The organism is Mesorhizobium sp. M0166 (assembly GCF_040322255.1).
In the GTDB taxonomy this organism is placed as follows: Bacteria; Pseudomonadota; Alphaproteobacteria; order Rhizobiales; family Rhizobiaceae; genus Mesorhizobium.
Genome location: NZ_JAMYTD010000011.1, coordinates 54925 through 110475, shown reverse-complemented (window position 1 = coordinate 110475; position 55551 = coordinate 54925). Strand labels below are relative to the sequence as shown.

Here is a 55551-nt window from a genome sequence, read left to right as displayed (position 1 = left end):
CAGTCCGCAGCGGCAAGGCTCGTGATCTTGCGCGCCGGCTTGCTCGGCGTCAAAACCGCACCATGGTGGACGTGGTCGAGCGCGCGCTCGAATACTACGAGTTCCGAGAGGCCGGTCGTGAGCCTGCTTCGGCCTTCTATCGGCGTCTTTCGGAGCAATCCGGTGTAGACATCGATCTTGACGCAGTGATTCATGAGACCGGATCAGGCCGCTGATCAGCTGGAGCAAGGTTGCCCGACTGGCGCAGGCGTTTCGCAACCGCATCTCTGACTGAAGAGCTGCTCTGGCTTGCCGAGAATTATGGATGCTGCTGGTTCGCCAGAGGTGCAGCATTGCGGCACCCGCTCTCGCTCGCCGGCAAGAGTTCTGAAGCCTCTGGAATGCCGGGTAAGCAGGGCAGGGGCTGTTCTTCCCTTTTGCATGCCTGGTCCTCTGTCCGGCAATATTTCTCGTCATCTCGGCCAGATCGTGTCGGCCAGATCGTGTCACCTGGCGCCGCATCTCGACACAAAGCCGGCGTCAGCGCGAAAGCCGATTTTCATCGTCAATCAAGGTGAGGCGCGAGGGGGCTCTGTCGCTCCACCGCCAGAGCACGAGATTCAAGTCGTTGTCGGTCGCGCCGGGCGCGAAGCTTTTGACCAACAGCGCATTGAACCCGTTGGCCATCAGGCGCCGGGCAAAGGTCTGGGTCATCGCCTCTCCAGAAACGTTCATCTGCTCGCGCCAGGTCGTATCGGAAAGGACAGCGGGATTCATTCCCTCAGCTTTCAGGGCGTCCTCGTCCCGGCTGTCAAATATGTCCTCAATGTGTGCGTCGTAGGCGACGAGGGTGGTCGGCTGCAGGCTGCCCACCTGATTGGCTTCCCTCAGCGCCGTCACTACGGACAGCGAGGAATAGAGCGCTGCCACGCCGTTCGGATTGAATCGTCCTCCATAGAGTTCGGCGCCGCGGCCCGAGAGCGGTTCTCGCGCATAGTTCGGATTGAGGGCACGATAGAGCGCACCGCGGTAGAGCATCGAACCGGTCAGGCGTGGACGCCGGCATCAACCGCATCGATGTAATCAAGCACCTCGTCCGCACGGCCACTGCGAACCAGTTGCATCGCGGTCTGGCCCGAAAACCCCGGTAGCGGCTCCGATCGATACCAGGCATAGGCGATCAGGGTTGAACCGAAGCGCGGCTCGACCTTGTTGATCACCTCGACCATCTCACGCAGGCGGCGCTGCGTCTTGTCCGACCGGACCCGCTCCTTGCGCTGAACGGCGTCCTTGCCCAGCCCGGCAGTCCGGGCGACTTCCTCGCTCGTCGTGCGAAAGGCGTCGGCAATCTTGCGCGGAGCAAAGAAGCCATCGTCGGAGTACTGGGCCAGTGCCATTGTCAATCCCAAGCGCAAATGCCTCATATCCTGACGGGACATAGCGTCAAAATAGGAGGCATTCAAGGAGGAGAGCTCATAGTGAAGGAATTGGAAGCCGCGACCGTGCGGTGTTAAGCTGCGCTATTTGCCGCATAGAATGCGGCAAATGATTTTACGTATGCGGCGATTGAAGGAGCGCTCGAGGCCTGGCTGGCATTCAAACGTCAGATTTCTGCTGGAGGATCCGTAGTCACATGCATAACCCTCGAGAGAGCAGCGCTGGAAAGTGTGCCCGACGTCCTCGTTCGGAAGAGGAAGAGACTACTCCGTGGCTATCTCGTCCGGCCACATCTGAGCGCCATGTAGGACGCGAAGGATGCGAACCGTGCCGGCCGTCACCACGCAAGCTGCAATATAGGGCGTGCGAGGGACCACGAGTTCGCGCGTGCCGGCGACCCGGCCGGGTCGCCCGCTTTCCGGAAAGTCTATTAGACGGCGAGCCGTAAGGACGATGTGGTGGTCGATTTGAACCGCCGCTCTCGGATTTTCGGCCTCGATATGCGTGAAGATGTCCTCGCGATCGAAGAGCGCAAACCGCGCCCAAACGAGCCTCAAAGCTCGCCCGCCTCGGCTTTGCGAAGCGCTGCGGCTCGCCGTCCAGCAAAATGAGCTTCGGCGTCAGCGTCATCGACGTCCGGCCGGGTGTCATCAAGGGCCTGCAGAACTTTCGCGCGGAACCAGGCATCATGGGCGTTGCTGTTGCTGACAAGCTCGAGCGGCAACGTGCCCTCGTTCGCTGTGCGGGTTAAGAGGATACGGACGGCATCCGATACCGTCAGTCCCATGTTTTCCAAAACCGCCGTGGCGCGTTCCTTCACTTCGGCGTCAATTCGGGTCTGGACCAGTGCGTTCGAGGCCATGGCAGTCTCCTTCGGTGATAGTCAGTGTAATGCATCTGCATGACAATTGCCAGACCCTCGCAAGCCCCATAGCCGATCGATTTGGCGTTCCCGACTTCGAGGCGGAGCTGAAAGACGAGGTGTCAAACGGCTCCCAAAACTGACCACTCTGATCGCGCTGGCAAGCACATCAGCTAGGCTGCTGGATCGCGGCGAGCTTCCAGTCCCCGCCGTTCTGGCGCATGAAGGTCCACAGTTCGGTTGTCTGCGTCGGCCGATCGGCCTGGCCCTCAACGATCTTGCCGCTGATGCGATCGCGGGTCACGTCGCGAGACTCATAGCGCAAAGCAGCCGTCGCGTAGTCGCGATCACTCTCCCGCCAACTTTCCGCAATATCGGCCTCCAGCAGGCTTACGTCTGATACGTCGTTCCTGACGCCCTTTTTGGCATTGTCGGCAAGTTCCTCGGACAGATAGGACACCATTTCCGGCGTCGCCAGGCGGCGCAATGCAGCATGGTCCTCGCGCCCGAATGCCTCCTGAACTTCCGTCAGTCGCTGTTGGAACGTGTCGAGATCGGTTTGGGTGAGTGTGATCTCATCGGAAGCATTGTCTTGGTTCGTTCCGCCATATCCTGACCCAATACCTGGAATGGGGAACGCTGTGGTGTTGCTCGGGTCAGGCCGGGCTGCTGCGTTGCGCCTAAAGGTCCCCGTACCCCGCGGGGCACCGGCCATAGCTGGCGCCGGGTTTTGCGCCGCCTGCGAGCGGAAAAACCGGATCGCCAGCATGATCGCGCCGCCGATCAGCAGTACTTGGAGCAAAAGACCCAACATGCCGGCCAAGCCGCCGAACCCATGGCCCAGAAGAACGCCGATCAAACCGCCGAGAAGCAGCCCCCGCATCATCGATCCGCCGAGGCCGTTGAAGAAGCCCGGGCGCTGGAATGCCTGCGGCTGACGGGCCGCATTGTTCGTTGAGGCATTCGGCGTCATCGAGCGCTCGACCGGTGCGGCCGGTTGCGGCGCAACTCTGGTCGGCGAGACCGGCTGGAAAGTGCGCATGCCGCGACTGCCGAAGCTGCCGCCACGGCGCGCATCGGCGTGATCCATAGCGACCATGGAAAATGCCAGGAACAACCCCGCAAACAAAACTGCAAACCGTCCCCAACGCGAAATCAGCATAGGCAAGTCCTCAAGTGACACTCTTTCCGCTCATATGGGATGCGTCGATCGAAATATCAGTGAATCGTCCGCCGAGATATTTTCGGGCGGCATGGTCGGCCGCCCGTCGGTGTTCACGACGAGAATGTCTGCCGTACCCAAGCGCGATGATCGCTGTTCGATCACGCAGGCTCCCGCACCCCGGCCGACCGGCGCCGGTCGCGTCAAAAGCATCGGTCATGCAAGCCTCTGGTCCCCGGCGATGATGCCTAGGGTTCTCCGTCGACGACTCGATTGACATACAGCTTTCCTAGGTACTATCAACACATCCGGACAACCTGCCAGACAGGTTTGCCCACTCCTGAGCTGGAGATTGCGTGAGCACGGCCGTATCCGCAAAACATTCCGACGCAGCGAGCCTGGTCAGCAATACGATCGGCGAGATCACGCGCCATATCCGCGCGCATGAGCTCGGGCCGGGCGACCGGCTGCCCAGCGAGGCCGCGCTTTCGAGACAATTGAGCGTCTCGCGTACCGTGGTTCGCGAGGCCTTCAGCTCGCTCGCCGCCATGCGGCTTATCGACCTGAGGGCAGGCAGACGGGCGACCGTCGCCGAGCTGGATTATGGCGCCATGTCACTGGTGATCGAGCATGGCGTCCACACCGAGCAGATCACGGTGCAGCAAATCTACGACGTGCGCCGCACGATTGAGACCCGCACCGCCATGCTGGCGGCCTTGCGCAGAACAGCTGACGAAGTGGAAAGGATCAGGACGCACGCGCTCGCCATGCGCGAGAATGTCCAGCAGCCGGAACAGGTCATGGAACACGATCTCGCCTTTCACCACGAAATCGCCAAGGCTGCGAAGAATCCGATTTTCAGCCTCATCGTCGGCGCGTTCGAGCGCGTATCGCGCCAGACCTGGCCGATCGGCTGGCGGACCCGCCCTTCGGATGCCGAGCAGTTGGAGATGATCCAGATCCATATCGATCTCGCCGAAGCAATCGAGACCGGTGATCCCCAGTCTGCTCGTGACCTGATGGCGAGGCATTTTGACGAGAGCGTCAAGGCCCTGCTGGCGGCCGGCATCGCCTGAGGAGCGGGGACGCAATGAAGATCACGAAACTGGAAACGCTACGGCTCAAGGAGCGGCCGAACCTTCTCTGGGTTCTGGTTCACACGGACGAAGGCCTCGTCGGGCTGGGCGAGACCTTCTTCATGGCCGAAACCGTCGAGACCTATCTGCACGAATACGTCGCGCCATGCGTGATCGGGCGCGACCCGTTGCAGATCGACCTGCTTGCCGCCGACCTCGTCGGCTATCTCGGTTTCCGATCGACGGGCGCGGAAGTCAGGGGCAACTCCGCTTTCGATATCGCGCTTTGGGATCTGTTCGGAAAGGCCACGGGTCAACCGATCGCACAGCTCCTCGGCGGCTTCACCCGGCACGAGATCAGGACCTACAACACCTGTGCCGGAACCGAATACATCAAGAAGGCCATCGGCCAGACGACGGCCAATTATGGGCTCGATAAGCCCGGCGACGCCTATGATGATCTGAACGGCTTCCTTCACCGCGCCGACGAACTGTCGCATTCGTTGTTGGAGGAAGGCATCACGGCCATGAAGATCTGGCCCTTCGACATGGCGGCCGAGAAAACACGCGGCCTGTACATATCGCAGCCCGACTTGAATTCCGCGTTGGCGCCATTCGAGAAAATCCGCAATGCGGTCGGCGACAAGATGGACATCATGGTTGAATTCCATTCAATGTGGCAGCTGCTGCCGGCCATGCAGATCGCTCGCGAGCTTGCCCCCTACAAGACCTTCTGGCACGAAGATCCGATCAGGATGGACAGCCTGTCCAGCCTGAAACGCTATGCCGAGGCTTCGCTGGCGCCGATATCGGCTTCGGAGACGCTCGGTTCCCGGTGGGCCTTCCGCGACCTTCTCGAAACCGGAGCGGCCGGTGTCATCATGCTCGATATCAGCTGGTGCGGCGGGCTCTCGGAAGCGCGCAAGATCGCTGCCATGGCTGAGGCATGGCACCTCCCGGTCGCGCCACACGACTGCACCGGTCCAGTGGTGCTCGGCGCATCGACCCACCTGTCGCTGAATGCGCCGAACGCACTTGTCCAGGAGAGTGTCAGGGCCTTTTACAAGACCTGGTACCGCGACCTTGTGACCGCTTTGCCGGAGGTGAAGAACGGCATGATCACCGTGCCTCCCGGACCGGGCCTCGGCATGGAACTGAACCCGGAGATCGATCGCGCCTTCACGGCGCTTCGACGGGTGACTGAGGCATCGACTCTCTGAAAATGAACCTGAAGCAGCTTTCTACGGAGGAGGAGAACCATGAAGAAGCTACTTATCTCGGCAGCCTTGGGAGCAGTACTGGCTGGAGGCTCGGCAATCGGCTCACGCGCGCAGGAGCCGATGAACATCGTCTTCACGCATCATTCGTCGGCGTCGAACCCGTTCTGGCAGGCGGTGAAGAAGGGGTTTGACGACGCCTGCGCCAAGATCCAGGCCAATTGCCAGATGGTCTTTACCCAGACCGAAGGCTCGATCGAGCAACAATCGGCCAACATGCAGGCGGCACTCGCGGCAAAACCGGACGCGCTGATCACCTCGATCGTCGACAACAATGCCTTCGACCAGATCATCGCCGACGCCCGCGCTGCCGGCGTCACCGTCATCGCGTCCAACGTCGACGACACCGAGGGTGCAGCCGGCAATGCCCGCCAGGCTTTCATCGGCCAGGGCTTCATTCCCGCCGGCTACGAACTCGGCAAGAAGATGTCCGAGTTCTTCCCCAAGGAAGGCAAGATCAGGGCGCTCGTCGGCGTCTCCGCGCCCGGTCAGAACTGGTCGGAACAGCGCGCTGCCGGCGTCATGAAATTCCTTGAGGAATACAAGGCCGCGAATGCCGGACGCGAAGTGGTCATTGAACGGCTCGACACCGGCACAGATGGCGCCGTCGTCGCCGATCGTGTTGGCGCCTATCTGTCTGCCCACCCGGACACCACAGTGTATTTCGACACTGGCCTTTGGCACGCCTACGTCGCCCAGGTCCTGATCGATCGCGGCATCGAGCCGGGCAAGGTGCTGATGGGCGGCTTCGACATCGTCTCGGAAGTCCTGCAACAGATGGAAGCGGGTTATATTCAGGTCCAGGTCGACCAGCAGCCCTACATGCAGGGCTTCATGCCGGTGATGGAAGCCTATCTCGCCAAGAACGTCGGTCTGCTGCCGGCAGACATCGACACTGGCAAGGGCATCATCGTCAAGGAAGACGTGCCGAAGCTCAAGGAACTGGCCGCAAAAGGCGTGCGGTAGGCGCGAACCGGCGTCCTCTCCTCGTTCTTTACGCGGAGAGGCAAGGGTGAGGGGCAGGCCGCGTGGCCTTTGGGCGTTTTAGCTCCGCCCCTCATCCTGCCACGGCATCTCCCCGTCAAGGGGACGGCAGAAGACAGACTGCCGCCATCCCCTTGCCGACGCGGCAAGCCAGCGCAACCAATCTCAAGCCGGAGCGAATGATGAGGCGCTTGATGAAGATTTACCTGGAGAAGCCGGAGCTTGCGGCGGTCGTGTTCCTGCTCCTTCTCCTCCTCGTCTTTCAGATCCGCTCGAACGGCGTATTTCTGAACACACAGAACGTGCGCGGAATGCTTGGGCTGCTGCCCGAAATGGGGCTGGTCGCGATCGGCGTGACCCTGCTGATGATATGCGGCGAGTTTGATCTTTCAGTGGGCTCGGTCTTTGCGCTGACGCCGATGACCATGGCGGTGATGCTGGCGGCCGGCGTGCCGTTCGCGCCGGCCTTTGCCGCCGGCCTCGCGATCGCCGCCCTGATCGGCTTCTTCAACGGGTTCATAACGATTCGTTTCGCGATACCAAGCTTCATCACCACGCTTGGCATGCTGTTCATCGCGCGTTCGCTGACGGTGGTAATCTCCGGTGGCTTCCCTCCTGTCATCCCAGCCAACGCTCTGCCCAAATGGCTGTTTACGATCTATGTCGGGCCGGGCGACCTCTTTCGCATGTCGTTCTTCTGGTTTGTCGCCGTGGCAATCCTGGTGACGGTGCTGCTGTCGCGCACGAATTTCGGCAACTGGGTGCGCGCCACCGGCGGCTTTCTGCCCGCCGCGCAATCGATGGGCATCCCGACGGCCCGGGTGAAGGTCGTCTGCTTCATGATCTGTTCGGTGCTCGCCGGCTTTGCCGGCACCATTCAGGTGATGCGCCTCGGCGCGCCGCTGCCCTCGATCGGCGAGGGGCTGGAGTTGCAGGCCGTGTCGGCTGCCGTCATAGGTGGCGCCTCGCTGGCTGGCGGCATCGGCACCATCTTCGGCGGCATCATCGGGGCTGCCCTGATCCGCGTTATCGACAACGGACTGGTACTGAGCCAGGTGGACGCCAACTGGTTCAAGATGGCAATCGGCTTCCTGACTATCTTCGCGGTCGTCATGAATGCCTGGCTTCGAAAGCGGGGCAGGGCAATGAAGGTGGAGACCTGATCATGGCGGCACCCATCATCGCGATCAAGGGACTCCAGAAATGGTATTCCGGCGTCCATGCCTTGAAGAACGTCACGCTGGACATCTACCCCGATGAGGCACTGGGCCTCGTCGGCGACAACGGCGCCGGCAAATCGACGCTGATCAATATCCTGTCAGGCACCCAAAAGCCCGATGGCGGCGAGATCAGGATCGACGGTGAACCGGTCCGATTCTCGAACCCGCGCGACGCCATGGATCGCGGCATAGAGACGATCTACCAGTACAATTCCATGGTCCCGACCATGACCATTGCCCGCAACGTTTTCATCGGACGCGAGCCGGTGAAGGGCTCGGTTTTCGGCATCGGCATCCTGGACCAGAAGCGCATGCGTGACGAAAGCGTCAAGGCGATCGCCGACGTCGATCTGCATCTGAGGTCGCCCGACGCGCTTGTCGGCGAACTGTCGGGCGGCCAGCGCCAAGGCGTGGCGATCGCCAGGGCCATGCACTTCAAGTCGAAAGTCATGATCCTCGACGAGCCGACCAATCATCTCTCGGTGAAGGAGACGCGAAAGGTGATCGGCTTCGTTCGCGCCCTCAAGGCCCAGAACATCACCAGCGTCTTCATCAGCCACAACATGCATCATGTTTTCGAATGCTGTGACCGGGTCGTGGCCATGGCGCGCGGAGAGATCGTTCTCGACAAGCGGATCGGCGAGACTTCGATCGAGGAAATCCACGAGGTTCTGTGACGTGGAGAAGCGATCACTCGCGAGCCAACTCTGCTGGTAGAGGTCAGTCTGCGCTACGGCTTTTCCGCAAGGATTGCCTCAGCGGTTTTCTCGTCGGTGATCAGCACATCGACGACTCCCAGACGCAACACCGCGCGCAGCACCGGAACCTTGTCGAGGCCGCCGGAGGGCAGGATCACAGTGTCGACGTCGCGCAGATGTTCGGGGGCGAGGCCGATGACGCGACTGTTTAGCGGGTGATCGACGAGATGTCCGTCGGCGCCGATCCAGTGGCCGCAAATATCGCCGACCGCTCCGGCTTCGCGGAGCGATCTGAGATCATCGTCTCCTACCAGTCCGATCCGAAAGATGGTGGCGTCCTTGTGCACCGCGCCCACCGAAACGAAAGCGGCGTCAACGTCGCGGGCATGAGTGAAGGCGTCTTCCAGAATAGACTGGCGCATAAGCAGGTCGCGCGTGGCTTCGGTGTCCGTGAACACCGGTGCCGCGATGTAGAAGCATTCCGCATCGAAAAGCGCCGCGAGCCGCGAAGCGATCTCGTAGATGTTGATCGCCGATCCACGCGTGAGCCCGCCAAGCAGGGAAACGACCGACATCCCTCTGACCGGGCGTACGGTCACTGAGCGCAGACTAAGCTGGAGCGTCCGTCCCCATCCCACGCCCACCGATATCCCATCACGGATTCTATGCGACAGGGCTTCACCGGCAGCGGCTGCAATGACCTGTGGCACCAGGGCAGGATCGGGCGGTGTCGGAACCACGATTGGGTCGGAGACACCATAGGCGTCCCGCAGCCGGTGCTCCAGCTCGATGCAGTTCGCCACCTTGGAATTGATGCGAATCTGGACGATCCCCCGCTGGCGGGCATGCGCCAGCATCCGGTTGACGCGAAGGCGTGTCAGGCCAAGAGACTTGGCGATTTGCGCTTGCGTCAGGTCACCGACATAAGCAAGCCAGGCGGCGCGCACGAGCAGCCCTTCCTCGCGATCGGCCGTGACGGAACTCGTTACGGCTTGGCGGCCGTCGCGCTTCTTTCGTGCGGGTTTCTCCATCAGATCATCCTGTCCACTCCGCGGCAGCGGGTCCAGAGCGGGCTCGGTGGAGCCTTGCGCTCATCGATATGAGGCATCAATCGAGTTTCCCGGCTCCGCTAGCCTCGATGATAGCGGTCGAAGGACAAAACCAGCGGAGCATCATGGCAAATTGCGTCGATGATGGCTCTCGTCAGCGGCAGGCGATCGTGCGGAAGTACACCCCCGGCCATCATATTCTTCAAAGTCGGACCAAGGTCCAGCGCCAGTTGCGCGCCCTCGACCGTGTCCGAACTCATATGTTCGCGCTTCGCCACGGAATAGGGCAGGCCGCGGCCGAGCAGGCGCCCCATGCGACCATTACGGCCCGCCTGGCAGGTCACATAAAGATCGCCGGAGCCGGCCAGCCCCAGCACCGTTTCGATTTTTCCACCCAGAGCTTCGACCAGAATCGCCATCTCGGCGAGGGACTGCGAGAATAACGACGAGGCAAGATTGTGCATGAGCGCGCCGTTGGGCGCCTTGCCGTCGCGCTCGAGCAGCCCAACCGGAGCCCCAACGGCGAGCGTGTAGAAATTCTTGAAAGCAGCGCAGATCTCGACGCCGACGAGATCGGATGACGATCGCGCATGATAGAAGGGCGCGCGCAGAATGCGGGACGCCGCGGCCACCTGGTCGGGATCATGCCCGGCCACGATCACAGAGGTGTCGCGCTGTGCGGCCAGTTCGCCGGCAATGCACGGTCCGCCGACGGCCATCACCGGGACAGACAAGCCAGTGCGTTGCTCGATCTCGCGGGCAAGCAGATGTGGCAGGATTTCGATGCCTTCGTCGCTTGCCGCAAGTCCTTTCGTAATCATCAGGATCGGCACGGGCGACTTGATGCTTTCTGCAATGCGCTCGATCGCCCAGGGAATGCCGGCCGACGAGACGCCGAGTACAAGCAGATCGGGTCCATCGTTCATCGCCGCCCCGAATTCGGTCCAGGAACAGGCGGTCACCGCGTCAGGCAGAGTGATGTTGAGGCGAGGGTGACGACCTGTATCGGCCACAGAGCCGACGATCTCCTCGTCGAGATGGGTGCCGACAAGAGTGATGTGGTTACCGGCATGAGCGGCCGGAAGCGTCATGGCAGAGCCCATGACGCCGGCGCCGAGGATGATGATCCGCGCCATTCAGCTTTTTCCCTTGTCCAGCCGCTCGCCGCTATCTTCGTCGAACAGGTGGATTCGCTCAGGCGTCGGCTCCAGATCGATCACAGCTCCAGGAGAGGGCTCCATGCGGTCATGTAGCACCGAGCAGATCGGGGTGTTGCCCATGCTGGCAAAGATGTGGATTTCGGGGCCGGTCGGCTCGACAACCGTAATCCTTGCCGGGATGCCGCGCCCGTCTGCCACTGGTCGAAGATGTTCGGGGCGAATGCCGTAGATCACCTTTTGGCCGGGCCGGACCGCAGCTCCTGGCGGGAGCGGGAGGGATAGCTCGTCGGTCCGCACCACCCAGGCATCGCGCTCGGAAGCCACCTCGCCATGGAACATGTTCATTGCGGGCGAGCCGATGAAAGAGGCGACAAACAGGTTTGACGGGCGATCGTAGACATCGAGCGGGCGCCCGATCTGCTCGATATGGCCGTCGCGCATGATGACGATGACATCGGCCATGGTCATTGCCTCGATCTGGTCATGCGTGACATAGACAGTGGTGGTCTTCAGCCGCTGATGGAGCTCCTTGATTTCGGTGCGCATCTGCACGCGCAGCTTGGCGTCGAGATTGGACAGCGGCTCGTCGAACAGGAACACAGTTGGGTCCCGCACGATGGCGCGGCCCATGGCAACGCGCTGCCGCTGGCCGCCCGAAAGCTGGCGCGGATACCGTTCCAGATAGGGTGTCAGGTTGAGGATCGAGGCCGCCCACCCGACCTTCTGTTTGATTTCTTCGGTTGGGCGCTTCTTCAACTGCATGGAAAAGGCCATGTTGTCGAAGACGGTCATGTGCGCATAAAGCGCGTAATTCTGGAAGACCATCGCGATGTTGCGGTCTTTGGGATGGAGCGTGTTGACGACCCTGTCGCCTATGGCGATCTCACCGGACGTGATCGGCTCGAGACCGGCTATCATGCGCAACAGCGTGGACTTGCCGCAGCCTGACGGCCCCAACAGAACGACGAACTGGCCATCCTCGATCGAGAGATCGAGTCCATCGATAATCGAGAGGGCGCCATAGTCCTTCTTTATGTTACTGATGGTGACAGACGCCATTAATTACTACCCTTCGATTGCCCTTGCCTGTGGATTCCACTTTCGCCGTGCTAGCCATTGGCGATCGGATGCGGTCTCACCATTCGTTCTCCAGAAACTCTTCTAGCAACCCCGCATCGGCGGCCAGATTGACAAAGGACCATCGGCCGCGGATTTCCCGCGAATAGCGGATGGCATCGTGCCAAAGCGCGCGTGGCAGGCCCAGGTCCGCGCCGGTGACCGGCCCCCCGGCAGCCTTGAGCGCCGCCTCCATGCGGGCGACCGGCATAGCCATCGGCCGAACCTCCTGGCGCAGGGCCGGCCAGATTTCCGCAAGCCTGCGGTTGAAGCTTTCCGTCTGGCTGGCGTCGAGTGCCGTCTTCCTCATCTCGGCAATGCAAAGTGGTCCGAGCTGCGCCCCATAGCGGGCCAGCATCGCCGCCTCGTCGATGACGGTCGGCTTTGCCTGCGGCGGTTCATCCATGTCGAGCAGCCGCGCTTGCAGACGCGCCATGACCAGCGAGGCAACCCCGACCTGCTGGCCGTGCGTGGTGCCGGGATGATGGTCTTGCGCGAACATGTCGACCCAATGGGAAATCTGGTGCTCTCCCATCGACCCGGGATGGGAAACGCCGGCAAAGCACACACCCATCGAGCACAGCGTCAAGACGCGCTGGAGATGCCCGACGGCGGTGATGTCATGCCTGGCAAGGCCAGGCGCGTGGGCCAGCATCGGCCCCTCGTCGCCCGCCTGCAGCAGGTAAGGCACCTCGGAATAGTAGGTGTCGAACAGCCGATGTGAAGTCCACCAGTCGATCTGGGCCGTGGAGCGGCAGAGGCTATCGCCAAGGCCGGCGGCGCTGAGCCAGGCGGGTGCTGCGGCCGACACGCCAAGGTCCAGGAATATGCCCCGCGGAGCATGCGAGGGCAGCGAGATCTTGAGCCCGGAGGCCAAGGTCACCGATGCTGTCGAGGCGCCGTAGCCATTCATTGAGGCGGCCGTACCGAAGACGGCATAGGGCCGCTCATCGAGGAAGGTTGCATGCTTGCAACTGTCATTGAGGACACCGGATCCGACGGCCACGACACCGTCGGCATGACGCGTCCTCTGCCTGACCATCTGGATCGTTGCCTCATCGCAGTCGAGGCCGTCAGGCAACACGATTTCGTCGATGCCGGCGATGGCACGCAGCGCCCTCGCGACGCGCCCGCCCATTACATCGACGGTGTTGACATCGGAGACCACGGCGATGCGGCCGCCTAGCTTCAGCGGCGCAACGAGATCCGCCTCGCGGCCCGCCGTCGTCTCCAGCAATTCGATTGTCTGGAACGGCAGGACCGCAGCTGCGCCTGTCTTGGGATCTGTCCAGCGTCCTGCGACGACGTCCTCGATCAACGCGTTCCAGTTGGTCGCTTTAGCCATGATCGGCCTGCATGAAGGCCGCGAGGCGCTGGTTCCAGGCTGAAAGCGTAGGCCAAAGATCGGCATGGATCGCACGAAGCTCGGCGTAGAGCGCGGCCCGTTTCGTGTCCGGTTCGAAGGCTCTGGCCGGCTCGCTGGCCATTGCCAGCGACGCTTCGGCGATGGCGGAAAACCAGCCCACGCCCTTTGCCGCCGCCATCGCCGCGCCAAGCGAGGAGGCTTCCACCGTCGTCGAACGTTTTACGGGACGATCGAGCGCATCCGCCAGAATCTGCATCCACAGGTCGGACTTCGCTCCTCCGCCGATCGCTATGAACTGGTCGATAGTCTGGGCGGCAGCCGCAGCGGCCCGCTGACTTGTCGCGGCCTGATGCAGCGCTATGCCTTCCAGCACGGCGCGATAGATGTCGCCGCGGCGGCTCGAGCCCGAAAGCCCGGCAATCACACCACGGGCCGCACTATCCCAGTGTGGGTCCATGACACCCTGCCAGTAGGGCAGGAGCATTATGCCGCCTGCGCCGATCGGGCTGGCAGCGGCTTCGGCCTCGAGCGCCTCCAGGGCATCATTTGCGCCATGCAGATCGACGCCAAGCATTTCGCGCGCCATCCAGTCGACAAGAAAAGTGCCGGCGCGAAGGCACGTCTCGTAGATATAGCCGTCATCGGCGACCGCCGTCTCGGTGCGGAAGGCCTGGTCGTGGACGTAGGCCGTGCCGAAGCTGCCGGAGACGACCGCCGTGCCGAGGTTGATGTAGGCGCATCGCGGCTGCAACACACCAGCGCCCGTGCCGGCGCATTGACCATCGCCGCCGCCTGCGACGATCGGCGTGCCCTCGCGCAGGCCCGTCGAAATGGCCGCTTCCGAAGTCAGTTGACCCAGAACGGTGCCGGGCCGCGCCAGGTCCGGCATCATGCGCCGGGGGACGCCTGCCGCGTTCAGTATTTCGTTCGACCAGTCCATGGCTCGCATATCGAGTATGCCCATCGGGTCGGCGGATGCGGTGGATGTCACCCACCGGCCGCTCAAGCGAAAGACCAGATAGCCATGGACTTCGGCCATCCGCTCCACGCGGGCAAAAATCTCGGGCTCTTCCTCGCGAAACCAGATCATGCGGTAAAGGCAAGGAATGACGTCCAGCGGCTTGCCGGATATTGCGTGGACGCGTGCCGCGCCGAAACTCTCGCCGAAGCGCCGTGCTTTCCCCCGGGCGCGCTCATCGAGCCAGAGCGTTGCAGGCCCGACCGCCTGGCCCTGCTCGTCGAAAAGGCCGAAGCTCTCGCGTTGGTTGGCAATCGCAAGGGCGGCAATGCGTGCCGGCGAAACTGTTGCCGCGACAGCACGAAGCGCCGTGACCGTCGAGGCCCACCATTCGGCCGGATCCTGCTCGAAATAGCCCGAACGCGGATTGGACATTGCAAGCGGTGCACGACCTTCGGCCACGGCCAGACCATTGCGGTCCCAGGCGATCGCCTTGGTTGCCGAGGTCGAGGAATCAATGCCGATGACGAGATCAGGAACCATTGCCGCCACGTTGCCAACGGGCGAGGGCGGTCGAAACCGCCTTCGCCCAAATCACCGATTACCCGCTAAAGACCGGCATCCTTGACTTTGCCGTCGACAATGCCGGCAATGGCATCCAGGCATGCCTTGGCGTCGCCGCCATAGTCTTGGCCCGTAAGCAATTTGCCGAGCTCAACCGGAATGTCGTTGTTCGACAGATCCGCCCAGATCGGCATGTCCGGCTCCGATCCCATCTGATTGTCGATCGTGTATTTGATCGCGTCGAAATGACGTGTCGTTCCGGGGCCGACAACGGCCTTCGCCTTGACCCGAGGATCTGTAAAAGAGGAATTGCGCATCGGCGAGGCGCCGCCGCCGAGCGTCGATACCCGCGCCATCACATCCTTCGAGCAGACCCACTGCATGAACAGCCATGCTGCTTCCTTGTTCTTGGAATATTGCGACAGCGAGATCGTCGAGCCACCCTGGTGACCGACGGCCGGGATTTCGTTGAAGCCGCAATCTGCGGCGGCGCGACGGCCAGGAACTTCCTTGGGCGCGGGCAGGGCCTCGAACAGGCCCTTGACCTTGGAATCATTGGCGTCGAAGCCGGGGAAATCTTCGCCCCAGGTGATTGCCATGGCGGCCTGACCCTGTGTCAGTGCCTGTCCCTGGCCGTCCCAGGTCCAAGTCGTCGCGGAGGGCGGCGAGTTCTTGACCAGCTCCTGATAGAATTTGAGCCCGGCCACCCCGCGCTCGTCATTGCCGACAAACTTCTTGTCTTTGTTGAAGATGGAACCGCCATGGCCCCACAATGCGAAGGTCCAGTCGCATTCCAGCGAATAATGGCCTGACTTCGCCTGGCATGCTGTGCCGAAGATGCCGTTGCTTTTTTCTGCCTCTGTGAGCGCCTGCACGGCCTTGAGATAGGCGTCGAGGTCTGTCGGCAGCGCAATGTTGTGTTTGTCGAAAAGATCCTTGCGGTACATCAGGATGAAGATCGGAATATCGAATGGAATTCCGCACTGTTTGCCGTTGTACATGGCGATGCCGTCGACTAGCGGCTTGGAGAAATCGTCCCAGTCGAAGTTGGGCATCGCCAGTTCTTTGTTCTGGTCGTAATACTCGCGCGGATCGACGACATCCTGTGCAAATGTCGCCATCCAGGACTGATCGAGATAGTAGACGTCGTACGTACCAAGCTGGCCCTGTACGTCTTGCGTCGCCTTGGCGAGAACCTGCTCCAGCGGCACGATCTCGACTTCCACCTCAATGCCGGTTGCCTTGGTGAATTCACCCGCGACAAGCTGGTTGGCCACGATCGTTGGCGGCGTCGCTTCCGAAGTGTAGCGGATTTTGGTGCCGGCATAAGGCTTGCCGACGTCGGCCAGCCACTTCAGCATATCGGCGTCCTGGGCGCGGGCTTCCTCAACCCCGAGCCCCAGCATCCCCCGATTGGTACGGCCGCCTCCTAGCATGGCCGACCCGAAGGCCGAAAAGCCGACACCGGCGAGCGCCATCTTCCTCATGAAGTCGCGTTTGGTTATTCGGCGCGCCGTAAAGTCGTTGCAGGTATCGGCGACGAATGTCTTCTTGTCGTGTTCACTGAAGCTCATGATCGTTCCTCCATTGCGTTTTTGTCGTCGTTCTTCTCGTCTGTGCCTCACTCCTTCAGGGATCCGAGGGTGAGGCCGCGGACCAGATGCCGTTGAACCAGCAGGATAAAGATGAAGCTGGGTATGATCGCGGACGTGCCGAGCGCTGTGATGTAGCCCCACTCGGTCGCGGTCGAGGTGACAAAGGTCGAGATCTTCACCGGCACCGTGCGGATCGACGTTGTCAGGAACAGTGAGAGCAGGAACTCGGTCCACGAAAAGATGAAACACAGCACGGCAGTCGCAGCGATGCCGCCCTTGACCATGGGAAGGACGACGCGTCGGAACGTCTGCCAACGCGTCGCGCCGTCAATCAGCGCCGCCTCATCAACCTCGCGCGGAACATCGTCGAAGAACGACTTCAAAAGCAAAACCGCCAGCGGCAGGTTGATCAAGCTGTGAACGAGAATGAGCCCCGTATAGGTATCGCGCAACCCGAGATCGCGGAACATGAAAACGATTGGAATGACGATCGCGATTGGCGGCATGAAGCGCTGCGAGAGTATCCAGAACAGGAAGGACTGCTGGCCGCTGAACTGCATTCGCGACAGGCAATAGGCGGCCAGGGTGGCCAGCAGCAGCGTCAGCGCCGTCGATCCGACGGCTATGATGGCGCTGTCGAGCAACGACTGGCGGGAATCGTAGGAGCTGGCGCCACCCTTGATGACCCCGGCCGCCTCGCCGCCCTGTTCCATGCCGATGTCGACGCGCGAAACGCCAAGCAGCGTCACGCGGTAATTGTCCGGCGTTGGCGTGAAACCGGTGTAAACCGGTCCGCTGCGGTCGAAAATCGCCGAATAGGGTTTGATGGACGACAGCGCCCACCACGCGATCGGGAACATGAAGATCGCCACCACCAGGACGGCGAGCACGTCACGGGCGATCGCTTGGGCGCGCGACGACTCCATCAGAACCTCACCTTGAACAGCCTGACGAACAGGTTCGACACGACGATCAAGACGACGAGCACGATCAGCGACAGGGTCGCGGCATAGGGAAAATCTCCGGTGAAGTAGATTCGACCCGCGTAGAATGAAAGTGTCTCGGTGGCCGTGCCCGGCCCGCCGGCGGTGATGATGTAAACGTAGTCGTAGATGCGAAAGAGATCGACGCCGCGGATCAGCACCGCGACCGCTATCACCTTGCGCAGCATCGGCAATGTGAGCCGCAAGAACGTCTGGATGCCGTTGGCGCCGTCGATTGCGGCGGCTTCGAAAGGTTCCTTCGGCAGCGCCCTGAGCCCTGCCAGGATGATGAGCACCATGAACGGCGTCCATTGCCATATGTCTGCCAGCAGGATCGCCGCCAATGCGGTTCCGGGCTGCGTCAGGATCGGCTGTGCCGGCGAGATCAGGTCGAGGGCATAGAGGTAGAACGACAGGACGCCGAAAGAGCCGTCCTGCATCAGCAGGAACATCATTCCGGTCACCGCAGGCGGCACCACCAGCGGCAGTGTCATCAGCGCCCGCAGCACACCGTAACCTTTGCGATCGGTGTCAAGCAGAAGGGCAACGAGGATGCCGAGCGCAAGCTGAACCGCAAGCGCGACGAAGGTGTAGATCAGCGTGGTTTCCAGCGAATGCCACATACGTGCATCCGAGAAGGCCCGCGTCCATTGGTGGAGCCCGGCGAAGTCAAGCTGCCGGGAGACGACATTGCGTTTGTGAAACGACAGCCAGACCGAATAGGCGAGGGGGTAGATCCCGAAAACGAGAAGCATAACCGTGATCGGCGCGAGCCAGGGGAATGGATGCTCGGCCGTCATGAACCGGGGCAGGGCCCATCTGGGCGTTTCGCGGGTCACGGTCACCGTGCTCACGCGCAAATCTCCGCTCGGTCACAGAGACGCATCGGCCTTCTCCCTATCGGCCAGATTGTGCCAACTTGAACTTTTGTAAGTTTGTTGTGCCTTTTGTTAAGAACGTGTCGGACGGCCGCCGATTTGTCAAGTGTCGGTTCCGTCAGGCTCAGGGGATTTGCTCGTGGTCCCAGAGGATGCCGTGATCGCCGGGTACGGGGTTGTTTTTGGAGGGAGGGCCGCCGGCAAATGCCGTGTACCAGCATCAAAAGCGCTCGGGGCCGCCAACTTTGGCACCCCAAGGAAGCTACGGAACGCATTGAGGAGATCGGGAGGACAGCCCGGGGGCTTTGGAACTCGCCTTAATCCGGCAATCGGATCTGAAGCTTTACGTCCGCCGGCCGTGCTTCGACTGCGCGGTCGAAGGCGGTGATGGAATCTTCGAAGGGGAAGGTCGCCGAAATGAGTGGCTTTAGGTCGACCCGGCCCGACCCCATCATCGCGATTGCCCGCTCATATTGGTGGGCATAGCGGAACACCGTTTCGATGCGGACTTCCTTGGTCGAGGCGGTGGCGACATCGAATGCGATCGGCGCCACCGGCAGGCCGACCACCACCACCACGCCACCGGGCCGCGGCAGATCGAGCAGGGTCTCCCATGCCTTGGACGAGCCCGAGCATTCAAACACGACGTCGGCGCCCCAGCCATCGGTCAGGCGCTTTACCTCCGCCGCCAGGTTCTTGTCGCGGACGTTGACCGGGATCACGCCTTGATAGCCGCCGGCAATGTCGAGCTTGGGTTGGGCGAGATCTGCAACAACGGCGCGGGCGCAGCCGCCGGCGAGCGCCGCGATCGCCACCATCGTGCCGATCGGCCCTGCGCCAATCACCACCGCCGTGTCGCCCGGCGCGATCTTTGCTTTGGCAGCCGCCTGCATTCCGACAGCGAAGGGCTCCACCATGGCGCCTTCGGCGAAGCTGACATTGTCGGGCAGTTTGAAAGTGTAGTTGGCGGGGTGGACGACATAGGGCGTCAGCACACCGTGGATCGGCGGCGTTGCCCAGAACCTGACCGCCGGATCGATGTTGTAGAGGCCGAGCCGGCTCGCCCGCGAATTGGGATCGGGGATACCCGGCTCCATGCAGACGCGGTCGCCGACCTTTAGATGCTCGACGCCTTCCCCTGTTTCGACGACGGTGCCGGCGGCTTCGTGGCCCAAGACCATCGGCGCTTCGACCACGAACGGGCCGATGCGGCCATGCGTGTAGTAATGCACGTCAGAGCCGCAGACGCCCACCGTATGGATCTTGATGCGAACTTCGCCCGGGCCCACGGTCTGTGGCAGATCGATGTCACGCAGCTTGAGTTCGTGCTGGCGTTCAAGGACAAGGGCGCGAACGTTCGTCATCGACGTAGTCTCCTTTAATGCCGATTGTTCGAGGCCTCCTCAACCTTACCTGCATTCGGCACGCTCATCATAGCCGCTTATCCGCGGCTTCAAAATCCAGTTCAGAAACGGGTGTTGCCTGATTCCAACTAGCGGTACCAACTTCCCGGCCAAGGGCCTTGAAGGCCGACCATGCCGCTGCCGAATTAGGGTGTGATCATCGGGGTGCTCTGGGGTCGGTAGTAGCCGGCGGCAGTTCGAACAGACTCTTACCATTGTCTTGGCCTCGAGGATCTCCTGTCAGATTGCAGCCAGCCACCCCTCGATGCTCAGGCAGGCAGACTCTTTGACAGCCCGCTTCTTCTGTCTCTGTTGTGGTTTACGCTCGGCCAGCAAGAGTGTTCAATGCGTAACGTGTGTATCGTCGTTCGCCGGTTCTAATCAGTGCACCCTTGGCAACGAGGTCCTGCAAATCTCTTGTCGCTGTCGCGCGGGATGCCTGAGTGATGGCGATGTAATTCTCGGCGCTGAGACCGCCCTTGAAACCATCTATACCTTCGCGGAACATCCGGGTGATGACCTTTTCCTGGCGCTCATTGAAGTGACCGCGGTAGCGTTCGTAAAACTTGGCCTTGGCGATCGAGAATTCGACACGGGCAAGCGTTACGCGTTGCGCTTCAAGGATCGTGTTAGCGAAATAGAGTAGCCAAGCCGTAATCGCTTTGTTTTTGTTGCTGGCCTCCAGATTGCCGTAGTAGGGCTTGCGGTGGCGTTCAATCGTGTACGCCAAAGCGATGAGACTGGGCTCACCCAGGCTTTGCGCCAGTGCCTTTTCGCAGAGGGCACGCCCTATGCGCCCGTTGCCATCCTCGAACGGGTGAATGCTCTCGAAATAAAGGTGCGCGATTCCGGCACGCGTCAACGCCGGAATCGGTATCTTGCCTTTGGGCGCAGTTTCGTTGAACCAAGCCACGTAGGCGTCCATTTCGGTCTTCACCCGGGCCGACGGTGGCGCTTCGAAATGGAGTTTGGGCTTATCCAGCCGATTGGAAACGATTTGCATGGCATCGGCGTGCAGGCGGTAGCTGCCGATGGTCCCGATGCGCCGCTCACCCGACATCACCATCTTGTGCCAGGCGTAGAGGGTGGGATGCGAGAGTGCATCGGAAAAATGCAAATAAACATCGGCCATCATTTCAGCGATACCGCGCTCGGCCGGCGGAATGTGCCTGGTCTCGCTCCCCCAGCCAAGTTGCTGGCGTAAGGATGATTGCAGACTCTCGCGGTTGAGGTATTCCCCTTCAATCGCGGATGTCTTCAAGGCTTCTTCGCTGATAAGGTCGATGCGAATCTGGTCGCGATCGTCGGCACCGACATGACGAAAGACGCCCCGCAACTCGCCCGACCGCAACAGGAACTCGCTTTCCAGCGGTTCCAATACCTTCTTATCGTAGGTAAAATGCGGCCAGTCAGTCTGCTCCCAATTCCATACCATGAGTTATAGAGCGCCTTTCTATAACTCATGATGCCATGAAAAATGAGCTATAGCAATCCTCGCTATGCCTCAGAGTCCTGTCGGATACGTCAACAATTTGCAGACATGTTCGGGGTTCGAGTCGGCGGTGCGCTGCATGGCAAGGCCCACTATTGAGGAGGCGTTCTTTTGCTATGGTCGAAAAGCGGCCTGACAACAAATCGAGATCGAGCATCACGAACTCGAAATTGCGATGGATGAGGTGTTGCGAACTGCGGCCCCCTCAGCCGATCGACTTCTTGAAGTTGGCGAGCGCCTTGTCCCAGTTCACCACGCTCCACCATTCCTTGAGGTAGTCGGCGCAGCGGTTCTGGTACTTGAGATAATAGGCGTGCTCCCAGACGTCGAGGCCAATCACTGGATGAGCCCCAAGCTCGAGCGGCGTGTCCTGGTTATGCTGACGATCTCAAGCTTCTTGTCCTTGTCCACGACAAGCCATACCCAGCCGGAGCCAAAGCGGTCAAGGCCAACCGCCATGAGCTTTTCGGTCAGGCCCGCATAGCTGCTGAAGGTGCTGCTTATGGCGGCATTGAGGTCGCCACCGGGCTGGTTGGGTCCCCCCGGCGTCATCAGCTCCCAGAAGTGAGTGTGATTCCAATGTCCCCCAAGATTGTTGCGCACGCCGCTGCGCACGCCTTCCGGGACCTTGCCCAAATCTGCCAGAATGGCCTCCATCGGCGTGCTGGCGAGCTCAGGCCAAAGTGGCACGAGTTGATTGCAGGCATTCACGTAAGCGGCGTGATGACGATCGTGATGGATCATCATCGTAGTCGCGTCGATGTGCGGCTCCAATGCGTTGTTCGAGTAGCCGAGCGGCGGAAGCTTGAAGGGTTCGGCCGCCTGCGCCCAGGCTGCGGCGCCTAACAAGCTTGTGTTGGCTGCGGCGGCCGATGCTCCGGCGAGAAACAACGCTTGTGCTGCATGCAATCGTTTCGACCCCAAGCATCGCTTCGCGAAATTCCCTTAGGCAGTCAGACATTGTTCAGTGTTGAACGAGATAGGTTTCAATCCTGCCGACACCTGCCAGTTCTACATTGCAGCGCGGTTCGAGCTTCCAGGAGGTACGCAGGGCCTGCTTGGTTGCCTCCGAAATCTGCATGCGGTCGGCCACGCCCTGAGACTCGAGCCGGCTTGCAATATTCACGGTCTCGCCCCAGACGTCGTAGACGAATCGATGCCGGCCGATCAGGCCCGCGATCACCGGTCCCGTGTGCACGCCAATGCGGATCCGAAAACTATCGTTGCCCCACGCTAAGGGCTTCAACGCGTCCAGCATGGATTTCCCCAGTGCCACGATCCTGTCGGCATGGTCATCTGCCGGTTCCGGAACACCGCCTGCAGCCATATAGGCGTCTCCGATGGTCTTGATTTTCTCCACGGAATGTTTCTCCGCCAAGACATCGAACGTGCTGAATAGCCCATCGAGGCGCTTGATCAGGTCCGCCGGCGGCAACCTTGCCGCTATGCTCGAGAAACCGACAATATCGGCAAAAAGGATGGTCACTTCATCGAATCGGTCGGCAATGAACTCTTCGCCCCGTTGCAGCCGTGCCACGATCTGACCGGGCAGGATCGCATGGAGGAGCGAGTCGGCCCGCCGCTTCTCCGCCTCGATCCGCTGAAGATACTGGTGCTCGCGGTCGAGCCAACGTTTCTTTTCCAAACTCGAGTTGATCCGGGCGCGCAGCAGGACCGGATTGAAAGGTTTAGGCAAGTAGTCGTCCGCCCCCGCCTCGATGCAGCGGACCACCGCGTCCACTTCGTCCAACCCCGATATCATGATGACAGGGATATGCCGCCATCGGCGCTCCGCTTTCAATCGCGAGAGCACCTCGATGCCGTTCATGTCCGGCATCAGGAGGTCAAGAAGAACCAGGTCGAACTCGTGTTCCGCCAGGTGAGCCAGCGCTGATGGACCGGACTCGGCAGTGACTACCTGATGACCGTCACGTTGCAAGCGGCGCGAGAGGAGACCGCGGTTGCTGCTGATGTCGTCGACGACAAGTATGCGCCCCCCGTGGCCTGGGCTTGCGTCGTGCTCTGCCTTGATCAGTGCCCGTTCGAGCCCTGCCGCATCGATCTCAGCCTGATCCGTGGTCCGCGGATCCTCGCTGTCGGGTGCGCGCGAGAGGCCGGCAATTGCATCGACATGCGCCAACAACTCGGCCGCCGCGGCGAGCATCACCGTGACATCCTCTTCCAGCGCGTATTCGCGCAATTCTTCGGCTTCTTCACGAATCATTTCGGAATAGCCGATGATCGCGTTGAGCGGCGTTCGCAAGTCGTGGCGCAGTTTCGCCTCGATCTCGACCCCTGCCCGGTTCTCATTATCGGCTTTGCCGTGGATCAGGCTGTCGATCAGGCCATTCAGTTCGCAAGCAGCGGCGCCGACCTTCTGTAGGTCGGGTGTCATGTGGACCAGACCGAGGTCCTGCACCTGTTCGGTCAGCAACTCCTGAAGTCCTGAGATTGCCCGCGCCGGTCCGGCGAGCTGCTGTGCCAGATGGACGGCGATCGCATGCCGTTGGAACTTGTTCTTGGCAGTCATATTTTCATACCGTCCGCCCGAGCCTCATCCATTCGCGGCGAGCAATTGTTCAATTTTCTGGACAAGTCGCGACAGTTCCACCGGCTTACTATCGTAGTCATCGCAGCCCGCCTCGAGCGCCATTTCGCGATCGCTGGCCATCGCGTGTGCAGAAAGCGCAATGATCGGGATCCCGGAGGTGGCCGGATCGGCCTTGATCCGCCGCGTCGCCTCCCACCCGTCCATGACCGGCAAGCTCATATCCATGAGGATGAGATCGGGCCTTTCCGAAACGGTGAGTTCCACCCCCGATTGTCCGTTTTCCGCAATGAGGACTTCGAACCCACGCCGCGACAACCGTCGCGAGAGCATGTCGCGGTTCAATTCGTTGTCTTCTACGAGAAGGATCCTCGTCATCTTTGGCTTCCTTCAACTATAGGGGCGCTTCCGCGATCGGCGTTGCCGGCACCCGTCGACTCAAGTGGGAAGATCTGGCGCTCGAGGGCCTCGACCAACTGGGACCGACTGTTTGCGCCCTTGGTCACAACCGAGACCGCCCTGTCGCGAAGCCATTTGAGTTCGTCCGCCGACAAATCCTTCGAAGTTACGACGACGACCGGAATGTTTTGCAGTTCGGGCACCTGCTGCATCTCGTTCAGCGTCTGGAACCCGTCCATTTCGGGCATCAGCAGGTCAAGCAGGACCAAACGCGGCAGCAATCGCTTCATCAGCTTGAGGCCCCGCAAGCCATCGCTTGCCTCGTGAACCCGCCAACCCTTCTTGATCAGGATACGCCGAAGGAAGTCGCGCGAGGCTTGATCGTCGTCAATAACAAGCACATCGCGGTTGCCGCCGCCGCAAGCCTCTATCGTTCGAATAAGCCTTCGGGTGTCGATCGGCTTGGTGAGGTATTCGACCGCACCGAGTGAGAGGCCGAGTTCGCGATCTGCAAGTATCGTCGCAAGGATTACCGGAATCTCGCAGAGCTCCTTATCGCCTTTCAGTGAGCGCAGCACTGACCAGCCGTCCTGATGCGGCATGATGATGTCGAGAATGATTGCGGCCGGGCGATGCGCTCGCGCTGCGGCTATGCCTTCCTCGCCGCTTGCTGCTTCGATCGATGCCAGTCCCGCCTCTGCCAAGGCCTTGGCGATGAGAGTTCGGGCGGCTGGCTCGTCATCTATGATCAGAACCGCCCGTTCCGACGGCCTCGACGACAGCGGCTCGGCGGGTTTCTGCTCGCCAGGTTCTTCGTTGCACTCGGCTGGAATCTCCATTGTGAAGGTCGAGCCTTTTCCGAACTCGCTCTTGACGGTTACAACGCCTCCGATCATGCGGCAGAAACTCCGGGTTATGCTGAGGCCCAATCCCGTCCCGCCATAGTTGCGAGTGGTGGAGGCGTCTGCCTGCGTAAAAGCGTCAAAGAGCCGTTCTTGCTGCTTTGGCGTCATCCCGATCCCGGTGTCGGATACTCTGAATATCAGCCAGTCGCCGTCCGATCTCCTCTCGCGTCGAATCGCCAGCGTTACGCGGCCCCCCTCGGTGAACTTGGCTGCGTTACTGAGCAGATTGAAGAGGTTCTGACGCAACTTCGTCTGGTCCGAATGCATCTTCCCGAGGTCGCCCGCGGGGTCCAGAACGAAACTGTTTCGGTTTTTCGCCATCAGTGGCGCGACTGTGGCCTGGACATCGCGCAACAAGTCGGCGACGTCGAAAGTCTCCAGGAAATTTGCCATCTTGTTTGCCTCGATCTTCGACAGATCGAGGATGTCGTTGATGAGCGCGAGGAGATGGCGACCGGCCCCGGCGATCTTTTCCAAATCTGGCACGAACTCGTTCATTTGCTGGCCGCTCGCCTCTTCGATCAGCATCTCGCTGTAGCCAATGATCGCATTCAGTGGAGTGCGTAGCTCGTGGCTCATGGACGCGAGAAAGCTGCTCTTGGCCTCATTTGCCGCTTCAGCATGACTCTTGGCCCGCTCGAGTTCGACCTCTCTCTGCTTCAGTTCCGTGATGTCGGTGTAAATGGCGACGGTCCCGCCGTCAGGGGTCTTTCGTTTGCTGACGCGGACCCAGCGTTCTCCGAAGCGACCCTCGTGGACGAAGCCTGCCGGATCCTTCTGGATGCGCAGCCTCTTCGCAATCCACTCCTCCGGCGACGCGCCCTCAAGGTCGACGTGTCCGCTCGCCAAGCGACTTTTCAGAATATCCTGAAGGCTTTTCCCAGGCAGAGTAGCTCGCTCATTGTCGGGAAAGATTTCGCAGTATTTGCTGTTGGCAAGAAGGACCTTGTCCTCCGAGTCGAACAGGACAAATCCGTCAGAAATCGCCTCGAGTGCCGCTCCGATCGTCCGTCTTTGCCGCTCCGCCTCATCCTCCAGTCTTTGCTTTTCAATTGCGCTCGCCCGGAAAAGCCGAAGCGTCCGCGCCATCGCGCCGAGCTCGTCCCCTCCCTCTGCCTGTATTTCGACGTCGTAACGTCCTTCCGTCAGATTTCCGATCACCCGGTTTAGCCGCCGCAACGGGCCGACGATCGAGCGAAGGACAAGGATGGTGAGAAGCGACCCGATCATCACCACGATGGCCACCAGAACAGCAGCAGTAGTCGCCGTTTTCTGGGTTTCCGTTACGACCTCGTTCCGGGCGGCTTCTGCCTCGGCGCTCGCTCGTTCAACGAGTTTGTTAAGCGCAGCATCCACATTTGCGCTGTGGGTGCGCGCTTGCGCGAGGAGAGTGTTGCCGATGATGCGGTTGTCTTGAGTATAGCTGTCTGCCGCCTCTAACGCTGTTTTGACATAGGCATCGATCTCAACGCGGATTTCCCTGACCGCATCCGGTGATGATTTTGAAAGGCGGTCCAGGTGTGCCAGGAGTCGCTCGCGCGCCTGCTCGGCATTACGCTGCGAATTCATCAACAAGCTAACCGACAGGTCGGTCAGCCAGTATCGCAATTCGCCGAATGTTACGTGCGCCGCAGCCGCAGTGGACGCGGCGTCGAAAAATGCCTTGGTCTCCGCGGTTCGATCTGCACTGCGATAAAGTGCCTGTGTGAGAAAAATGGAGGATACGATGAGGCTGATAAGGCCGGCCGCTGTCAGCGCAGCTATGCGGGCCGAAATCGGTAGATTCGCAAAGCGACGTGTAAGCGGCCTCGCCGGCGCCGAAACCGCTTTCACTCGGTGCGGTGATTGTTCCAAAGCGCTCATTTGAACAAGACGATGCTGATCGCGCCTCCCAGATCGCCCGCTTTGCCGCCCTCCTTTGGATATCCTGTCACGTCGATCTCGCCCTTCGGCTCGCCGTGACAGGAAAGGCACGAGCCAGTATAGTATTCGGGCAGCAGCATTCGAAATGCCCGGCGTCCATCCACCGCTGTGACTTCCGTATAGGCTTCTCCCTTCGCTCTCTGCTGATCTAGCAAGACGCTTTTGATGATCTGTGCTTCCCAGGCGTCCGGAAGCGATTTGCGGTTGCGCACGAGTTGCTCTGGCGCAGTCACCCGCACCCGAGCTTCGTTGCCGGCCTTGGCGGCGAACTTGTCATTCATCAGACGCGCAAACACGGCTGGCACGAACCCTTTGAAAGCGGTTCCCGCGCGGTTGATGTTATCTTGCTGTTCGTTCACCACCTCTCGCATCGCCTCAATCTGGGCCTCAAGCAGACGACGGTCGCGCTCAGTCAATTCGCCGGAAAGCGGGTCGTGACCGGTGTGTTTTGAGTAAGCGGCGATGGCCTCTCTCGCAATGCGCTCACCGTCGAGGTGCTTGTCGCCAAGAGCAGGGTCATTGATGAGCGTCTGATAGTTCGAGATGATGCTTCGCCCCGCCCGGAGCAATTCCGCGAGTCGCGTTGCCGTCACGACATCCTCGGTAACTCCCGCTCCGATGGCCGACGACATGACAAGCGCGCCGCCGACAAGAACAGCGGCAATGAAAGTCCGCGTCAACGCTGACATGGCGGACATTTCCGTTTCCCTTCAAGGAAGGTCTTTTGGGTCTATTAGCATAACACGATAAAAGGCCGGGACCCAGCGACAAACTTCGAAGCTCAGGAAGGAGGGACGAAATACTCGGCGGCCGTTCGAAGCGTCACTGGCTTGTAAACCATCTCCGCCCAACGTTACCACCCCATCGCCAACCCACAGCTTCGACGACTTCAGCCACTGGGGTGCTGCAAGCATGGCGACCACGGGCATGGCGCCGAACGGGCGCCTCATGCGTCAACCAGGTTCCTCCCACCTAAGATTGTGACAATGAGGTCTTATTCAACGCTGTTGGCTATCGCCGAAGACCAGCGAATGAAGAGCCCGGTGTCGAGGCCAAGCCAGATCATTGCGGCGCCTAGCCCCACAGCTGGGCCAGAATACAGAATTCTATTCCAGGCGTTGCGCTGACAGCGCTACAATTGGCCATTTTCGAGAGGTTAGAAACGGCCCCTCATCATTGCGCCATTTGACAATCACCTAGAACTGCCGCTGATCTCGTTTTTCGGCATATTGAGCATCGAAACGATTGCGCAAACGTTTCGATTGCGATATCGTTTCGCTCAATCCGCCAATCAGAACAAGAGCGGACGGAAACGCAGTTAGGGAGGAGCGCTTGCGAGCACCCCATTTGAGCCGCCATGCCGACAATGGCTGAAGTGGCGCGCCGCGCGGGCGTGTCGGTTTCGACCGTGTCGCATGTAGTCAACCGTACCCGTTTTGTATCGCCCGAGAAGGCGAAGCTCATCAACGACGTGATTGCCTCGATGGGCTATCAGCCCAATGAGCTGGCGCGGTCTCTCAAAGCCTCGACGACCAACAGCGTCGGCCTGGCAATCTCGGCAATTTCCAATCCCTATTTCACCGACATCATCTACGCAGTGGAGGCCGAGTGCGCGCGTCTCGGTCTTATGGTTTTCCTGTCCGACACCCAGGACGACCCGGATCGCGAACTTTCGGTGGTCCGTGCTTTCCATCAGCGGCGGGTCGACGGCGTCATTCTGGCGCCATCGGGCGCGCCGCAGCGGGCGATCGACTATCTTGCCGAGAAGAAGTTGCCCTGCGTCTTGATCGACCGCTTGGCCGACGAGCGCTTCGACCAGATCGGCGTCGAAAACCATTCGGCAATGCGAGCCCTTATCGATCACGTCGCCTCCTTCGGCCACAAGCGGATCGGCTTCGTCGCTGGCCAGCCGGGCTTGGCGACGACCCGTGAACGCGTCGAGGCGTTCCGGTCGGCCCTGGCCGCCAACGGACTTGACTGCCTGCCGGACTATTTGTCGGTCGGGAACGTCGACACCGCGTCCGCGACAGCATCTACCCGCGTCATACTGTCTTTGCCGTCGCCACCCACGGCCTTGGTCACCGGCAACAACATGACGACGATCGGGGCAGTCCGCGCGATCCGCGAAATGGGCCTGGCGATACCGGGCGATCTTTCGCTTGCCGGCTTCGACGACTTCGAATGGGCCGATTGTTTCGAGCCGCGGCTGACGCTGGTGGCGCAGCCTTGCGCCGAGATCGGCCGGCAGGCGGCCGCTTTGCTCAGCGCTCGCATCGCATCCTCCGCGACGGAGCCGCGCACCGTCCGACTCCAGGCCACGCTTCATGCCCGCCAATCCTGTGCGAGGCCGACATGAACGCGCCGCTGCTTTCGGTCACCGGCGCGGTCAAGCGCTTCGGTGGTGTCCAGGCTCTGCGCGGCGTCGATTTCGACCTCAGGGCCGGTGAAATCCACGCCCTTCTCGGTGAGAACGGGGCCGGCAAATCGACGTTGATGAACCTGCTGTCGGGCGTCTACGCGGCGGACGAAGGCACGATTGAGATCGACGGCAAGCCAGTGCGCTTCAGCAATCCACGCGAAGCGCAGGGCGCCGGCATAGCCACTATCTTCCAGGAGCTCGATCTCGTACCGACGCTCGATGTGGCGTCGAACCTCTTCCTAGGCCGCGAGTTAATGCGCCCGGGCGGCTTGCTCGATGTGGCCGCGATGCGCCGTGAGGCCCGCAGACGGCTGGAAGCGATCGAACTCGCCATTGACCCGGCACGACTGGTCGCCGATCTCTCGATCGGCCAGCGCCAGGTGGTGGCGATCGTCAAGGCGCTGTCCTACGCATCGCGCGTACTGATCATGGACGAGCCGACGGCGGCCCTGACGGTGGGTGAGGTCGAAAGGCTGTTCGACATCATGCGCAAGCTCGCCGCCAGCGGCATCGGCATCGTCTATATCTCGCATCGGCTGGAGGAAGTGCCCGAGATTGCAGACCGGGTAACGGTGATGCGCGACGGGCGCGTCGCCGGCGTCACCGAGCCGCACGCGCCGCAAGCCGAGTTGGTGCGGCTGCTGGTGGGGCGTCCGCTCGACGAGCTTTATCCCCAGCGCGCTAAAGCGGTCGGCCGGGCACTGCTCAGCTTGCGCGATGCAAGCTTCCGGCTGGTGCGCGACAGTGCCGGCTGGCAGGCCCCGACAGGGCTTTCGCTCGATGTGCATGAAGGGGAGATCGTCGGACTGGCCGGCATCATGGGGGCAGGGCGGACCGAACTTCTCAGCGCGCTTTATGGCACCGGCCTCTCCGGCCACTGGGAGGGCGATGTCGCCCTCGATGGCCGTCAGGTGAAGCTCAATTCAATCAGGGCGGCGCGAGCGGCCGGCATCGCCTTCGTCACGGACGACCGTCGCGGCAGCGGACTAATGCTGAGGATGGCGGTCGGCCTCAACCTGGTCATGTCGGTGATCCGCCGCCTCTCGCCGGCCGGACTGATGTCGCCGGGCCGGCAGGCGGAGGCGGTGAAACAATCCTTCGGTCAGTTCGACATCCGGCCAAAGAACCCCGACATCGCCGTCGGCGCGCTTTCAGGTGGCAACCAGCAGAAGGTGGTACTGGCCAAGGAAATCTTAGGCAATCCGCGTCTTCTGCTGCTCGACGAGCCGACGCGCGGCGTCGATGTCGGTGCCAAAGGCGAGATCTATGCGCGGCTGAGGCAACTGGCCGCTCAAGGGTTGGGCATTCTGGTCGCCTCCAGCGAAATGCCTGAGCTGATCGGCCTATGCGATCGCATCGTAGTACTGCGCCAGGGGCGCAACGTAGCGGAATTCATCGGCGGCGTCGACGAGCACACGGTGCTGGCCGCAGCAAACGGCAAGGAGACCTGATGTCTGACGAGACGACTTCGGCTGCAGGCGTGCCGTTGGCGGCAGCACCGGTGCATCGCGATCCGCTCGCTTTGGTCGTGCGCTTCCAGAGCTTGATCGGCCTGGTGCTGGTCGCGATGGGCGGCGTCATCTTCTCGCCGAGGCGCCATGGCGAGATCCTGTTCCTTGCGCCCGACAACATGGCCAACATAGTGCGTGCGGTGTCTGAAACAGGCATCATTGCCATCGGCATGACCTTCGTCATCATCACCGCCGGCATCGACCTTTCAGTGGGCGCCGTGCTCGGTCTCTCCAGCGTGGTTACCGCAACGATGATGATCTCCGGCGGCTTCGGGCTTATCCCGACCGTCCTTGCTGTGCTGGCAATGGGCACCGTCTTCGGCATGATCCAGGGCATGATTTCCAGCCGCTTTCGCCTCGAGCCGTTCATTGTCACGCTCGCCGGCCTGCAGGCGGCGCGGGGGCTCGCGCTGGTCGTATCGGGCAACCAGTACATCAACATTTCCTATGGCGATGGTCCCGGCCTGGCGCCACCTGTTTTCGCGGTGCTGGGCGAGCGTCTGTTCAACAACACCGTGCCGGTGGCGACCATTGTCTTCATCGTCTTCGCCGCCATTGCCACCTTGGTATTGAACACCACGCGCTTCGGCCGCTATGTCTTTGCCGTCGGCGGCAACGAGCGGGCCGCGCGCATTTCCGGCGTGCCGGTCTCGATGGTCAAGATCTCGGTTTACGCTATCACCGGCTTTGCCGCCGCCCTTGCCGGCATCGTGCACGCCGGTCAATTCAACTTCGGCAGCGCCAATGACGGTATGGGCTATGAGCTCACCGCAATCGCGGCCGTGGTCATCGGCGGCACCAGCCTGTTCGGCGGCGCCGGCTCGATGGTCGGCACCGTCGCCGGCACCATCATGCTCGGCGCGCTCGCCAACATCCTTCAGCTTAACAACATTACCCCCGCCATGCAGCTGCTCGCGACGGCCGCGATCATCGTCCTGGCGGCCGTGCTTCAATCTCTCGTGCGCCGCCGCGAGGGTTTGGGCAGATAGCAGGCAGACGGCGGGCAGATGGAAGGCGTTAGAAACCAAGGTGTGGCCGCAGCGGCCCTAAAAAGGAGGAGAGAGAGCATGAGAACCACAGAACGAGGATCGTGGCGTGCCTGGCGGCTTGGACTGCTCGCCGGCACGTGCCTGTGCATGGCGGGCACCGCAGAGGCCGCTGACCCAATGGTCAAGGCCTGCGCCAAGGACGGCCAGTTCATCATCGGCTTTTCGCAGGCAAACAACGCCGAGCCCTACCGCCAGCATGTCAATGACGAACTGAGCGCGGCGGTCAAGGAAGTGTCGCAGTTCACGCTGCAGATCGCCGATGGCGCCGGCAACGTCAACACGCAGACATCGCAGGTCGACAACTTCATCACTCAAAAAGTCGATCTGCTCTTGATCTCGCCCTTCGAGGCAGCGCCCCTGACCCCGGCGGTGAAGCGCGCCATGGATGCCGGCATTCCCGTGATCGAGCTCGACCGCAAGACGGTAGGCGACCCAGGTAAAGACTACACCGCCTTCATCGGCGGCGACAATTACAAGATCGCGCTCGAAGCGGGCAAGTACACCGCAAAGACGCTGCTCCCCGAAGGGGGCGAGGCAGCGGTGCTTGAAGGCCTGCCAAGTTCGACGCCGGCAGTGGAGCGGCTCAACGGATTCAAGGATGGTGTGAAGGAAAATGGCAAGATCCAGGTGGTGGCCGAGCAGGCCGCCGACTGGGTGCCCGACAAAGCTCAGACCGCTTTTTCTGCCATGCTGCAAGCGCACCCCGACATCAAGGTGCTCTACGCCTCGAACGACATGATGGCAGCCGGCGCGCTGCTTGCAGCCAAGGGCGCGGGCAAGCAGGTCAAGATTATCGGCACCGACGGCCTGCCGGGCCCGGCCGGCGGCATCGAGGCCGTGGCCAAGGGCGACTGGGCGGCAACCTTCACCTACCCGACCGGCGCCAAGGAGGCGATCGAGATGTCGAAGAAGATTCTGCTTGATTGTGCTTCGTCGGTTGAGCCGACGGTGACGGTGGCTACGACCGCGATTACGCCAGAGAATGCCAAGCAGATGATGGGGAAATGAGTTCAGGGCAAAATTAATAGGACAAGGCCCCGCGAGGGGCCTTGTTGCGTATTGGGAGACGCCACGCGGGCACGCACCGTGCAGGGGAGAATCTTCTGTCACGCTTGCGGACATGGGCAGCGCGTGGGCCACGGCTCTCAGCGACGGAGAGAGACCTGCATCCTGGCCCATATATGACCGAATGCGGCCTGAAGGCATCGCTGGAATTCTGGTGCCGAGTTTTGCTCCGGGCGCGGAGACGGAAGACCGCAATCTGGTGCTACGGGACTGGGCCCCGATCTTCCGCACAAAGTGAACGTGTTCGATCCGAGCGGTCGGCTGCCGAAAGACCAACTGTCCTGGCGATGAAACAGGCCCGGAGGCTCCGGGGCTGTCCGAATGACAGAAAATCAGTCTGCTGGCCCTCAGGATGAAAGCGTTCGCGTGAACCTGAGCGGCGGAACGACGGCAGAGGAGGGGGGTGCCTCCTTAGAGGCCGGAGGCTCTGGTCACGTTGATGCGGAAGCGATGTCTGCGGCGCCGATGGAGGCGGGCAATCTCGGAGGAGGTATGGCAGAACTGTTTTTGCACATAGCGTTCGTCGACCTCGGCCGACGAGGCGAGGCCAGCACGCAGCGACTGGCCGGCGAATTTGACATGCGGGCCATTGTCGAGAAGCAGCGGACAAGACGCAGTAATGACGATGATCGAATTTTCTCTTCAAAGGCTGGGTTGTCGAACAGGACAATGGGACTGGCAGCCCGCCAGCGCGAGTTCCTGCTGGCGGCTGTCCGAGCGTCAGCGAGGGCCCGGCTCCCACGCCCTGCATTGCCAGCGACCGATCGGGAGACCTGCTGCTCCGCAGACTCGACTTCATATAAGCTGGCACTAATTATTGCCCCTTGGGTGAAAAAACCTTGGAGGCGACATGCTGAAACCATCAGGGAAGAACAATGCTCGGGGAAGCCGACTTCTATCTCTTTTTCGCAGCTATGGTGATCGTATCACGGTGCGGCGAGTCACACGCAAACTTCGTTCATACCGAGATTGGCTCAGAGCCTTTGCCCTGACGGTCCTCCCGACGAGCAAGGCTCATCACTGCAATGCCTGCGATCGCGATATAGCGGCTTTTTACCGTTTCGGAGCGTACACTCTTGTCTGCCCGCTTTGTCATGCGGTGGATCGCGAGCGGTTTTTGATTTGTGCTCTAGACCGTAGGCTTATCAAGTTGCCGGCGGGGCAGCTTCAAATTCTCCAGATTGCGCCTAGCGAGAAAGGTCTTTCAAAGAGACTCTCTCAAGCAGGCAACCTAATCAAAGGCGATTTCGAGCCGGGACGGTACGGGCCGGATACCGTGAAAATTGACCTGATGGACATGCGACGCACCAGCGATCTCGATATCGTCGTATTAAGTCATGTCATGGAACACGTGCCTGATGATCGGCATGTGTTTCGGCAACTTTGGTCATCTCTTAAGCCCCGAGGGCAGGTCTGGATCCAGGTACCGCTTATTTATCGCCAAACGATCGAAGCGACGCCATCTATGTCACTGAGGGAGCGCGACGAGCGCTTTGGTGGATCGGATCACGTGCGAGCCTACGGACCGGATATCAAGGAGCGTATCGAGGACGCCGGCTTTGCTGTCACCCGAATAAATTCAGATCGTATACCCGCCGCGGATCGCGAACGGCTTGGGCTTCTCTCCGATACTCTCTTTGTCGCAGAACGGCCCGAGTAACCCAATTTGGAATGAAAGCATTGTTGCAGCGCCGGGATCGGCTGAATTCAGCGCGAAGGCAGCTCGGTCGAAGAAGTGCGGCCCGGCCACGTGGGTTAGAACGCTCCCGGCGTCTCGCGCATGGCCATGGCCTTCTTGCGTCTGTAATCGGCGGGGTTTGCGATGCTAAACCGGTCGATCACACACAGCCGCAACCCGATAGCGCTTTCACGGCGATGCGCCTCCTTCACTGGTCCGATAATCACGGCGCACTCGGGGCCAATCGCCTGATCGACAGCCCATACGCGGCGCTAAGACGATAAGGCAATCCGACTCGGCACCGATCACGGCTGCACCTGCTCCTGTGCCGGCCCGCTCAAATGCGATCAGCCCGCTGGCCGACAAGGCGAACCTGCGCTGCGATACGTGAATCTGGTTGGCATCGATCCACGGAATGAATGCTTGACCTCAAGTTAACTTGAGCTTGTACCATTCGGCCATACGGTTTGAAGGAGCATCGGCAATGCTGACCAACATCGATCTTCAGGGACTTCGTGTAGCAGTCACGGGAGGCACCTCCGGCCTAGGACTGGCGCTTGTGCGGCAGCTTGCCAAAGACGGAGCCTCGGTCGCCTTCGTTGCACGCACTGCCGCGGACGTCGAACGCATCGCTGACGAGACGGGCGCACATGGCATTGTCGGCGACGTCGGCAAAAAGGACGACATCTACCCGATCGCGTTGCAGGCCACAGCGAGCCTGGGCGGGCTCGACGTTCTGATCAACAATGCCTCGAGCCTCGGGCCCGTTCCACTGGCGCTCCTTGCCGATACCGAGTGCGAGGAGCTGGAAAAAGCGCTCGCGGTCAACCTCGTCGGCGCGTTCCGGCTGACGAAAGCACTGTTCGGTGCACTTGCCGCGTCCGCGCGCGAGGGCCGTGGCGCGCTGGTGGTCAACATCTCCAGCGACGCGGCGGTGAACGCCTATCCCGGCTGGGGTGCGTATGGCGCGAGCAAGGCCGCTCTTGCTCACCTGACCGCGATTTGGGACGAGGAGGGGAAGGCCGACGGCATCCGGCTCCTCGCGCTAGACCCTGGCGATATGGACACCCCACTGCACGCGCTGGCGCTTCCTGACGCCGATCCGTCGACATTGAAGCGTCCCGACTTGGCTGCTGCCGAGATCATCGAACAGATGCTCGACACGTTGCCGGCCGGCGCAACACTTCTCGCCGAGGCACGTGGATGATTGCCGCCGACCGTCCGGATCGGCGCGCCGCCCGGCTGCTCGTTGTCGAGGCGGACGGGGCGACGCGCGACCTGCCGCGCACTGAACTCGCGACACTGTTCGATGGCGGCGATCTGGTCGTAGCCAATGACGCCGCGACCTTGCCTGCCAGCTTCCACGGCACGCATATTCGAAGCGACGAGGCGATCGAGATCCGCCTGGCAGGCTGGCTGACATTTCCCGACCCAACCGACTTCCTGGCGATTGCCTTCGGCGCGGGCGATCACCGCACGCGCACCGAAAATCGGCTGTCTCCGCCCCCGCTGTCACCAGGCGATCGCCTCCGGCTCGGTCGGCTTGAAGCCGTTATAGAGCGCCTTCTCGACCATCCTCGCCTTCTCGAGTTGCGCTTCCCAGGCAACCGCGCAGCGGTGCTTGCAGGACTGGCGCAGCACGGCCGGCCGATCCAATATGCTCATGTTCGCGAACCGTTGGCACTTTGGAATGTTTGGACGAAGATTGCCGCCGGGCCGGTGGCGTTCGAGGCGCCATCGGCAGGCTTCGCACTCGACTGGCGCACGCTCCAGGCCTGGCGTCGGCGCGACGTGGGCTTCGCAACACTCACGCATGCCGCGGGCGTGTCTTCCACCGGGGACCCCGCGCTCGACTTGCGCCTCCCTTTCGACGAGCCGTACCGCATCCCCGGACGCACGACGGCGCAGGTCGCGCGGGCGAAGCTCCGCGGAAGCCGCATCATCGCAATCGGCACGAGCGTGGTGCGCGCGCTTGAGGCAGCTGCCAACCCCGACGGCAATGTGCGTGCCGGAAATGGCGTTGCGAGGGGGCGCATCGCGCTGGGCACGCCACTTCGCGTAGTCGATGCGATTCTAACAGGCGTCCACCAGCCCGGCGAAAGCCATTTCGAGCTCCTGCGCGCCTTTGCCGACGATGCTCTGCTCGCCAAGGCTTCCGCATCCTTCGCCGAGCACCGATATCGCACGCATGAATTCGGCGATTCCATGCTGCTCAGTCGCCCAACGGTTAGATCGATCGCGCGAACAGAAGCGACTGAAGTGAAAGGAAGCCTCAACTCTAGGCGATCCGATGATCTTGGTTTCCAGGGCTTTCGAAAACGACGTTTTGATTAAGTAATTCATCTAAAACAACTATTTTGACACTGGTAACTTCGACTCTAGGGTCCGGAGTTCGAATTTCGTCGCCGGGAGGTCACGCGCGAGCTGCGACATCCACTCGACGTTGGGAAGTCAACAAATTTTGCCGAACGACGGTGGCGAGAGCGAATCTACGTGCCTGACGGCTTCCTCAGAGGCAAGACGAACCGCCGGGTGCTCAGCATCGAGGAGATCAACGAGGCGATAGCGGAGGCGGGCGCCGCGGCCGGATCGGGCAAGGAATGAGGATTACGGCCGACACCAATGTGCTGCTGCGCGCCTATGTCGCCGACGATGAGAGGCAGGCGGCCATTGCCGTCGACCTGCTGGCCAAAGCGGACATCGTGGCCGTGAGCTTGCAGGCCTTGTGCGAATTCGTTTGGGTTCTGGCCCGGCAATACCAGACAGAGCCCGAAAATATTGCCGCGGCGATCCGGGCGTTGCTGAACACCGCGAATGTTGTCGTCAACCGGCCGGCCGTTGAGGCAGGGCTGTCAGTCCTCGATGCCGGCGGCGATTTCGCGGACGGCGTGCTCGCTTTTGACGGCGGCTGGCTTGGCGGGGAGACTTTCGTCTCGTTTGACCGGAAGGCCGTCAAACTGCTTTCGGCGCAGGGACAATCCGTACAGCTTCTTTTCTAAGTCTCTCCGCGGTGGTCTTTCACCCTGAGCTGTCGTGTCTGGGCTGTTGCGAGCAAATCGTTAGAAATTCCCCAACTACGAGGCCGACTTGGTCGCGCAGATCGCGTAGCGATGCTGCGTCGAGCGTTCCAGCGCCCTGAGGAAGTTTATGTGCCGTGCCTGCGCGCGATGAATCGCGCCGAACCGGGTGTCGACCACAGGTATCTCGAAGCCAGCCTCCACGAGAAGCGCGCAGACCTCGTCCGCTTTGGCGCCGTGCGAAAAGTGCAGCCGCGACAGGATGCTGCGATGGCGGTCCGCCATCGCCTGATCCAGTCCGTGGACCGGCCCGCCTGTCAGGCCAATGGCCCTTTCCAGGACTTGTCGCAGATGGGTTACCCAGGTCCCACTGACGAAATCACCATCAATGATCAGCAGCCGTCCGCCAGGCTTGAGCAGCGAGAACCATTCGGCGAATGCCGCTCGCGGATCCACCAACGTCCAGATGAGATGACGGGTGACGAGGACGTCGTAGCTTTCTCCTTTTTCAAGGGTGCGCTCGGCGTCGCCGATCAGAAACCGGATGCCGGTTTCGCTCTGCGTCGCCTTTGCACGCGCGCGGGCAAGCATGGCCTCTGACCAATCGAGCCCGGTCACGGCATAACCCAGGTCGTGCATGAGATGGGATACGACGCCGGTGCCGCAAGCGAGGTCGAGCGCGCGACGCCCATCCCCAGGCCCCAAGTGCTTGAGCATCAGCCTGTGCCAGGCCAGGCGTTCCCGCTGTGAGAAGATTTCATGCCCCACCGAAAGGTCGAATGTTCCGGCGCGCGCCGACCAATAGTCGCGTATCTCGTCCCGCAGCGAATAATTGGGCTCGCCCGCCATTCCAGACCCCTTCTCGTCGCACCAGTCTGGAATGGCTCTAAAAGATATTTCTTGAGACTGAAGTCATCTTTTAAGCCACCTCTGGTTAATCCACTTCAAGAGAGGGCGCGATGAATTTCGGAAGAATCCGAGCAGGGACGATGGCGGCAGCTATCGCCGCCCTGTCGATGACGCTGGCCGCCAGGGCCGAAATGGTTGCAGTGACTGACATCACGGGCCGCCAGGTCGAGGTGAACGTCCCGGTTGAGAAGGTAATCCTGGGTGAGGGCCGGCAGGTCTATCTCGTCGCGGCACTCGACACCGAGGATCCGTTCAAGCGCATCGCTGGCTGGCGCGAGGATTTCAGCCAGGCGGATCCGGACAATTACGCCGCCTATCTGGAAAAATTCCCCAGGATGGGGGAGATCCCGACTTTTGGCGGCTTCAAGGACGGTACTTTCGACGTCGAGCAGGCCGTCTCGCTCAGGCCCGACGTCATCCTGATGAATATCGAATCGAAGCAGGCTACGGAAGACGGCAAGTATATCGAGAAGCTCGCCGCCGCCGGCATTCCGTTGGTCTATGTCGATTTCCGCGAGCGCCCCTTCACCAACACCGAACCCAGCATGCGCCTGTTTGGCAAGCTGTTCGGCAAGGAGGAGCGCGCTGAGGAATTCATCACCTGGCGCGCCGCCGAGATCGCGCTCGTTACCGACGTCATCGAGCGGGCCAAGCCGGAACGGCCCAAGGTCTTCATCGAACGCGCCGGCGGCTATTCCGACGACTGCTGCATGAGCTTCGGCGACGACAATTTCGGCAAATTCGTCGAGATGGCAGGCGGCGACAACATCGCCAAGGGCATCATCCCCGGCACGTTCGGCACACTCAATCCCGAACAGATCATCGCATCCGACCCGGATCAGATCATCGTCACCGGCGGATGGTGGGACGCCTATGTGCCGGGCGGTGCCTGGGTCGGCGTCGGGCCCGGCCGTGATCAGGCAGAGGCGCTGCGCAAGCTGAAGGCGCTGACCGAGCGGCCGGCGCTGACCGGCGTGAAGGCCGTCGAGGATGGCGCGGTGCATGCCATCTGGCATCAGTTCTACAACAGCCCCTATCAGTTCGTGGCTATCCAGCAGATGGCCAAGTGGCTGCATCCGGATCTCTTCGCCGATCTCGATCCCGAGGCGACCTTCAGAGAGTTGCACGAGAAATTCTTGCCCGTAGCATACCGGCCCGGCCACTGGGTTTCGCTGACCGATGTCGATTGAATCGACGGCCGTCAGCACCGCGCTCGACAGCACCGATGGACGAGGGCGTTACCGCGCTCTCGTCTGGCGGCGGCAGTTGATCCTTGCCGGCCTCGGCGCTGCCCTGCTCTTCAGCCTGTGCGTCGACCTTGCGGTCGGTCCCGCCCGCTACGGACTTGGCGAGGTCATGCGGGCGCTTGTGTTTCCCGACACGGTGCCGCAGCAGGTGCGCGTGGTGCTCTGGGACATCCGCATGCCGGTCGCCCTGATGGCCATTGTCGTCGGGGCAGCGCTCGCCGTGGCCGGCGCGCAGTTGCAGACCATCCTCAACAACCCGCTGGCGAGCCCCTTCACGCCCGGCATATCCGCCGCCGCGAGCTTCGGCGCCGCGCTTGCACTTGCCTTCGGGGTGAGGCTTGTCCCCGCCGCAGTCGAATATGTGGTGCCGATCAACGCCTTCGTGATGGCGATGCTGGGGCCCTTGCTCATTCACGTACTAAGCGTAAAGCGCGGCGTCAGCGCGGAGACCATCGTGCTGCTCGGCATCGCTCTGGTTTTCACCTTCAACGCGCTGCTGGCGCTGGTCCAGTTTTTCGCCTCGGCGGAAGCGCTGGCGGCGGTCGTCTTCTGGACAATGGGCAGCCTCAGCAAGGCCACCTGGCCGAAGCTTGCAGTCACCACATTCATTCTCCTGGCAGTCTTACCCATTTTCGCCCGGCGCGTTTGGGCGCTGACGGCGTTGAGGCTCGGTGAGGACAAGGCGGCCAGCTTCGGCGTCAAGGTCGGTCGCCTGCGGCTCGAGACGCTCATTCTGGTGAGCCTCCTCGCCGCCATTCCCGTCGCCTTCGTCGGCACCATAGGTTTTATCGGTCTGGTAGGTCCGCACATCGCGCGCATGGTCATCGGCGAGGACCAACGCTTCTTCCTGCCCGCCTCGGCCCTTGCGGGCGCGCTCATCCTGTCGGCCAGCTCGGTCGTCAGTAAGTCGCTTATCCCGGGGACGGTCTTCCCGATCGGCATCGTCAGCTCGCTGATCGGCATCCCGTTCTTCATCTCGCTCATCCTGTCCAGCACGAGGCGCTCATGGTGACGATCCGGCTCGAGGCGCTCGGCGCGCGCTACGGCACGAGCCTGCGGCTTCGCGATGTGACGACGAATGCGTTCGAGGGCGGAGACATCGTGGCCGTGATCGGTCCGAATGCCGCCGGGAAGTCGACGCTCTTCAGGCGCATTGCCGGCCTCCTGGACGGACCGGGAGCAATGCATGTCGAGGGGGCCATTCGCGGGAAGAGCGGCATCTGCTACATGCCACAGGAAACGTCCGCCAACGCGGTGCTCACCGTCTACGAGTCAGTGTTGCTCGCCCGTAAGCAGGGTATGGGCTGCTCGGTGGGCGATGATGATTTGGCTCGCATTGACGAGACGCTGGCGGCGCTCGGCATCGCCGACATCGCTTTCCGCAACATTGGCGAGCTTTCCGGCGGCCAGCGGCAACTCGCCAGCCTGGCACAAACGCTGGTGCGCGAGCCGGAGATCCTGCTGATGGACGAACCGACATCAGCACTCGATCTGTCGCGGCAGGTGGAAGTGCTTGGCCTCATGCGGGGACTTGCTCAGGCGCGAGGCATGGTCGTGCTGATCGCCCTGCACGACCTCAATCACGCCCTTCGCTTCAGCGATCAGACAATGGTCATCGCGGACGGCCGGCTGGTCGCATGCGGGTCATCGCCAGACGTCATCACATCCGATCTGCTGCGCGACATCTATCACCTCAACGCCCGCATCGAGCCGTGCTCGCGCGGCATCGGCCATGTCATCGTGGATGGCGTGGCGGATGGGCGTCGGACGGTCATTATGTCGGCAGCGGAAACTGAATCCTGGATTAGGAGCAGATTCGAAGCGGCAGCCGTTCCGGCCGCGTGACGGCAACCGCATCATGCCGGTTGATCGACGCGCGCACTGATCACCTGATCCTCTGACTGCTGGTTGAAGGCGACAGCGTGCTTGCATTCAGCTCAAGGCGTGGCCGGCCAATCCATAGACCCAAGGCTCATTGTCTTCCCGGTTCAGGAAGCGGCGCCCTTTGGACATTGTCGTAACGGTCTCGGCAATGCCGAGACCGCACTGCTGGAGAAACGCGGCAAACACACCATCCTTCTCGCGGGTGTCGACGCGGGTGAATCGTCCTGCCAGTTCCTTCAGATGCACGGCTGTGAGGTGGACCGCGTCGAGATCGTTGCGCGCGACCATGGGGCCGATCACATGGCCACGTCCGAACTCGCGACACATGGAATAGCCGACGATCTCGCCGCCGCGGCTCAAAGTGCAGATTGAGGCATCCGCTGCGAGCAACGCGAGCAGCCTCTCGCGGTTTGTCCCAAACGCGGGCGTATCCTGCGCCGTGATCTCCTTCAGACTGTCGCTCGATAGCGCCTGCAATTGACCGTCCAGAGCCGGCATTGTTGGGAGCGTCTGTGGGACCTCCCCCTGGTGCATGTATACGATCGCCTCGGTCGTGAAGCCGAGTGAGACATAAAGAGGATAGGCAGCGTGGGTAGCATTGAGTGCCAAGTTGCGATCGCCGCACTGCTCGAGCACCAAGTCCATGAGCCATCGGCCGCCTCCTTGCGCTTGCGTGCGGGGCGTTGTGATCACTACGCCGATGGTGGCGAAATCGTCTCCGTGGGGAAACCACATCGCGCTGCCGAAAACGCGTCCAATACCATCAACGGCAACAATGCCGCGTCCGGCACGGCGCAGAAAGTCCCAATCCTTCGGCCGGTGAGGCCAGCGGACTGAGATCGACAGCGCGTGCAGTAGCTTGACGTCGACATCATCAATGTCCCGCGCGACCAGTTCGAAGGATTTCAGGCGTACTGATCTCTGCATCTCAATCGATCCGCTCCTTCAACGAATGCGCAAGGCACGCGGTGTTGATCCTGTCATCGATCGCCATGTCGCGACATACCCCTTTTGCCGCAGCATTATACGGGAAAGCCAGCAGGTTTAGCTGGTTCGAGGTGCTTTTTCGCAATCTTCGGCCAAAGCACGACGCAATTCGGCAGGGAACACTGCTGCCTGCGGATAGGCTGGTTGCACCCGGTGATAGTGTGCAAGCAGAGCGGACCGCCATGAACGTGGAAGAAATCCTCGCGACGCTGATTGCATTTCCCTCTGTTGTGGGCACGCCAAACGGCGCGATCGCCGATTGGATCCGCGACTACTGTCAGGCAGCCGGAGCCGAGGTGACAGTTCTCCCCGGTCCCGAGGGCGACCGGTCCAACCTCTTCGTGACGATCGGCCCGCGCCAGGGTCGGGGCTACATCATCTCCGGACATATGGATGTCGTGCCGGCCGGCGAGCCGGAATGGAGCTCGGACCCGTTTGTCCTGCGCCGCGAGGGCGGCAGGCTTTACGGCCGCGGCACCACCGACATGAAGGGCTTCCTCGCCTGCGCACTGGCCGTGCTCCCAGGACTTGCGGCGATGAACCTGCGGCAGCCAGTTCATCTCGCATTCTCCTACGACGAAGAGGCGGGGTGCCGCGGTGTGCCGCATCTCTTGGCAGCGTTGCCGAGCTTATGCGAGAGGCCGCTTGGCGCGATTGTCGGCGAGCCGAGCCGGATGCAGCCCGTGCGCGCGCACAAGGGGAAGGCCGCCGCGCGGCTCGAGGTGATCGGGCGACCAGGCCATTCGTCACGCCCCGATCTCGGACTCAATGCCGTGCACGCCATGGCCGGCGTCATCACATATGCCGTGGCCTACGGCCAATCGCTCGCGGACGGGCCGCGCGATCAAAATTTCGAGCCCCCATACTCGTCCTTGCAGGTGGGCGTCATCGCCGGTGGACAGGCGGTCAACATCATCGCTGGTCACTGCACAGCCGACATCGAGGCGCGTGCCGTGCCCGGCGTTTCTCCAGCCTCCCTGCTTGAGCCGGTCAAGGCCCGGCTCTTCGCCCTGCGAGACAGCGGCTTCGATGTGGCGTGGCACGAGTTGAGCACCTATCCCGCCCTTGCGCCCGCGAACGGGAGCGCGCTGGCGGCCGTTCTGACGGAGCTGACGGGGCAGGAGCCGCTCACGGCCGTCAGTTTCGGCACGGAGGCCGGGCTTTATCAGCAGGCCGGCATCGATGCGGTCGTTTGCGGCCCAGGCGACATCGGCCGTGCCCATCGTCCCGACGAATATATCGAGATCGGTGAACTCGCCGCTTGCCGGAAGATGATCGAGGGGCTCGGCGCGCGTCTTGCGGGCTGAAGAAAGGGGCGGTCACCATGGCGTTTCTTTTCAATTCCGATGCGGCGCGTGCTGCGGTCTTCCGCGAGATCTTCGCGCGCCAGATCCCGGATCTGGAATTCTTCCATTCCGGGGACGAGATGGAGCCGGAGAAGGTGCGCTATCTCATCACCTGGACGGTGCCGGATGAGATCTCGCGCTACCGCAATCTGGAAGTGCTGTTTTCCATCGGAGCGGGCGTCGACCAGTTCAAGCAGGACGTGGTGCCAAGCCATGTGAAGCTTGTGCGCATGGTCGAGGACGGCATCATACGCATGATGCAGGAATACGTCGCGCTCGGCGTATTGGCGCTCCACCGGGAGATGCCCGCCTATCTCGAGCAGCAGAAAAGGTGCCTTTGGCAACCGATTGCCGCTCGACAGGCGGCCGAACGCCGGGTTGGCTTCCTCGGTCTTGGCATGCTGGCCCGCGCGGCTATCGAGCGCTTGAAGCCGTTCCAGTTTCCGCTTGCCGGGTGGAGCCGCAGCGAAAAGCGGATAGAGGACGTCGCCTGTTTTCACGGCACGGACCAACTCGCGGGCTTTCTGAAGCAAACGGATATTCTTGTCTGCCTGCTCCCGCTCACAGAACAAACGCACGGCATCCTCGATGCAGAGTTCTTCGACTTGCTGCCCGTCGGGGCGACGCTAGTGCATGTCGGCAGGGGTCCGCAATTGGACCAGGCCGCGCTGATCAACGCGCTCGACACCGGTCACGTATCTGCGGCGATGCTTGATGTCACCGATCCAGAACCGCTCCCGCAAGACCATCCGCTGTGGTCGCATCCGAAGGTGATGATAACGCCGCACATCGCCTCGGTGACGCAACCGCATACGGCGGCACAATCCGTCGTGGACAATATCCGGCGCCATCGCGCCGGAGAGGAACTGATCGGCCTCGTCGATCGGACACTCGGCTACTAACCAGGAAACATCACATGTCACTTCTGATCACGATCGACACAGTTCCAGGCTTCGCGCCGAAGGAGGCACTACCGGCTCCGGAGCGGCTCATTTCCGGCAATCCATCCTTCAAGACCTGGGCGCAGGATGCCTCGAAGGGAGAAAAGGTGCTCACGGGCGTCTGGGAGGCGACGCCCGGCGAGACGCATTCGATCAAGGGCACGATCTACGAGTTCTGCCACATCGTTTCGGGTCTCGTCGAAATCGAGGAGAAGGGCGGTGAAACCAAGACCTACCGCGCCGGCGACAGTTTCGTGATGAAGCCCGGTTTCGTCGGGGTCTGGCGCACTATCGAGACCGTGCGCAAGATCTACGTCTGCGTTTACGACTGAGTTCAGGGCTCAAGGTCCGGCCGAATAGCGCGGCGGTTCCAGAACAATCGGCTTTCCAAGTTCCGCCTGACGCGATTCGACGCCGTCAGACGGCTCATCCTCGACGGAAAATGCGGCAGGCGGTCCACTATTGTTCACATGACGTTAGTGCGAATGAGGACGTCCATCAATGAAGACCTACAAGCTAGCGCTCATCCCCGGCGACGGCATCGGCAAGGACGTGACGCAGGCGGCATGGCAGGTGCTGCAGGCGGCGGCAAAGCGGGGCAGTTTTGCGCTTGATGACACAAGATTCCCATGGTCGTGCGCCTACTACCTGGAGACCGGCGCAATGATGCCGTCAGACGGCATCGAGACACTTCGAAAATTCGATGCGATCTATCTGGGCGCTGTGGGCTGGTCCGCGGAAGTGCCCGACTCAGTATCGCTTCACGGACTGCTCCTGCCGATCCGGAAAGGGTTTACGCAGTATGCCAACATACGACCGCACCGGCTGTTGCCGGGTGTTCAGGGGCCCCTCCGCTCCGATGGTTTCGACATCCTGTGCATCCGCGAGAATACGGAAGGCGAATACTCCGGCGCCGGTGGGCGCGTTCATTCCGGCACGGCCGATGAGGTGGCGGTTGAGACTGCGATCTTCACGCGTACGGGTGTCGAACGGATCATCCGTTTCGGTTTCGAACAGGCGCAGGCGCGCCGCAGGAAGCTCGCATCTGTCACCAAATCCAACGCGCAGAAACACTCCATGGTTTTCTGGGATGAGGTCACGCGCGAGGTGGCGAAAGACTATGCCGATGTGGAGGTCTCGCACTACCACATCGACGCCATTGCCGCCCGTATGGTCCTGGCGCCTGAAAGCCTCGACGTAATCGTCGCATCGAACCTTTTCGGCGACATCCTCACCGATATTGGAGCGGCCATTCAGGGCGGGCTGGGTTACGCCGCCTCCGCCAATATCAATCCCGATCGCAGCGCGCCTTCCATGTTCGAGCCGGTCCATGGTTCGGCGCCCGACATCGCGCATCTCGGCGTCGCCAATCCGATCGCCGCGATCTGGTCCGGTGCGATGATGCTCGGGCACCTGGGCGAGGGGCAGGCTGCGGCCGAAGTGATGTCGGCAATCGAGTCCGCAACCGCGCGAGGGATTGGCACGATCGCAGGCAAGGACAGGACTGAAACGATCACGCAGGCCGTGCTGGCAGGATTGAGCTGAAAGAGCAGAGGAAAAGACCATGAATGCGATGACGAAGATTGGCATGTTCAACGATTCCGACCTTTTCCGCCAGCAGGCGCTGATTGGCGGTGCCTGGCGGGATGCGGAAACCAAGGGCGTGGTCGATGTCATTGACCCTGCTAGCCAAAGTGTTCTCGGCACCGTTCCCGCAATGGGCGAGAACGAGACGAGAGCGGCAATCGCTGCCGCGGCTGAGGCCTTCAAAAGCTGGAGGAAAAGGACGCATGCCGAGCGTGCAGGACTTCTGGAGCGCTGGCACGACCTCATCCGTCAGCACGAACAGGATCTCGCGCTCCTGCTGACGCTGGAACAAGGCAAGCCGCTTGCCGAGGCGGTGGCGGAAATCCGCTACGGCGCATCTTTTGTGAAATGGTTTGCGGAGGAGGCGCGCCGGATCGGTGGCTCGACCATTCCGTCACCCACGGCCGATCGCCGCATTCTGGTGCTGAAAGAACCCGTCGGCGTCTGCGCCATCATCACGCCGTGGAATTTCCCCAACGCAATGATCGCACGCAAAGTGGCACCGGCGCTGGCCGCAGGTTGTACGGTTGTCATCAAGCCGTCGGAATTTACACCATTCTCGGCGCTGGCGCTCGGCGTTCTGGCGGAACGGGCAGGTATCCCTGCCGGCGTGATCAACATTGTGACCGGCATGCCCATCGAAATCGGCAACGAATTGATGGCCAACCAGACGGTGCGCAAGATCTCGTTCACCGGTTCGACCCGCGTCGGTGCGCTGCTCATGCGCGGCGCGGCCGATAGCATCAAGCGGCTGAGCCTGGAGCTTGGCGGCAACGCGCCCTTTATCGTCTTTGACGACGCCGATCTGGATAAGGCAGTTGAAGGGGTGATCGCGTCCAAGTTCCGCAATGGTGGTCAAACCTGCGTCTGCGCGAACCGGATTCTCGTGCACGAAGGCGTTTACGACGCTTTCGCCGAAAAGCTGAGCCGGCGCGTGGCGCGGATGAAGGTTGGCGCAGGGACCGACGAGGGCACTGAGATCGGCCCGATGATAAACGCCGCCGCGATCGACAAGATCGAGCGTCACATCGCGGATGCACAGGCGAAAGGTGCACAGATCATCGCCCAAAGCGAGACGGTGCCGGAGGGCAAGCAATATGCACGGCCCGTCGTGCTGGGAGAGGCTACTACCGGGATGCTCCTGGCATCCGAAGAGACGTTCGGTCCGGTGGCGCCGCTTTTTCGCTTCGAGACGGAGGAAGAGGCCATCGCCATCGCGAATGGTACGCCGTTCGGCCTTGCCGCCTACTTCTACACCGACAACCTCAAGCGCTCATGGCGTGTTGCCGAGGCGCTGGAGTTCGGTATGGTCGGGCTCAACACAGGCATGATCTCGACCGAAGTTGCGCCTTTCGGCGGTGTCAAGCAGTCGGGAGTGGGGCGCGAAGGATCGCAGCTCGGCATCGAGGAATATCTCGAGGTCAAGGCGCTTCATGTTGGCGGGCTTGACTAGTTATCTTGCAGGCAGGTGGAAACACTTGCAGCGTTGGAACAATAAAGAAAGGGGCGGTGAAAACCGTCCCTTTCTCTATTGCGACCAGTGGCTATTAAGGTTTGGGAGCGCCTCGCTCTGGCGCGACTGCGCCTACAAACGTTCAGGCGAATTCCCGAACTGGCTCCAGTCCGACGGCGCCGGCCAGACCGCCGATATCCTTGATTTCGGTATATTCGTAGAAGGGGTTCGCAGGCTCGTGGCCGCGGTTCACCCAGACCTTGCTCTTGATACCGAGATCATAGGCGGTCATGAGATCGTAGCGAAATGAGGACGACACGTGCGTAATGTCCTCCGGGCCGCAGCCTAGTTTGTCGAACATATATTCGAAGCCCTTCATTGAAGGCTTGTAGGCGCCGGTCTCCTCGGCCGTGATGACCATGTGGAAGGGTGCGCCGAGTTTCTCCACGTTCGACATGATCAGGCTCTTCATGGAGTTCGACAGGATCACCAGCGGAATCTCCTTGGCGACCTTGGCCAGGCCCGCCGGGACATCCGGGTGCGGACCCCATGTCGGCACTTCCGCATAGATGCGCTGGGCATCCTCGGGCCGGAATGCGACGCCGTTGCGCTTGCAGGCACGTTCCACGGAATTGTGTACGACCTCGCTGTACGGCTTCCAGGCACCAAGAACCTCATCGACGCGATAGGCCGAGAAATCCTTTATGAACTGCGCCATCCCAGCTGGGGAGAGCTGCGCGCCGTATACGCGTCTCGCCGCGCCGGCCATGTCGAAGTTGGATAGTGTACCGTAGCAGTCGAAGGTGATGTATTTCGGTCTGAACTGGGTCATAAGCGTCGATCCTTCCAATCCTGTCGGCACTGCGTGCCTTTAACAGCAAGGATCATAATGAGGACCGGAGAAGACTAGTCGCCGCATTCGATGCGCCCTGAAGCAGATTGTTTTGTATTGGGTGAGAGCTTTGGCAGAGAGTTGCGCCTGAGTTCGTTTCGGGCTTCGCGGGAGCGCGATCCTTCAGCCGTGCGTCGGCATAAAATGCGGCGCCGGCGGCAAAGGAAAGTCAAAACGCCTATCGCTCAGGTTCTGGTCGGGAAAAACTGCTGTCCGCGGCAGCCTATCTTGGGCCTAGAGAAATCAGGCCCGGAATCAACCATCACCGCGCAGCAGACCACGCTGGAAACGAGCTGAAGGACGAAACCACACCACGCCGGACTCATGCTCTCGTCAGTCAGGCACCGCGCTGAATCGGAGGAAGAAATGCTGGCAAATTCACTGATCGAACTCGATCGCGCACATCTGGTTCACCCGTTTTCATCCTATCGGAGCCACGAGGACGCGGGCGTGCGGGTGCTCAAATCCGCCAAAGGCGCAACCGTGACCGATGCAAGCGGGAAAACCCTGCTGGACGGATTCGCCGGTCTATGGTGTGTAAACATCGGATACGGCCAGGAAAGCGTCGTTGAAGCAGCCGCAAAGCAGCTAAGAGATCTTCCCTATGCGACGGGATATTTCGGGCTGGGATCCGAGCCTGCCATTCGCCTTGCTGCCAGGCTTGCCGAACTGGCGCCCGGCGATTTGAACCACGTCTATTTCACGCTTGGCGGCTCCGACGCAGTCGACAGTACGATCCGCTTCATTCGCTATTACTACCATGCCAAGGGTACGCCGCAAAAGGACCAGTTCATCTCGGTCGAGTATGGCTACCATGGATCCTCGACGGCAGGGTCAGGTCTGACAGCGATCCCGGCCTTCCACGCGGGTTTCGGCGTGCCTTACGACTGGCAGCACAAAATTCCTTCGCACTACGCCTATCGCAATCCGGTCGGTTCCGACCCGCAGGCGATCATCGATGCATCGGTCGCGGCCCTGCGGGCCAAAATCGCGGAACTCGGCGCGGGCCGCGTTGCGGCCTTCTACGCCGAACCAATCCAGGGTTCGGGCGGTGTCCTCGTTCCACCGACAGGTTGGCTGAAGGCTCTGCACGCCGTGTGCAAGGAACACGACATTCTGTTCGTTGCCGACGAAGTTATCACTGCCTTTGGCCGTACCGGCCCCCTCTTCGCGTGTGAGGATGACGAGGTCGTGCCAGATTTCATAACCACAGCGAAGGGACTGACCTCGGGCTACGTGCCGATGGGCGCCGTCTTCATGTCGGACCACGTGTACAATACGATCGCGGACGGAGCCGGCAAAGCGGCGGTCGGCCATGGCTATACTTATTCGGCCCATCCCGTGAGCGCGGCAGTCGGGCTTGAATGCCTGCGTCTCTATGAAGATGGCTTGCTCGAGAATGGGCGGAAAGTGGGGAAGCGCCTGATGCAAGGCCTTTGCTCGCTCGCCGACCACCCGCTGGTTGGCGACATCCGCGGTCGCGGTATGCTGGCAGCAATCGAGTTGGTCACCGACAAGGAGCGCAAAACGCCGCTGCCGGCGGCGGCTGATCCGGGGCGCCGCATCTTCGAGCGCGCGTGGGCGAACGGCCTTGTCATCCGTGCCTTCAACAGCGGCATCCTCGGCTATGCGCCGCCGCTCTGCTGCACAGACGACGATATTGATGGAATCCTCGAACGCACGCGGATGACGCTGGACCAAACCCTCCAAGATAAGGATGTGCGGGCAGCGATGAAGGGATGATCAGCGGGCGCATCGCATCGACCAGGGCCTTTTGGGACTATCTTGGCGATCGGCTCGGCGTCACCCGAGACTTCACGTCCAATACTTGCCAAACCTCGTCAGCGGCGGCTTCGCATCCCACTCGTCGACTTTGCCTCTGTTATCCATGGCGCAGCAAAGATGATGGTCCGGCGATTTGTTTCCACGAATCGTCGACCTCGCATCTGCCATCCTGAAGCTCAGCGAGTTCGATCGTGACTCGTTGCACGGCGAGTTCGGGTCTCTTCGGCCTGGAGCCCGCCATTGAGACAATTCCCCCCCGCTCAAGGGCCGCCAGGGAGCGGGATACGTTCGGCTGCGGACGCGCCGCCAACCTGCACAGTTCCGTGATGCTTTGCGGTCGATACCGATGGATCAGCGCCACCAGCCGACAATTCTCAGGGGTCAACGCCCGCAGAATCTCTTCCGGGGCACACGACTGAGCCATTGGTTCACGGACCACCAGATGCCCCGCCTCCTGAGCCGTCGTCGCCGCCATCACTGTCGCGCGTGTTTTCCTCAGTAAGAGTGCTTTCCAAGTAAACAACAGCCTGGACGAAGGACGGAAATGCCTCTTTTACCCTGTCGAGATTTTCGAGCACCTTGTCTGTTTTCAGGTCAAAACCGTATCGATGCCGCACCAGGTGACGGAATCCCTTTAACTCACTCAGGGACTGATAAAGCTCGGGGTCGAGCACAGCCGGGCGGATGCCTGCAATTTCCGCCGACATCTGATCGAGCACGTCCTGGTGCATCGTAGGCCCTTGGGGAACGAGGCCGTCTATGTCGTTGGACAGGCTGAGCAAGATGTCCTCGATGCCGTTGTAGACATTGTGGACTCCCAGCGAAACAGCTGCGACCGCTCCCCATTCGCCGAGTGACATCTCACTCCCATGAGCCGACAAAAATTCCTCGATTTGCTGCAGTTCCTTCGCAGCGCGGTCGATTTTTGGCGACAGTTTTGCGAATGCCGGATGCTTAAACGCTGTCATTGAGCAATTCCTGCACTCGTTCGGACGAAACGTCTGAAGCAAAGATCAGGTCATAAGGAATGTTCGTTCCCCGAAGCTGGTCTGCGACCAAGCGCTCTACCAGGGCCCGGCGCGCAGGATCAGTGCTTCCGTGAACCAGCAGATCTACGTCCGAATGGACGCGGAAACGGTTTTTCCGGAGGGATCCGACAACAGAGATATCGACGCCGCGGGCTTTGGCGTTCCGGAGAATACGCGATACACAGGCTTGCGCGGTCTTCCGGCGATCGTCAGCTCTTCGGTGGATCAAAGTGTCAATCTTGTTCATCTTTTCGCCTGTTGCCTTTGGTCCAACTGTGACCCGAGGCTAGATTGTCGCACTCCGCAAGCGGTGCGTGCTGCCTGCCTATATATCATCGAATGATATATATTCAAGCCATTTGACGAGGACAAGGCGAAAACAGGCGTTCGCCGGAAGTGTCCAGATGCAGTCGAAGTTTTAGGCTAGGCGCCGTTCAGACGAGTGGCAATGACGGCCTCGCCCGAAGCGTGACGTCGTCATTCGACAAATGCCGCGCGCGACAAGATGGAGCGTGGCACGAGCGCACGCCGCTTGTGGATCGAACCGGAGCAGCCTTCTCATCTGTCGAAAATGATGTCGAGAGGCAAATGGGATTTCACGATCGGTGACTTCAGCACGACGAAGCTGAAATATTTGTCGATCCCGATATCCAATTCGATCATGCGCTCCATGATCGTCTGGTACTCGCTGATGCCCGCTGTGACAAACTTCACTAGATAGTCGTAGCCGCCTGAAACCAGATGGCATTCGATGACAGAATCGACTTTCTGAATTGCGGTGAGAAATCTCGCGAAATCGTTCTGTTGATGGTGCTTGAGCGTGACTTCGGTGAAGATCGTCAGAGTCTGTCCGAGCTTGGACACATCTATCTGGGCGGAATAGCCGGTGATGAAGCCTTCCGCCTGAAGCTTCTTCACGCGCATCAGGCAAGGGCTCGGCGAAAGGTTCACCAGGTCGGCAAGCTCGACATTGGTGACCCGCCCGTTCTTTTGCAGTTGGGATAAGATCTTGATGTCGATCTTGTCGAGCTTCATTGGAAACCTGTCACACGTTCGAACCGCGGATCGCCCGGCAGACAGCGTCCGTCACCTCCTGCGTGGTTGCTGTCCCTCCTACGTCCGGCGTCAGCACGCCTTCACTCGTCACCGTTTCCACAGCGCTCATCAGCCGGGCGGCCGCTGCGCTCTCGCCCAGGTGTTCGAGCATCTGGGCAGAGGTCCAGAAGGTGGCGACCGGGTTGGCAATACCTTTGCCGGCGATGTCGAATGCCGAGCCGTGAATTGGCTCGAACATCGAGGGATAGCGCCGCTCGGGATCAATGTTGGCCGTTGGTGCAACGCCGAGACTGCCCGCGAGCGCGCCGGCAAGGTCGGACAATATGTCGGCGTGAAGATTGGTGGCGACGATCGTATCGAGGCTCCGAGGTTTCAACGTCATACGCACTGCCATAGCATCGACTAGCATCTTGTCCCACGCCACGTCGGGGAATTCCTGCGCCACCTCGGCTGCGATTTCGTCCCACATTACCATGCCGTGACGCTGCGCGTTGGATTTCGTAACAACGGTCAGGAGCTTTCGCGGCCGTGACTGCGCCAGCCGGAATGCATAGCGCATGATGCGGGTGACTCCGACGCGCGTGAAGATCGCGACTTCGGTTCCGACCTCCTCGGGGAGGCCGCGATGGGCGCGGCCGCCGTGGCCCGAATACTCGCCCTCGGAATTCTCCCGCACGATCACCCAATCCAGATCGCCAGGGCCAACGCCCGCCAGCGGCGAAACAATCCCGGGCAATATCCTGGTCGGCCGCACGTTCGCGTATTGATCAAAGCCTTGGCAAATCGGCAGGCGGAGTCCCCAGAGCGTGATGTCGTCGGGCAGATCGGGAGCGCCCACCGCGCCAAAGAAGATGGCGTCGAAGCGCTTCAGTTGCGCCACTCCATCTTCGGGCATCATCCGACCATGGGCCTTGTAATAGTCTGAGCCCCAGTCGAAGTGCTCGACGCGCAGCTTGAAGTCGCCGCAGCGCTGCTGCAGCGCCTCAAGTGCCTGGAGACCTGCGGCAATCACCTCCGGGCCGATCCCGTCGGCAGGAATGGCGGCAATCTCATATTCGCGCATCGTCACTTCCTTGTTTTTGGTGCTGGCCGCCTCGTGGCCTCAATCTCGTGTGCGATCGAGATTGTACCTTGGCAAGACGGTCTTCTCAGAATTCAGCGACCTTGCCCCACGCAGCGGTCTTCAGACGCTCGGGCCTATAGGGACGCGGATCGACAATAGGCTCGCTGCCTGTGACGATGTCGGCGATCATATGCCCCGCGCCGGGGCCAATCCCGAAGCCGTGACCACTGAATCCCGCCGCCAGGATGAAGCCCGGAATCCCCTCCACTTCGCCGACAGCGGGAATGCCGTCGGGCGTGCTGTCGATATAACCCGCCCAGACATCGGAGATCGCGACGCGTTGGAGTTCGGGGATCAATTCGCAGGCTCTTCGATATGTAAGCCGAATCTGCCCCATGTCGGGCTTTGGGTCGAGAATCCGGTTCCGTTCCATTGGCGTGATGTCGTCGAGGGCCCATTTGCGCAGGCTTTCATGGCCTTGACGCCAGCCCTCGAAGGCGCCCGGGGCGAGACTGCGCCAGCGGCGGGCGAACATAGGTACAAACTCTCGGCTGAACCTGAACTGCTGCGGCGTTGGATCGACACGCGCCCGCCCGCTGATCGCCAGCGCGTATCCACCGTTGCTGCGCCGCGTCAGAGAGACGCGCGCGGTATGCAGGGCATCCGGCAGACCGTTTGCGCCTGGCGCCACGGCTAGAATGGACTGACGCACGGCAGCTTGCGGGAAGCGCATGCCAAGCTGGTTGCAGAAGGAAGAAGCCCACGCGCCTCCGGCCATGACAACGGTTTTCGTCCGTATGGTGCCTGCTTCGGTCACCACAGCGCTCACCCGGCCGGCGCTCAACTCCAGCCCGCGCGCCGCGCAATGCTGATGTACGGTTCCGCCCGCCGCCATGATGCCGCGCGCCGCAACCGGGACTGCCTTGGAAGGGTCCGCCGTTCCGTCAGTTGGCGAGAACACGCCACCTTTCCATTTGCGGCCCGTGGCTTTGCCCCGTTCGGTGGCTTCTTCTGCGCTCAGCACGTGCGTGGTGACCCCGACCGTTCTCGCAAAATCGCGCCACTTCGCCCAGCCTGCCAGCTCATTTTCGTCTTGTGAGAGATAGAGGAGCCCGCAGCGGCGAAAGCCGGTGTCTTGGCCGGTCTCCTGTGCCACCTTCTCCCAGAGGTCGAGACTCTTGGTCGCCATCGGCAGCTCGCGCGCATCGCGGTTCTGCTGGCGGCACCAGCCCCAGTTGCGGCTGGACTGCTCGGCCGCGATACGCCCCTTTTCGACCAGGGCGACCTTGAGGCCGCGGCGCGCCAGATAGTATGCGCTGAACACGCCCACCACGCCGCCGCCGATGACGACGACGTCCGCTTCGTGAGGGAGGGAAGGGCTGCAGTCGATGTGCATGAGCGGCGCGGACATGGATGGGACTCCGGTAATTTGAAGCATCCTAACCTGTAGCCTGGAGAGACAGGCTGCGGAGTTTGTGCCTGGACGGAATATCCTGCGTTTAGCAGCCCCCAGGACAGGCAATTATTGCGCGAAAAGCTCGCTGCGCGGGGCAAGCAGGAGTACACTTCATGCAGTCGCGTCATCTGCGGCATGCGCGGT

53 protein-coding genes and 3 pseudogenes (2 of these 56 cut by a window edge) are annotated in these 55551 nt (G+C 61.2%); 25 read left to right on the top strand and 31 right to left on the bottom strand.

All coding sequences use genetic code 11. The annotated features are described in order from the left end of the window. A protein-coding gene (locus NKJ46_RS15080; RefSeq protein ID WP_352665763.1) for a type II toxin-antitoxin system VapB family antitoxin crosses the window boundary here: on the top strand, window positions 1-215 show its 3' portion. The gene continues 19 nt to the left of window position 1, outside the view; 215 of the gene's 234 nt are visible here — the last part of the coding sequence; its start codon lies beyond the left edge, outside the window; the stop codon is at window positions 213-215. A gap of 304 nt (window positions 216-519) precedes the next feature. Here NKJ46_RS15080 and NKJ46_RS15075 read toward each other — a convergent pair whose 3' ends face one another. The 6 genes from NKJ46_RS15075 to NKJ46_RS15050 all read right to left on the bottom strand — a co-directional run bounded on the left by NKJ46_RS15075 (window position 520) and on the right by NKJ46_RS15050 (window position 3660). Continuing rightward, a complete protein-coding gene (locus NKJ46_RS15075; RefSeq protein ID WP_352665762.1) occupies window positions 520-1017 on the bottom strand; it encodes an RES family NAD+ phosphorylase in 498 nt (165 codons plus the stop codon). 8 nt (window positions 1018-1025) lie between these two features. Next, window positions 1026-1376 carry an MbcA/ParS/Xre antitoxin family protein gene (locus tag NKJ46_RS15070; protein WP_352665761.1) on the bottom strand — a complete coding sequence of 117 codons (351 nt, stop codon included), beginning with the start codon at window positions 1374-1376 and terminating at the stop codon, window positions 1026-1028. 303 nt (window positions 1377-1679) lie between these two features. Continuing rightward, window positions 1680-1973 carry a type II toxin-antitoxin system RelE/ParE family toxin gene (locus NKJ46_RS15065; protein WP_352665760.1) on the bottom strand — a complete coding sequence of 98 codons (294 nt, stop codon included), beginning with the start codon at window positions 1971-1973 and terminating at the stop codon, window positions 1680-1682. After that, the gene (locus NKJ46_RS15060; protein WP_352665759.1) at window positions 1970-2278 is read right to left on the bottom strand and encodes a type II toxin-antitoxin system RelB/DinJ family antitoxin; all 309 of its coding nucleotides are present in this window, start codon (window positions 2276-2278) and stop codon (window positions 1970-1972) included. The genes NKJ46_RS15065 and NKJ46_RS15060 overlap by 4 nt, the downstream gene beginning before the upstream one ends. A 169-nt stretch (window positions 2279-2447) precedes the next feature. Continuing rightward, on the bottom strand, window positions 2448-3437 hold the full coding sequence (locus NKJ46_RS15055; RefSeq protein ID WP_352665808.1) for a Tim44 domain-containing protein: 990 nt from the start codon (window positions 3435-3437) through the stop codon (window positions 2448-2450). A 13-nt stretch (window positions 3438-3450) separates the two neighbouring features. Then, the gene (locus NKJ46_RS15050) at window positions 3451-3660 is read right to left on the bottom strand and encodes a hypothetical protein (protein ID WP_352665758.1); all 210 of its coding nucleotides are present in this window, start codon (window positions 3658-3660) and stop codon (window positions 3451-3453) included. 136 nt (window positions 3661-3796) lie between these two features. Here NKJ46_RS15050 and NKJ46_RS15045 point away from each other — a divergent pair, with 136 nt between their 5' ends. The 5 genes from NKJ46_RS15045 (at window position 3797) to NKJ46_RS15025 (ending at window position 8674) form a co-directional block, all read left to right on the top strand. Beyond that, complete coding sequence (locus NKJ46_RS15045) at window positions 3797-4516, top strand: FadR/GntR family transcriptional regulator (RefSeq protein WP_352665757.1); 720 nt, start codon at window positions 3797-3799, stop codon at window positions 4514-4516. A gap of 14 nt (window positions 4517-4530) precedes the next feature. Further along, complete coding sequence (locus NKJ46_RS15040) at window positions 4531-5736, top strand: mandelate racemase/muconate lactonizing enzyme family protein (protein WP_352665756.1); 1206 nt, start codon at window positions 4531-4533, stop codon at window positions 5734-5736. A 39-nt stretch (window positions 5737-5775) separates the two neighbouring features. After that, the gene (locus NKJ46_RS15035; RefSeq protein ID WP_352492409.1) at window positions 5776-6759 is read left to right on the top strand and encodes a sugar ABC transporter substrate-binding protein; all 984 of its coding nucleotides are present in this window, start codon (window positions 5776-5778) and stop codon (window positions 6757-6759) included. 200 nt (window positions 6760-6959) lie between these two features. Further along, entirely contained in the window at window positions 6960-7940 is a 981-nt protein-coding gene (locus tag NKJ46_RS15030) for an ABC transporter permease (RefSeq protein WP_352665755.1), read from the top strand. A gap of 2 nt (window positions 7941-7942) precedes the next feature. Further along, entirely contained in the window at window positions 7943-8674 is a 732-nt protein-coding gene (locus NKJ46_RS15025) for an ATP-binding cassette domain-containing protein (protein ID WP_023678772.1), read from the top strand. A gap of 53 nt (window positions 8675-8727) precedes the next feature. Here the strand turns inward: NKJ46_RS15025 and NKJ46_RS15020 are convergent, their stop codons facing one another. The 15 genes and pseudogenes from NKJ46_RS15020 to NKJ46_RS14950 form a co-directional block, all read right to left on the bottom strand. Continuing rightward, a complete protein-coding gene (locus NKJ46_RS15020) occupies window positions 8728-9726 on the bottom strand; it encodes a sugar-binding transcriptional regulator (RefSeq protein WP_352665754.1) in 999 nt (332 codons plus the stop codon). Window positions 9727-9824: 98 nt separating this feature from the next. After that, complete coding sequence (locus NKJ46_RS15015; RefSeq protein WP_352665753.1) at window positions 9825-10880, bottom strand: hypothetical protein; 1056 nt, start codon at window positions 10878-10880, stop codon at window positions 9825-9827. Beyond that, window positions 10881-11963 (bottom strand): ABC transporter ATP-binding protein, encoded by a 1083-nt coding sequence (locus NKJ46_RS15010; RefSeq protein WP_352665752.1) that lies wholly within the window; start codon window positions 11961-11963, stop codon window positions 10881-10883. A gap of 76 nt (window positions 11964-12039) precedes the next feature. Beyond that, window positions 12040-13365 carry an iron-containing alcohol dehydrogenase gene (locus tag NKJ46_RS15005; protein WP_352665751.1) on the bottom strand — a complete coding sequence of 442 codons (1326 nt, stop codon included), beginning with the start codon at window positions 13363-13365 and terminating at the stop codon, window positions 12040-12042. Then, window positions 13358-14887, bottom strand: a complete 1530-nt coding sequence (locus NKJ46_RS15000; protein WP_352665750.1) for a xylulokinase — start codon at window positions 14885-14887, stop codon at window positions 13358-13360. Before NKJ46_RS15000 ends, NKJ46_RS15005 begins: the two co-directional genes overlap by 8 nt. Before the next feature lie 65 nt (window positions 14888-14952). Further along, entirely contained in the window at window positions 14953-16482 is a 1530-nt protein-coding gene (locus tag NKJ46_RS14995; protein WP_352665749.1) for an ABC transporter substrate-binding protein, read from the bottom strand. Window positions 16483-16529: 47 nt separating this feature from the next. Then, on the bottom strand, window positions 16530-17429 hold the full coding sequence (locus NKJ46_RS14990; RefSeq protein ID WP_352665748.1) for a carbohydrate ABC transporter permease: 900 nt from the start codon (window positions 17427-17429) through the stop codon (window positions 16530-16532). Further along, window positions 17429-18340: a carbohydrate ABC transporter permease gene (locus NKJ46_RS14985; protein ID WP_352665746.1), complete on the bottom strand. Its 912-nt coding sequence runs from the start codon at window positions 18338-18340 to the stop codon at window positions 17429-17431. The genes NKJ46_RS14990 and NKJ46_RS14985 overlap by 1 nt, the downstream gene beginning before the upstream one ends. A 341-nt stretch (window positions 18341-18681) precedes the next feature. Further along, entirely contained in the window at window positions 18682-19728 is a 1047-nt protein-coding gene (locus NKJ46_RS14980; RefSeq protein WP_352665745.1) for an NAD(P)-dependent alcohol dehydrogenase, read from the bottom strand. Between the two features lie 358 nt (window positions 19729-20086). Continuing rightward, complete coding sequence (locus tag NKJ46_RS14975) at window positions 20087-21202, bottom strand: Fic family protein (protein ID WP_352665743.1); 1116 nt, start codon at window positions 21200-21202, stop codon at window positions 20087-20089. Between the two features lie 262 nt (window positions 21203-21464). Continuing rightward, a pseudogene (locus NKJ46_RS14970) lies at window positions 21465-22033 on the bottom strand (superoxide dismutase). Between the two features lie 190 nt (window positions 22034-22223). Further along, entirely contained in the window at window positions 22224-23789 is a 1566-nt protein-coding gene (locus tag NKJ46_RS14965; protein ID WP_352665742.1) for an adenylate/guanylate cyclase domain-containing protein, read from the bottom strand. 24 nt (window positions 23790-23813) lie between these two features. After that, entirely contained in the window at window positions 23814-24185 is a 372-nt protein-coding gene (locus NKJ46_RS14960; RefSeq protein WP_352665741.1) for a response regulator, read from the bottom strand. Continuing rightward, window positions 24182-26974, bottom strand: a complete 2793-nt coding sequence (locus tag NKJ46_RS14955; protein ID WP_352665740.1) for a response regulator — start codon at window positions 26972-26974, stop codon at window positions 24182-24184. Before NKJ46_RS14955 ends, NKJ46_RS14960 begins: the two co-directional genes overlap by 4 nt. After that, window positions 26971-27732: a Tll0287-like domain-containing protein gene (locus NKJ46_RS14950; protein ID WP_352665739.1), complete on the bottom strand. Its 762-nt coding sequence runs from the start codon at window positions 27730-27732 to the stop codon at window positions 26971-26973. Before NKJ46_RS14950 ends, NKJ46_RS14955 begins: the two co-directional genes overlap by 4 nt. A gap of 659 nt (window positions 27733-28391) precedes the next feature. Here NKJ46_RS14950 and NKJ46_RS14945 point away from each other — a divergent pair. The 5 genes and pseudogenes from NKJ46_RS14945 to NKJ46_RS14925 form a co-directional block, all read left to right on the top strand. Beyond that, entirely contained in the window at window positions 28392-29390 is a 999-nt protein-coding gene (locus NKJ46_RS14945; RefSeq protein WP_352665738.1) for a LacI family DNA-binding transcriptional regulator, read from the top strand. After that, entirely contained in the window at window positions 29387-30904 is a 1518-nt protein-coding gene (locus NKJ46_RS14940) for a sugar ABC transporter ATP-binding protein (RefSeq protein ID WP_352665737.1), read from the top strand. Before NKJ46_RS14945 ends, NKJ46_RS14940 begins: the two co-directional genes overlap by 4 nt. Further along, window positions 30904-31953: an ABC transporter permease gene (locus NKJ46_RS14935; RefSeq protein WP_352665735.1), complete on the top strand. Its 1050-nt coding sequence runs from the start codon at window positions 30904-30906 to the stop codon at window positions 31951-31953. Before NKJ46_RS14940 ends, NKJ46_RS14935 begins: the two co-directional genes overlap by 1 nt. Window positions 31954-32031: 78 nt before the next feature. Next, the gene (locus tag NKJ46_RS14930; RefSeq protein ID WP_352665734.1) at window positions 32032-33021 is read left to right on the top strand and encodes a substrate-binding domain-containing protein; all 990 of its coding nucleotides are present in this window, start codon (window positions 32032-32034) and stop codon (window positions 33019-33021) included. Window positions 33022-33103: 82 nt separating this feature from the next. After that, a pseudogene (locus NKJ46_RS14925) lies at window positions 33104-33369 on the top strand (RES domain-containing protein); the annotation flags it as partial. A 120-nt stretch (window positions 33370-33489) separates the two neighbouring features. Here the strand turns inward: NKJ46_RS14925 and NKJ46_RS14920 are convergent. Beyond that, window positions 33490-33654 (bottom strand): annotated as a pseudogene (locus NKJ46_RS14920) (integrase); the annotation flags it as partial. A 274-nt stretch (window positions 33655-33928) separates the two neighbouring features. On the opposite strand from NKJ46_RS14920, the gene NKJ46_RS14915 reads away from it, so the two are divergent. The 4 genes from NKJ46_RS14915 to NKJ46_RS14900 all read left to right on the top strand — a co-directional run bounded on the left by NKJ46_RS14915 (window position 33929) and on the right by NKJ46_RS14900 (window position 37755). Then, window positions 33929-34738 carry a class I SAM-dependent methyltransferase gene (locus NKJ46_RS14915; RefSeq protein WP_352665733.1) on the top strand — a complete coding sequence of 270 codons (810 nt, stop codon included), beginning with the start codon at window positions 33929-33931 and terminating at the stop codon, window positions 34736-34738. Window positions 34739-35240: 502 nt separating this feature from the next. Further along, entirely contained in the window at window positions 35241-35963 is a 723-nt protein-coding gene (locus NKJ46_RS14910; protein ID WP_352665732.1) for an SDR family NAD(P)-dependent oxidoreductase, read from the top strand. After that, window positions 35960-37090 carry an S-adenosylmethionine:tRNA ribosyltransferase-isomerase gene (locus NKJ46_RS14905; protein ID WP_352665731.1) on the top strand — a complete coding sequence of 377 codons (1131 nt, stop codon included), beginning with the start codon at window positions 35960-35962 and terminating at the stop codon, window positions 37088-37090. The genes NKJ46_RS14910 and NKJ46_RS14905 overlap by 4 nt, the downstream gene beginning before the upstream one ends. A gap of 266 nt (window positions 37091-37356) precedes the next feature. Beyond that, window positions 37357-37755, top strand: coding sequence for a type II toxin-antitoxin system VapC family toxin (locus NKJ46_RS14900; RefSeq protein ID WP_352665730.1), 399 nt, complete (start codon window positions 37357-37359; stop codon window positions 37753-37755). Between the two features lie 75 nt (window positions 37756-37830). On the opposite strand, the gene NKJ46_RS14895 is transcribed toward NKJ46_RS14900, so the two are convergent. Next, a complete protein-coding gene (locus NKJ46_RS14895; protein WP_352665729.1) occupies window positions 37831-38622 on the bottom strand; it encodes a class I SAM-dependent methyltransferase in 792 nt (263 codons plus the stop codon). 140 nt (window positions 38623-38762) lie between these two features. Here NKJ46_RS14895 and NKJ46_RS14890 point away from each other — a divergent pair, with 140 nt between their 5' ends. The 3 genes from NKJ46_RS14890 to NKJ46_RS14880 are packed head-to-tail and all read left to right on the top strand — an operon-like array spanning window position 38763 to window position 41774. Next, entirely contained in the window at window positions 38763-39872 is a 1110-nt protein-coding gene (locus NKJ46_RS14890; protein ID WP_352665807.1) for an ABC transporter substrate-binding protein, read from the top strand. Then, window positions 39862-40941, top strand: coding sequence for a FecCD family ABC transporter permease (locus NKJ46_RS14885; protein WP_352665728.1), 1080 nt, complete (start codon window positions 39862-39864; stop codon window positions 40939-40941). The genes NKJ46_RS14890 and NKJ46_RS14885 overlap by 11 nt, the downstream gene beginning before the upstream one ends. After that, entirely contained in the window at window positions 40935-41774 is an 840-nt protein-coding gene (locus tag NKJ46_RS14880; RefSeq protein WP_352665727.1) for an ABC transporter ATP-binding protein, read from the top strand. The genes NKJ46_RS14885 and NKJ46_RS14880 overlap by 7 nt, the downstream gene beginning before the upstream one ends. A gap of 87 nt (window positions 41775-41861) precedes the next feature. On the opposite strand, the gene NKJ46_RS14875 is transcribed toward NKJ46_RS14880, so the two are convergent. Beyond that, the gene (locus tag NKJ46_RS14875; protein ID WP_352665725.1) at window positions 41862-42740 is read right to left on the bottom strand and encodes a GNAT family N-acetyltransferase; all 879 of its coding nucleotides are present in this window, start codon (window positions 42738-42740) and stop codon (window positions 41862-41864) included. A gap of 242 nt (window positions 42741-42982) precedes the next feature. Here NKJ46_RS14875 and argE point away from each other — a divergent pair, with 242 nt between their 5' ends. The 5 genes from argE (at window position 42983) to NKJ46_RS14850 (ending at window position 48127) form a co-directional block, all read left to right on the top strand. Then, a complete protein-coding gene (argE, locus tag NKJ46_RS14870) occupies window positions 42983-44107 on the top strand; it encodes an acetylornithine deacetylase (RefSeq protein WP_352665724.1) in 1125 nt (374 codons plus the stop codon). 17 nt (window positions 44108-44124) lie between these two features. Then, entirely contained in the window at window positions 44125-45048 is a 924-nt protein-coding gene (locus NKJ46_RS14865) for a 2-hydroxyacid dehydrogenase (RefSeq protein WP_352665723.1), read from the top strand. Between the two features lie 14 nt (window positions 45049-45062). Continuing rightward, window positions 45063-45419 carry a cupin domain-containing protein gene (locus tag NKJ46_RS14860; RefSeq protein ID WP_352665722.1) on the top strand — a complete coding sequence of 119 codons (357 nt, stop codon included), beginning with the start codon at window positions 45063-45065 and terminating at the stop codon, window positions 45417-45419. Between the two features lie 169 nt (window positions 45420-45588). Further along, complete coding sequence (locus NKJ46_RS14855; protein WP_352665721.1) at window positions 45589-46632, top strand: tartrate dehydrogenase; 1044 nt, start codon at window positions 45589-45591, stop codon at window positions 46630-46632. Between the two features lie 19 nt (window positions 46633-46651). Next, window positions 46652-48127, top strand: coding sequence for an NAD-dependent succinate-semialdehyde dehydrogenase (locus tag NKJ46_RS14850; protein WP_352665720.1), 1476 nt, complete (start codon window positions 46652-46654; stop codon window positions 48125-48127). Between the two features lie 142 nt (window positions 48128-48269). Here NKJ46_RS14850 and NKJ46_RS14845 read toward each other — a convergent pair whose 3' ends face one another. Continuing rightward, window positions 48270-48959: a haloacid dehalogenase type II gene (locus NKJ46_RS14845; RefSeq protein ID WP_352665719.1), complete on the bottom strand. Its 690-nt coding sequence runs from the start codon at window positions 48957-48959 to the stop codon at window positions 48270-48272. Between the two features lie 426 nt (window positions 48960-49385). On the opposite strand from NKJ46_RS14845, the gene NKJ46_RS14840 reads away from it, so the two are divergent. Beyond that, window positions 49386-50762: an aspartate aminotransferase family protein gene (locus NKJ46_RS14840; RefSeq protein ID WP_352665718.1), complete on the top strand. Its 1377-nt coding sequence runs from the start codon at window positions 49386-49388 to the stop codon at window positions 50760-50762. Window positions 50763-50901: 139 nt separating this feature from the next. On the opposite strand, the gene NKJ46_RS14835 is transcribed toward NKJ46_RS14840, so the two are convergent. The 6 genes from NKJ46_RS14835 to NKJ46_RS14810 form a co-directional block, all read right to left on the bottom strand. Next, window positions 50902-51228, bottom strand: a complete 327-nt coding sequence (locus NKJ46_RS14835) for an HVO_A0114 family putative DNA-binding protein (RefSeq protein WP_352665806.1) — start codon at window positions 51226-51228, stop codon at window positions 50902-50904. 4 nt (window positions 51229-51232) lie between these two features. After that, window positions 51233-51772, bottom strand: coding sequence for a ribonuclease toxin HepT-like protein (locus NKJ46_RS14830; RefSeq protein WP_352665717.1), 540 nt, complete (start codon window positions 51770-51772; stop codon window positions 51233-51235). Beyond that, entirely contained in the window at window positions 51759-52079 is a 321-nt protein-coding gene (locus tag NKJ46_RS14825) for a nucleotidyltransferase domain-containing protein (RefSeq protein ID WP_352665716.1), read from the bottom strand. Before NKJ46_RS14825 ends, NKJ46_RS14830 begins: the two co-directional genes overlap by 14 nt. A 311-nt stretch (window positions 52080-52390) precedes the next feature. After that, entirely contained in the window at window positions 52391-52867 is a 477-nt protein-coding gene (locus tag NKJ46_RS14820) for an Lrp/AsnC family transcriptional regulator (RefSeq protein ID WP_352492386.1), read from the bottom strand. A 10-nt stretch (window positions 52868-52877) separates the two neighbouring features. Continuing rightward, window positions 52878-53951 (bottom strand): tartrate dehydrogenase, encoded by a 1074-nt coding sequence (locus NKJ46_RS14815; RefSeq protein ID WP_352665714.1) that lies wholly within the window; start codon window positions 53949-53951, stop codon window positions 52878-52880. 85 nt (window positions 53952-54036) lie between these two features. Further along, entirely contained in the window at window positions 54037-55362 is a 1326-nt protein-coding gene (locus NKJ46_RS14810) for an NAD(P)/FAD-dependent oxidoreductase (protein ID WP_352665713.1), read from the bottom strand. A 158-nt stretch (window positions 55363-55520) separates the two neighbouring features. On the opposite strand from NKJ46_RS14810, the gene NKJ46_RS14805 reads away from it, so the two are divergent. Next, on the top strand, window positions 55521-55551 hold the beginning of the coding sequence (locus NKJ46_RS14805; RefSeq protein ID WP_352665712.1) for a hypothetical protein. 410 nt of this gene lie beyond the right edge of the window; the window shows 31 of its 441 coding nt (coding positions 1-31); it begins with the start codon at window positions 55521-55523; its stop codon lies off the right edge, out of view.

What these genes read in the sequence shown, in the direction of transcription:
- NKJ46_RS14860 (WP_352665722.1), top strand. Translation starts at nt 45,063, where the DNA reads ATGTCACTTCTGATCACGATCGACACAGTTCCAGGCTTCGCGCCGAAG.
- NKJ46_RS14905 (WP_352665731.1), top strand. Translation starts at nt 35,960, where the DNA reads ATGATTGCCGCCGACCGTCCGGATCGGCGCGCCGCCCGGCTGCTCGTT.
- NKJ46_RS14880 (WP_352665727.1), top strand. Translation starts at nt 40,935, where the DNA reads ATGGTGACGATCCGGCTCGAGGCGCTCGGCGCGCGCTACGGCACGAGC.
- NKJ46_RS14980 (WP_352665745.1), bottom strand. Translation starts at nt 19,728, where the DNA reads ATGACGAACGTTCGCGCCCTTGTCCTTGAACGCCAGCACGAACTCAAG.
- NKJ46_RS14935 (WP_352665735.1), top strand. Translation starts at nt 30,904, where the DNA reads ATGTCTGACGAGACGACTTCGGCTGCAGGCGTGCCGTTGGCGGCAGCA.
- NKJ46_RS15075 (WP_352665762.1), bottom strand. Translation starts at nt 1,017, where the DNA reads ATGCTCTACCGCGGTGCGCTCTATCGTGCCCTCAATCCGAACTATGCG.
- NKJ46_RS14865 (WP_352665723.1), top strand. Translation starts at nt 44,125, where the DNA reads ATGGCGTTTCTTTTCAATTCCGATGCGGCGCGTGCTGCGGTCTTCCGC.
- NKJ46_RS15040 (WP_352665756.1), top strand. Translation starts at nt 4,531, where the DNA reads ATGAAGATCACGAAACTGGAAACGCTACGGCTCAAGGAGCGGCCGAAC.
- NKJ46_RS14955 (WP_352665740.1), bottom strand. Translation starts at nt 26,974, where the DNA reads ATGAGCGCTTTGGAACAATCACCGCACCGAGTGAAAGCGGTTTCGGCG.
- NKJ46_RS15020 (WP_352665754.1), bottom strand. Translation starts at nt 9,726, where the DNA reads ATGGAGAAACCCGCACGAAAGAAGCGCGACGGCCGCCAAGCCGTAACG.
- NKJ46_RS14900 (WP_352665730.1), top strand. Translation starts at nt 37,357, where the DNA reads ATGAGGATTACGGCCGACACCAATGTGCTGCTGCGCGCCTATGTCGCC.
- NKJ46_RS14950 (WP_352665739.1), bottom strand. Translation starts at nt 27,732, where the DNA reads ATGTCCGCCATGTCAGCGTTGACGCGGACTTTCATTGCCGCTGTTCTT.
- NKJ46_RS14995 (WP_352665749.1), bottom strand. Translation starts at nt 16,482, where the DNA reads ATGAGCTTCAGTGAACACGACAAGAAGACATTCGTCGCCGATACCTGC.
- NKJ46_RS14910 (WP_352665732.1), top strand. Translation starts at nt 35,241, where the DNA reads ATGCTGACCAACATCGATCTTCAGGGACTTCGTGTAGCAGTCACGGGA.
- NKJ46_RS14855 (WP_352665721.1), top strand. Translation starts at nt 45,589, where the DNA reads ATGAAGACCTACAAGCTAGCGCTCATCCCCGGCGACGGCATCGGCAAG.
- NKJ46_RS15050 (WP_352665758.1), bottom strand. Translation starts at nt 3,660, where the DNA reads ATGACCGATGCTTTTGACGCGACCGGCGCCGGTCGGCCGGGGTGCGGG.
- NKJ46_RS14840 (WP_352665718.1), top strand. Translation starts at nt 49,386, where the DNA reads ATGCTGGCAAATTCACTGATCGAACTCGATCGCGCACATCTGGTTCAC.
- NKJ46_RS15005 (WP_352665751.1), bottom strand. Translation starts at nt 13,365, where the DNA reads ATGGCTAAAGCGACCAACTGGAACGCGTTGATCGAGGACGTCGTCGCA.
- NKJ46_RS14815 (WP_352665714.1), bottom strand. Translation starts at nt 53,951, where the DNA reads ATGCGCGAATATGAGATTGCCGCCATTCCTGCCGACGGGATCGGCCCG.
- NKJ46_RS15035 (WP_352492409.1), top strand. Translation starts at nt 5,776, where the DNA reads ATGAAGAAGCTACTTATCTCGGCAGCCTTGGGAGCAGTACTGGCTGGA.
- NKJ46_RS14990 (WP_352665748.1), bottom strand. Translation starts at nt 17,429, where the DNA reads ATGGAGTCGTCGCGCGCCCAAGCGATCGCCCGTGACGTGCTCGCCGTC.
- NKJ46_RS14975 (WP_352665743.1), bottom strand. Translation starts at nt 21,202, where the DNA reads ATGGTATGGAATTGGGAGCAGACTGACTGGCCGCATTTTACCTACGAT.
- NKJ46_RS14845 (WP_352665719.1), bottom strand. Translation starts at nt 48,959, where the DNA reads ATGACCCAGTTCAGACCGAAATACATCACCTTCGACTGCTACGGTACA.
- NKJ46_RS14945 (WP_352665738.1), top strand. Translation starts at nt 28,392, where the DNA reads ATGCCGACAATGGCTGAAGTGGCGCGCCGCGCGGGCGTGTCGGTTTCG.
- NKJ46_RS14835 (WP_352665806.1), bottom strand. Translation starts at nt 51,228, where the DNA reads ATGGCTCAGTCGTGTGCCCCGGAAGAGATTCTGCGGGCGTTGACCCCT.
- NKJ46_RS15060 (WP_352665759.1), bottom strand. Translation starts at nt 2,278, where the DNA reads ATGGCCTCGAACGCACTGGTCCAGACCCGAATTGACGCCGAAGTGAAG.
- NKJ46_RS15025 (WP_023678772.1), top strand. Translation starts at nt 7,943, where the DNA reads ATGGCGGCACCCATCATCGCGATCAAGGGACTCCAGAAATGGTATTCC.
- NKJ46_RS15015 (WP_352665753.1), bottom strand. Translation starts at nt 10,880, where the DNA reads ATGGCGCGGATCATCATCCTCGGCGCCGGCGTCATGGGCTCTGCCATG.
- NKJ46_RS14960 (WP_352665741.1), bottom strand. Translation starts at nt 24,185, where the DNA reads ATGACGAGGATCCTTCTCGTAGAAGACAACGAATTGAACCGCGACATG.
- argE (WP_352665724.1), top strand. Translation starts at nt 42,983, where the DNA reads ATGAACGTGGAAGAAATCCTCGCGACGCTGATTGCATTTCCCTCTGTT.
- NKJ46_RS15030 (WP_352665755.1), top strand. Translation starts at nt 6,960, where the DNA reads ATGAGGCGCTTGATGAAGATTTACCTGGAGAAGCCGGAGCTTGCGGCG.
- NKJ46_RS14885 (WP_352665728.1), top strand. Translation starts at nt 39,862, where the DNA reads ATGTCGATTGAATCGACGGCCGTCAGCACCGCGCTCGACAGCACCGAT.
- NKJ46_RS14810 (WP_352665713.1), bottom strand. Translation starts at nt 55,362, where the DNA reads ATGTCCGCGCCGCTCATGCACATCGACTGCAGCCCTTCCCTCCCTCAC.
- NKJ46_RS14915 (WP_352665733.1), top strand. Translation starts at nt 33,929, where the DNA reads ATGCTGAAACCATCAGGGAAGAACAATGCTCGGGGAAGCCGACTTCTA.
- NKJ46_RS14875 (WP_352665725.1), bottom strand. Translation starts at nt 42,740, where the DNA reads ATGCAGAGATCAGTACGCCTGAAATCCTTCGAACTGGTCGCGCGGGAC.
- NKJ46_RS15070 (WP_352665761.1), bottom strand. Translation starts at nt 1,376, where the DNA reads ATGGCACTGGCCCAGTACTCCGACGATGGCTTCTTTGCTCCGCGCAAG.
- NKJ46_RS14940 (WP_352665737.1), top strand. Translation starts at nt 29,387, where the DNA reads ATGAACGCGCCGCTGCTTTCGGTCACCGGCGCGGTCAAGCGCTTCGGT.
- NKJ46_RS14820 (WP_352492386.1), bottom strand. Translation starts at nt 52,867, where the DNA reads ATGAAGCTCGACAAGATCGACATCAAGATCTTATCCCAACTGCAAAAG.
- NKJ46_RS14930 (WP_352665734.1), top strand. Translation starts at nt 32,032, where the DNA reads ATGAGAACCACAGAACGAGGATCGTGGCGTGCCTGGCGGCTTGGACTG.
- NKJ46_RS14895 (WP_352665729.1), bottom strand. Translation starts at nt 38,622, where the DNA reads ATGGCGGGCGAGCCCAATTATTCGCTGCGGGACGAGATACGCGACTAT.
- NKJ46_RS15010 (WP_352665752.1), bottom strand. Translation starts at nt 11,963, where the DNA reads ATGGCGTCTGTCACCATCAGTAACATAAAGAAGGACTATGGCGCCCTC.
- NKJ46_RS14825 (WP_352665716.1), bottom strand. Translation starts at nt 52,079, where the DNA reads ATGAACAAGATTGACACTTTGATCCACCGAAGAGCTGACGATCGCCGG.
- NKJ46_RS14830 (WP_352665717.1), bottom strand. Translation starts at nt 51,772, where the DNA reads ATGACAGCGTTTAAGCATCCGGCATTCGCAAAACTGTCGCCAAAAATC.
- NKJ46_RS15000 (WP_352665750.1), bottom strand. Translation starts at nt 14,887, where the DNA reads ATGGTTCCTGATCTCGTCATCGGCATTGATTCCTCGACCTCGGCAACC.
- NKJ46_RS14850 (WP_352665720.1), top strand. Translation starts at nt 46,652, where the DNA reads ATGAATGCGATGACGAAGATTGGCATGTTCAACGATTCCGACCTTTTC.
- NKJ46_RS14965 (WP_352665742.1), bottom strand. Translation starts at nt 23,789, where the DNA reads ATGACTGCCAAGAACAAGTTCCAACGGCATGCGATCGCCGTCCATCTG.
- NKJ46_RS14890 (WP_352665807.1), top strand. Translation starts at nt 38,763, where the DNA reads ATGGCGGCAGCTATCGCCGCCCTGTCGATGACGCTGGCCGCCAGGGCC.